Raw genomic sequence first — 53,396 nt, 5'->3', positions numbered from 1 at the left:
CCCCCGCGGCGGCCCGCCGGCTGTCGCTCCTGCTGGCCGACCGGCCCGGCACCCCCGGCGGCGGTCGCCGGGGCACCGCGCCGGATCTGATGGAGCTGCTGCCCCAGTGGCTCACGGCGGCGAACACGCACGGTTTCGCGGCCCCTTCACAGGCCCTGCCCGCGCTGCTCGACGCTGCCAGGGGGCGTACGGATCTGCGTCCGGCGGCGCTGGCGTTCGCAGGCCCGCGCGCGCTGTGGCTCGCCCGGCTGAACCCGGACTGGCGGTTCGCCCTGCGCTCGACCCCGGGCGGAGGCACGGCCCTGCCCGGGGCAGAGGAGACGGAACGGATCCAACTGCTTTGGCAAGAGGGCCTGTTCGCCGAGCGCGTCTCCCTCCTCGCGGCGATACGCGCGCGGGAGCCCGCAGCCGCCCGGGAGTTGCTGGAGACGACCTGGCCGACGGAGCGTGCCGAGGACCGGCTGATGTTCCTCGACTCGCTCCGCGCGGGACTGCACGCCGAGGACGAGCCGTTCCTGGAGCGGGCGTTGGCAGACCGCAGTCGCAACGTCCGTGCGACAGCGGCGGAGTTGCTGTCCGCGCTGCCGGATTCGGCACTCGCCGCACGGATGGCGGTCCGCGCGGGAGCATGTGTGGCGCTCGACCACATGAACACCGCCGACGGCGACGGCGGCGCTACGAGGGGCGAGCCCTCGCTCATCGTCGAGGCGCCGCACGAATGCGACGCGGGCATGGAGCGCGACGGCGTCGTGGCCAAGGCCCCGGCGGGGCGCGGTGAACGGTCCTGGTGGCTCGGCCAGTTGGTGGAGGCGGCCCCCCTCGGCTCGTGGTCCGGGCGGCTCGGCGGCCGTACGCCGGAGGAGATCGTGGCGCTGTCGGTGGCCGACGACTGGCAGGGCGAGCTGCGCGCCGCATGGTGCCGGGCGGCGGTGCGGCAGCGGAACGCCGACTGGTCCCGGGCGCTCCTCGGCACGCCCTCTACACCCGAGGCCGGCGGGCCCGGGGCGGTGTCCCTGGCGGAGCGGGCGAAGCTGCTCGCCACGCTGGACTCCGCCGAACGGGCCGAGTGGGTGGCGGGGTTCATCGCGACACACGGGCTGTCCGAGGCCTTCCAGCTGCTCGGGGTGTGCGCGGTGCCGTGGGCTCCGCCGCTCGGGCGGGCGGTGGTCGACGCGCTCAATATCGCGCGGGACGCCGGGAGTTACCCATGGAGCTTCAGCGGAGTGATGGGGCTCGCGGAACGCTGCCTTGACCCCTCCGAGGCCGGCCGTCTCGACGGCCTGCTGGCGGTACCCGACGAAGGGGAGGACGCGTCACCGGGCGCCGGAAGCTACTGGGCGGAGGCCTTCCAACGCCTCGTGGGCACGTTGCGCCTGCGCGCGGCGATGGCGGACGAACTGGGGAGCGGAAGAACTGGGGAGCTGAAGGACTGAGGGACTACTCGAACACCCCCTCACCCCCGCACAGTCCCCCGCGCCCACTCCACAACCGAAGCCGTGATCGCCTCGGGCGCACCGCCGAACACCTTGATGTCCGCCGCGTCGTGCTCCCGAAGGAGGTCGATCACGGCCGCGAAGAGCGTGTTGCGGGCGCCGGAAAGGACGGAGAGTCCGATCGCGTCGGCGTCCTCCTGGATCGCGGTGCCGACGATCTGCTCGGGGGTCTGGTGGAGGCCGGTGTAAATGACCTCCATACCGGCATCCCGCAGCGCCCGCGCGATCACCTCGGCTTCGCGGTCGTGACCGTCGACCCCAGGCTTCGCCACCACCACGCGGATCGGACCGGCTGCCACACCCATCGCTGCCTCCATGAAGTGAACGAACGTTATGTCAAGCATCCCGCAACCGGCAGTTTCGCGACGGATTCCGAGGGGGAAATCACATGACGGGACACGTTCACCGCGCACCGGTGGGACCGGCGCGAGGGGAGTCGCATCGAGGTCGTCGCACCACCGCGCCGCGAGCCGCGCGCCGTGGGGGTGCGGTGCGTCGGAGATGGCACGAAGGGCAGTAAGGGCACGACAGCGGGGAGCTTCGTCGCCGTCCGGCAAGGAGCTTCGCCACCCCTTGGCGTCACACACGCCGCACGCCCCACTCGTGCACCACCGCCGACGCCACCACCGACCGCCCTCGTCGCGACCCCCCACGAGGGCACATGGAGGACAGAGAAGTCCTCCCGTGTGCCGACAGGAGGTCGGCCATGAAGGTCATCCGGGCAGCACTGCCCCTGCTTCCGCTCTGCCGGCGCGTCCTGCCGAGCAGCCTGACGGGGCTCTCCGTCGCGCTGCTCAAGGCGACCGCCCTGGAGATCGCGATCCTGGCGGGACATCTGCTCCTCTATCCGTCGGGCATCGTCCAGGAACGCCGGCCCACGGCCACCGACCCCTCCGCACCCCCCGGAGCCCGTACCGCCGCCGCCTCCCCCACCCGCCTGCCGACGGAACCGAAGCCCCCGGTCGTCCTCCTCCACGGCTTCATCGACAACCGCTCCGTCTTCGTCCTGCTGCGCCGGTCCCTCGCCCAGCACGGCCGACAGCAGATCGAGTCGCTCAACTACTCCCCGCTGACCTGCGACATCCGCACCGCGGCCGAGCTGCTCGGCCGGCACATAGAGGAGATATGCAGGCGCACGGGCCAGCCGCGGGTGGACATCGTCGGGCACAGCCTGGGCGGCCTGATCGCGCGCTACTACGTGCAGCGCCTCGGCGGTGACCTCCGCGTCCGGACGCTCGTCACCCTCGGCACCCCGCACTCCGGCACCCGGGTCGTCCCGCTGGCCGACGCGCACCCGATCGTCCGCCAGATGCGCCCCGGCTCGGAGGTCATCGAGGAACTGCGCCTGCCCGCGCCGGACTGCCGTACCCGCTTCGTCAGCTTCTGGAGCGATCTGGACCACGTGATGGACCCGCCGGAGACGGCCTGCGTCGACCACCCGGACCTGTTGGCGCAGAACGTGCAGGTCACCGGCATCGGCCACCTCGCCCTGCCCGTGCACCCCGCCGTCGCGACCGGGATACGACAGGCCCTGGACGAGAGCGACCACTCCCTCACCGCCGTGGCGCAGACCGACCAGGTCCGAGCCGGCGGACTGACCGTGGCGTGAACCCTGTCCCGAAGGCCACCCACAGGCAGCTCAGGACCGCCGAACAGCCATCAAGATTCGAACAATCCTCGAACGCCAGGCCAAACCCGTGCCCGCAGTCCCCCGAAACACGGCCGATTGCCCGTTTCCCGCAGGCACGAAACCTGCGGAAGATTGTCGCGCCCGCGTACCGCCGGGTACAGTCGCCGCACTGCTCTGCCAGCCCCTGCTGTCGAGGCGAAAGAGAAGTTGGTGAACGAACGTCACCCGTCGGGGACCATGACCACCCCGGCTCCGGCTTCCGATGCCGCGACGGCCCATTACGCGTCGTACGGCACACAGGAAGTCCCTTTCGGTGGCTTCACCACGCACGACCCCACCTTCGCCAACGGTTTCGACGCGCGGATGGGCACGGGTACCGGTACCGGTAATTTCGAAACCGACCCGCTCTTCGGCAACATGCCGGGCGAGGACACCACCGGTTCGTACGACAACTCCCAGTGGTCCACGGGTAGTCACCAGACCCTGAACTACGATCCGTACGCGGCCCAGCACCACGCCGCCTACGACACCGGGGTTTACGACACCACCACTTGGGCGCCCGGCTACGAGCAGCTCGCCGGGATCCCCGCGCAGACGCCGCCTCCGGGCGGCGACACCAGCGGCCAGTGGGATGCGAACGCCTGGCTCCAGCCGGAGCAGGCCGGCCCGGCCGACCAGACCCAGCACTGGGAATGGGGCACGCAGGCCTTCGACTCCGGTGTGTACGACGCCACCCAGTGGAACTCGGACAGCGGCCCGGACAGCACGTCCGCCCCGTCCACCGAGTACGACCAGGCGCATGAGCAGGAGTACGACCAGCAGGCCACCGCGATGTTCGAGCAGATCACGGACTTGGCGGACGCACCGGACTACGACCGGCACGCCCTGGCCCACGACGAGTCGGACCCCTTCACCGACGGCGGTCTGCCCGCCGAGGCCCCGTTGCTCGACGGCCAGGAAGAGCTCGCCCCGGGCTCGGTGCCCGGAGCCGGGCGCGCGGCGTCCCGCACGGCGGCGCGCAACGCGGGCCGGTCCCGGCGTCGTACCCCGGCCAAACGTTCCGCCCTGCTGACCATCGCCGTTCCGTCCGCCTGCGTGATGGGGGTCGCGGGTATCGCCGCCGCCTCCGTGGGCGGGATGAACGGTGACAGCGAGCAGAACACGACGACGTCGGCGGCGGACGGTGTCGCCGTGAAGCCGTCCACCGCGAACAACAAGCTGGACTCCCAGCTGGAGAGTCTCTCCGCGGGCGCCGACGACTTCGCCGACCGGGCCAGCCGGACGCAGGAACGTATCGACCTCAAGGCCCAGCAGCTCGCCGACAAGAAGGCAGCGGCGGCGGAAGCCGCCCGCAAGGAGCGGCTGCGCCCGAAGTACGCCCTCCCGGTCGAACAGCGAGGACTCAGCGCCTACTTCGGCCAGGCCGGCATCAACTGGATGTCCGTACACACCGGGATCGACTTCCCCGTCTCGTACGGCACGACGGTGATGGCCGCGACCGACGGCACCGTACGGACGCAGTGGAACAGCGCCTACGGCAACATGATGATCCTGACCGACAAGGACGGAACGGAGACGTGGTACTGCCACCTCTCCACCTACCAGGTCCCGTCCGGTACGACGGTCAAGGCCGGCGATCCCATCGCTTACTCCGGGAACTCCGGCAACTCGACCGGCCCGCACCTGCACTTCGAGGTACGGCCCGCCGGTGGCTCGGCGATCGACCCGCTCCCGTGGCTGCGCAGCCACGGCCTCGACCCGACGTAACCGGCCGCCGCGCCCCTGATGCCCCGATAGGGGCACTCAGGGGCGCGGGGAACTGCGCGACAAGCCCCCACCGGCCCGCAGGCGAATAACCCGCGCCCGAGCGGAGCGCCTAAAGCTTCTCCACCGGCGCGTACCGCAGCAGCAGCCGCTTGGGCTTGTCCTCGCCGAAGTCGACCGTCGCCTCGGCGTTCGAGCCCGTGCCGTTGACACCCACCACGGTGCCCAGCCCGAACTGGTCGTGCGTGACCCTGTCCCCCACCGCCAGCGCGACGACCGGCTTCTCGACACCGCCCCGACGTGTGGCGAAACCGGACGCGCCCGAGGCCGCGGAGCGCGAGCGAGAGGACGCCAACGACGAAAACGACGACGACACCCCGGAGGCCGGGCCCGAGGACGTCGCCGGAGCCATCGCGCCCGTGCGCTTCCACTCCAGATGGGCCGCCGGGATCTCCTCCAGGAAACGCGAGGGCGGGTTGTACGACGGCTGCCCCCACGCACTGCGCAGCGATGACCGCGTCAGGTACAGCCGTTCACGCGCGCGTGTGATGCCGACGTACGCGAGCCGCCGCTCCTCCTCCAGTTCCTTGGCCTGGCCGAGGGCACGCATGTGCGGGAAGACGCCGTCCTCCATGCCGGTCAGGAACACCACGGGAAACTCAAGGCCCTTGGCAGTGTGCAGGGTCATCAGGGTGATGACGCCGGAGCCGTCGTCGTCCTCGTCGGGGATCTGGTCCGAGTCGGCGACCAGGGCGACCCGCTCCAGGAACGCGGCGAGCCCGGCGGGGGCCGGCGGCTCACCGTCCGCGGGCTGGTCGGCCTCGCCCGCTTCCGCTGCCACCACTGATTCCTGCTCGAACTCCAGGGCGACCGCGGCGAGTTCCTGGAGGTTCTCGATCCGGGTCTCGTCCTGCGGGTCGGTCGACGCCTGCAACTCGGCGAGGTAGCCCGTGCGTTCGAGGACCGCTTCCAGGACGGTGGCCGGGCCCGCGCCCGACTCCACGATCGTCCGCAGGTCCTCCATCAGCGTGTTGAACCGCTTGACGGCGTTGGTCGACCGCGAGGCCATTCCGTACGCCTCGTCCACGCGCTTCAGCGCCTGCGCGAAGCTGATCTTCTCGCGCTGGGACAGCGCGTCGATCATCGCCTCCGCGCGGTCGCCGATGCCGCGCTTGGGGACGTTGAGGATGCGGCGCAGCGGCACCGAGTCCTCCGGGTTGGCGAGAACACGCAGGTAGGCCAGGACGTCCCGGACCTCCTTACGCTCGTAGAAGCGGACGCCGCCGACGACCTTGTAGGGCAGGCCTACGCGGATGAAGATCTCCTCGAAGACACGCGACTGGGCGTTCGTCCGGTAGAAGACGGCGACGTCACCCGCCTTCGCGTCGCCCGCGTCCGTCAGCCGGTCTATCTCCTCGGCGACGAACTGCGCCTCGTCGTGCTCCGTGTCCGCGACATAGCCGGTGATGCGGGCACCCGCGCCCGCGTTGGTCCACAGGTTCTTGGGGCGGCGGGACTCGTTGCGCTCGATGACCGCGTTGGCGGCGCTCAGGATCGTCTGCGTGGAGCGGTAGTTCTGTTCGAGCATGATCGTCGTCGCGTCCGCGTAGTCCTCCTCGAACTGGAGGATGTTGCGGATCGTCGCGCCCCGGAAGGCGTAGATCGACTGGTCGGCGTCACCCACCACGCACAGCTCGGCGGGCGGCAGGTCATGCTCGCCCGGCGGTACGTCGGCGTCGTCGCCGGTGTGCTCGGCGGTGCCGACGAGTTCCCGTACGAGCGCGTACTGGGCGTGGTTGGTGTCCTGGTACTCGTCGACGAGGACGTGCCGGAAGCGGCGGCGGTAGTGCTCGGCGACGTCCGGGAAGGCGCGCAACAGGTTGACCGTCGTCATGATCAGGTCGTCGAAGTCGAGCGCGTTGGCCTCACGCAGCCGCGACTGGTACATCGCGTACGCCTGGGCGAGGGTCTTCTCGAAACCGTCGCTCGCCTGGGCGGCGAAGTCCTCCTCGTCGATCAGCTCGTTCTTCAGGTTGGAGATCTTCGCGGTGAAGGACTTGGGCGGGAAACGTTTGGGGTCCAGATCCAGATCGCGGCAGACGAGCGCCATCAGCCGCTTGCTGTCGGCGGCGTCGTAGATGGAGAAGGAGGAGGTGAAGCCGAGTCTCTTGCTCTCCCGCCGGAGAATCCGCACGCACGCGCTGTGGAACGTCATCACCCACATCGCGTTCGCGCGCGGGCCGACGAGGTTCTCGACGCGCTCCTTCATCTCGCCGGCGGCCTTGTTGGTGAAGGTGATCGCGAGGATCTGGCCGGGGTGGACGCCCCGCTCGCCGAGCAGATACGCGATGCGGTGCGTGAGCACACGCGTCTTGCCGGAGCCGGCGCCCGCCACGATGAGCAGAGGGGTGTCGGCGTGCACGACGGCCGCGCGCTGGTTCTCGTTCAGCCCGTCCAGGAGCGCGGCCGGGTCCACCACCGGGCGTGGGGCGCCGTCGCGGTAGTACGCGTCCCGGTCCGGTGGCGCGTCGAACTTCCCGCCGAACAGGTCGTCCGGAACGGGCTCCGGCACATGCTCGTCCTCGGGCGGCGGCGGGGGTTCCTCCTCGCGGGCCCGAGGGCCCTGGAGGTCCGCCAGGAAGCTGTCGTCAAAGAGGCTGCTCATCGCTCTCCGAGTCTAGGCCTCCCCACTGACAGCCCGCCCCCACCCCGAAAACATCCCCCCGGTATCCGCACCGGATGACCGGGCCTGCCAGGACAGCTGGCCCGAAACGGGTCATACGACACAACTTGCCAGCTACCGCCACAGAACATTTCCGGTCAATCGCAAAGAACCATGTTTAGGACCGAGGTCACAAATACGTATCGGGCATAGCGGTCATCAACCTTCACAGGAGCCACACCTGTTGGTTAGCGTGCCGTAAGGCCGCTCGACCCCCACCGGCGAACATCGCCGGGCCGTGCGGCCTCCGCCGAGTCCGATCGTGCCGCCCTGTGCGGCAGGAGCCGGGGACCCACCGAGAACTTGGGGTGAATCGGTCCGACTGCCGTCCAGGGCAAGGACCGTAGGGCAACCCTTCCGAATTACCCGCCCGAACCCGACAGCTAACCCGGTAGGCGGAACGTGGAAGGAGTCGCCTCCCTTGGCGTCGTCGCACCGCAAGTCGCGTCCTACGGGAACGCGCGTAGCAGGCATACGGACCCCCGCCTTCGCCACGACGGCCCTGACCTCCGTCGCCCTGCTGTCCCAGACCGCCAACGCCGCGCCCCAGGCGCCCGCAACACCCCCGGCGCCCTCCTCCGACGACGAGCCGAGCCTGGAGGAGGTCGAGGCGAAGATCGGCGACCTGTACCGCCAGGCCGAGACGGCCACCGACAAGTACAACGGTGCCAAGGAGAAGACCTCCAAGCAGCAGGGGCGCGTCGACGCCCTGACGGACGACGTGGCCCGGCGCACCCGGAGACTCAACGACGCGCGCGAGGAACTGGGTTCAATCGCCGCCGCCCAGTACCGCACCGGATCCGTCACTCCCGACACGACGACGACGTTTCTGCTCGCGGACGACCCGCAGGACTACTTCGACCAGAACCAGCTGATGGATCGCCTGACCACCCGCCAGAAGGACGCCGTCGACGACTACACCACGCAGCAGGCCGAGACGACGCGCAAGCGCCAGGAGGCCGCCGCGAGCCTCGAATCGCTCACGGAGTCCCAGGACCAGCTGCAGACGACCAAGACCGCCGTCCAGACGAAGCTCGTGCAGGCCCGCCGGCTGCTCTCCCGTCTCACCGCGGAGGAGAAGCTTCGGCTCGCGGCGATCGAACGGGAGAAGCAGGCGAAGGCCCACCGCCAGGCGCAGGAACTCGCCGAGCAGCAACAGGCGGCAGAGCAGCAACGCCAACGGGAAGCGGCGGCAGCAGCAGCGCAGCAGTCGACGGGCAGCACCGCCTCGGACACGTCGACGACGGTCCCCGACTCCTCGTACGCCACCAAGGCCGAGAAGGCTCTGACCTTCGCACGCGCACAGGTCGGCAAGCCGTACGTCTGGGGAGCAACCGGTCCGGACTCATACGACTGCTCAAGCCTGACCCAGGCCACGTGGAGGGCCGCCGGAGTCACCCTCCCGCGCACCACCTACGACCAGGTGAACGCGGGCACGACGGTCCCCCTCTCCGGCATCCAACCCGGTGACCTGGTCTTCTTCTACGAGGACGTCAGCCACGTCGGCCTGTACATCGGCAACGGCATGATGATCCACGCCCCGAAGCCGGGTGCGTACGTCCGGGAGGAATCGATCTTCTACGACGGCGAGTCGACGATCCACAGCGTGGTGCGCCCGGCCTGACGCACAGTGTAGGTTCGCATTCGGGTTGTCCCTTTCCTGTTGACGATGGCCTTTGTCCGGCCCAAGGGACAGTGCGGTGAGACGAACTCCTGTCTGATCGTTCTCTCGTCGTTGTGCTGATCCCGGTCTCGTCCTATGCAACCGGTCAGCTGCAGGCACTCGCTGCGGGCCCGGTCGACCGGCATCGCGACGAGCTGTTCGTCCGGCACGGCTGACGGCATCGCGCCACCGGCCGGCTGCTCGATGACCCCGTGCGCGATCGTCGTCCTGCCCACTTGACGTCTAACCTTGTTCAGTAGATCCGCGGGTGGTTGGACACTCCCCGGCCTTGGGGGAACTGTCCGAGGTGAACCGCGCGGTGGACGACCGTCGCCAGCCCCTGGATGTCCTCGGTGAAGGTGTCGACACGGATCCGGCGTCCGCTGCGCAGCCGGTTCTCGCACGTGGAGCCCATGCCGCGAGCGTCGGCGAGCGGCCGGTCGTCACCGCTGGTGGTGCTCACCTGCGTGACGTCCTTCCAGGGGATCACGGTGGCGGTGCCCGCCACCCGGTGGGTGAACCCCCGCTCATGGATGTCGAAGCACTGCTCCCGGGTGCGGAACGCCTGCACCAGGCGCCAGATCCCCAGCCCCCACCCCGCCAGGCCGGCCCCCGAGCAGCAGCCCCGCCGCCTGCGGGCCCCCTTGGTGGTGCCCACCGAGGCGATCGCCACCGGCACCCCGAAGGCTGTGCCCGCCGCCCCGACTCCCAGCCAACTGCCCGCCTGTCGCAGGCGTCGCGCGCCATCGGTGCGGTGCTCCCGCACGAATCCCCCAACTGCCTGGCCGCTTCCGTACGCCTCATCGGATCCCCTCCCGGTTTTGACCACCGCGAACCGTGCCCCCGCCGCCGATCGCGACGATCGTGGTGTCGCACGGCTCGGCTGCACCGTTTCCATAGGTACCCAGCTGTTCGTCCGGTCGGCGAGGGTTGCCTGGGACGCGGTAATCGGCGACCACTCGTGCTTGCCCGGCCGCAGTCTCATCTCGTGCCTGACAGCACGTCACTGCGTGCGTCGTACGAGGGGAGTTCCCATGTCGTCGTTGAAAGCGTCCTCGGTGAAAGCGTTGTCCGCGGAACTGGCCGTGCTGCGGCCCCGCATGGACGCCGTCAGCCTGTCCATCCACGCGCGTCCCGAGCTGAAGTTCGCCGAGTTCCACGCCCGGCAGGTGCTGACCCGCTGGCTCGCCGAGGCGGGCTTCACGGTGACCGCTCCCGCGGGCGGCCTCGACACCGCCTTCGTGGCCCTGCACGCGGGCAGGCGCCCGGGGCCCTGCGTCGCCGTGCTCGCGGAGTACGACGCGCTGCCCGGTGTCGGCCACGGCTGCGGTCACAACCTCATCGCGGCCGGCGGGGCGGCGGCGGCCCTGGCCGTCGTACGGGCGCTGCCCGCGCATCCGGGCACGGTCGCCGTGATCGGCACCCCGGGTGAGGAGATGGGCGGCGCGGGCAAGGTGCGGCTGGCCGATGCGGGGGTCTTCGACGGGGTGGACGCGGCGGTGATGTTCCATCCGGGGGACCGTTGGCTGACCGGCCGGCCCGGGCTCGCGGCGGCGCACCTGCGGGTCGCGTTCACCGGGGTGAGCGCGCACGCATCGGTCTCGCCGTGGCAGGGGCGCAGCGCGCTGGCCGGCGCCCATCTGTTCCTCAACGCCCTTGATGCGATGCGGCAGTTCGTGCCGCCGAGTGCCCGGCTGCACGGCATCGTCGTCGACGGCGGTCAGGCGCCCAACGTGGTCCCCGCACAGGCCGCGGTCGATCTGTACGTCCGGGACCGTACGGCCGCGTCGGCCGAGGCCCTGGTGAAACGGGTGCGGGCCGCCGCGGCGGGGGCCGCGCTCGCCACGCAGACCCAGGTAGAGGTCTCCGAGACCGGGCCCCTGTACGCGGAGCGGCGCAACAACGCCGTTCTCGCGGAGCGGTTCGCCGACGCGGTACGGACGCTCGGCGTGGACATAGGGCCCTACGACCCCGACAGCCCCGCCGGGTCCTCCGACATCGGCAACCTCTCGCAGCTGATGCCGGTCATCCACCCCTACGTCCAGATCGCCGACACCGGTACACCCGCCCACTCCGACCGGATGCGAGAGGCCGCGGCGACGCCCCTGGCCCACGACCGCACACAGGCTGCGGCGACAGGGCTCGCCGAGGTGGTCGCCGCACTGCTCACCAAGCCGGAGGTACTCGTCGCCGCGCGGGCCGAATTCGAGGGGGTGCCGGTGTGAGGAGACCGCCGTACACTCCCGCTCATGTCGGTCGTCATAGTCCTGGAAGGCGCCGCCTGCGACCGGTTCACGGTCACCGTGTCCCCACTCGCCGAGCTGGCCGCCAGCCTGCACGTGCTGACCGGACACGCCCACCACACCGAGCACGCCGACTGGGCCGAGCGGACCAGCACCGCCGCACCGGCCGCCTTCCGGACCGGCCTTGGACGGTTCGCCCCGCTGTGGACGCCGCTGCGCTGGCGCGGATTCTATCCAGGGCTTCCCACGCCGCCGGCGGAGCTCGCGGTGGACCGGTTCGCCGAGCTCATCGCGTACACCTGCGTCAGCGGCTACCGCGCCTACCGCTTCGGCAGGGTGCTCCACGACCGGACACAGGCGCGTGCGCTGCGCCAGGCCGCGTCCGCGCTGCCGGATCCGCACTCCGCCCTCGCCGCGGACCTGCTGCGCGACCCGCAGGCCCTACGCGCCGACCTCCTCGGCTTCCTCGACCTGTGCCGCCGCGTCTACTTCGACGAGCTGTGGACGCACACCGAGCCCGTCCTGTCCCGGGCCGCACACCAGATGCGCCGACGGCTCGCGGACGAGGGACCCGAGGCGGCCCTCCTCTCGCTCAGCCCGTCCAGCGCCCGCCTGGACAGCCCCGCCAGGGTCGTCCTCGACAAGGTGCACCACGCGGTGGTCAGCCCCGCCCGTACGCCGCTGCTGCTGATCCCCACCTGGTACGGCGCCCCGCACCTGCTGGTGAAGGACGAGCCCGGACTGCCCCCCGTCGTGCACTTTCCCATCGACGCCCCTCAGATCGGCGTCACCCTGGCGCGCAGCCGCATGCTGGCACTCACCGATCCGCGTCGGATACGCCTGTGCCGCCTCATCGCACGCCAGGCGATGACCACCGCCGACCTGGCGGACCGGCTGTCGATGACCCGCCCGCAGGTCGCGCGGCATCTGCGCACCCTGCGCGACCTGGGACTCGTCCAGGTGGAGCGCCACGGCCGCTATGTGCACTACGGGCTCGACCTCACCGCCGTCGAACGCATCGGACAGGACGCGGCAACGGCCCTGCAGTACTGAGCAAGGCAAGGAGGTGGTCCGCATGACAGGCCGTTACCCGATCGTCCGCCACCGCGAGCTGCGGCCCCGGTGGCGGTTGAGCGCCTGGCGCGAGCGGCGCCATCCGCTGATCGCCGGGCCCGGTCAGGTTCTCGTGCACGTCGTCGACGGGGCGTACACGACCGAGACGGCCGATCCCGCGCGGTGCACCGCCCTGACCCTGGTCGATGTCCGCCCCGACAGGCGTGTGTCCGCCCGCTGGGAGGTGACGGCGTCCGGCAGTGACTGGGACTTCCCCGTCACGGTGACCTTCCGCTGCACGGTCGTCGACCCCATCGCGATCGTCCGCAGCCGGTGGGACGTGCAGTTCGTCCTCGCCCAGGACCACAGACCATGGAGCCTGATGCGGACACACCCCGTGGGCGACGAGGACGGCCTGCGCCTGGCCCTGACCGCATTGCTCCAAGCGCGACCGGCCCACCAGGACATTGATGGGGTGCGCGTCGAGCTCGCGGAGGTGAGTGTGGGGCCGGCCCGGTTCGTGGTCGTTGACGAGGCGTAGAGCATCGAGGTGACCGCCGGACGCGTACGAACCTGCCGCCTGGCGGCACGATTCTGGGAAACGATCTCGACTTCGGCATCGCCCAGTCGCCGGGTGTCACAGCGCTGACCGAGCCCGGCGCGATCGTCTCCACGCCTGGCTACCACGCCCCCGAGCAGGCCAGAACCGGCGGCGAGGCCGTCGTCTACACGGGCACCTCGCCGACCTGGGTCGCGGCCTGTGCCCACACGCGACAACAGCGAGGAATACCCCCACAGGGCGCGGGCCAAGTGCCGCTCATCGCGCCTGTCGATCACATCGGCGGCTTCGATCACGAGTTTGTACACCGTGATCATCGTGGGCCACAGTCGACCCGCGTCCCCCGCGGTCTTGGGGTTCGCGGCAAGGTCCTTCGCCCGCTCGAAAAGTTCCTCCCGCTCTTCCGGCCCCACGGCCTCACCCTTCGCCCTACTGTCCGACGATGACTTTGTAAGAGCAGCGGCAGCCGGATCCCCAGGGGTCGGTCGGCCGAAGACGACGAGTTTCGACCGGCGCGAGGTGGTCCACAAGACGCATGGATTGGCAGCGGCCTACAAGGGACAAGATCGTGAGACAGAAGTGCCGTGTCCTCCAAACGAGACAGCGGGAAAAGCCCAGTTCGCCGCCACGGAACAGGACATTCCAATTGCGCGCCTACAGCACAGCAAGTTCCGAATAGAGGTGTCGTTGCCCAAATGCCTTGTCATCAACTTGCCGTTCGGACGATCTCCTCCAGAACGAACGACGCATCCGCCGGGAGGCCGTCGCCATCGCGAACCGCTCCGGCGCAGACGACCAGGGCTTTCCAGAGCGCCCAGCCTTGGCCACGCTCCCAGGTCGCCTCGTCTGTCCCTAGCCGATCACGGAACGCGGCCCGGCTCTTGCCGGTCAGCATCGTCCAGGCGATCGACAGATCGCAGGCCGGGTCTCCGACTCCGCAGGTGCCGAAGTCGATGACGGCTGCGAGCGCACCGTCCTTCACCAGAAGGTTCCCCGAGGCCATGTCACCGTGGAACCAGGCTGGCCTACCATCCCACGAGGCTCGCAACGCCCGTTCCCAGATCTCCTCGGCGGCCTCGGTCCGGATCAGGCCGTCCAAGGTCTCCAGGGCTGCCCGGGCCCACCCGTCGTAGGTCGTCAGTGGTCCGCCTCGGAACCAGTTGTGCAGTCCCGGGCCCGGTCCGCCTGTCGGGTCGATCCGCTGCAGAGACACGAGAAACTTCGCGAGGTGGATGGCGGACGCCGTCTCGTCCTCGATGACGGCACGGGCCGCAGGCACGCCACCGATCCACCGATAGACCGACCAGTTGTGCGGAAAACTCTCATCGGGCACGCCTCTGGCCAGCGGAACCGGGACCTCCAACGGCAACGCGGGTGCGAGCACCGGCAGCCACCGGTGCTCCTTCTCCACCGCCAGCGCGTACTCCTCGGCAGTCGGTAGCCGCACCAGCATCTCGTCACCGAGGCGAAAGGTGCAGTTGTCCCAACCCTGTGCATCGACCGGCCGAACCTCAAGGTCGGACCACTGCGGGAACTGCGCGGCGATCAACCTGCCCGCCACCGCGGCGTCGACTGGTTTCCGGTCCGGCAACGGCAAAACCTTGGGCGTCTCGTTCATCGGACGCGACCGTACGACGCCCCATCGGATCACCACAAGCGATTTCCGATCGTCCAGAACTCAGTCCGGGAACTGTCCGTCCCCTGGTCCAAGCGGCTCGAAGCAATGCACCCCAGCCGCTGCCCCGCCAAACGCCGCACCTACTGCACCTACTGCACCTTCAGGGCTACCGAGCCGCCCGGCGCGAACCCCAACACCGCACCACGGCCTGAGGAAACCGACAGATCTGTCGGACGAATCCTCGACAAGATGCCTGGACAGCACGCCAAAACACCAGGTCACGTTCCCGCCGACCGACAAATTGAGCCGCAACCTACACCACAGCGGACGCAAGATCCGGTCCGGTCGGGTCAGGTCCAGAGCACGGCGATGAAGATGTTCGCTGTGGTGAACAAGCCCATCAGGCCGAACAGCCTCTTGCCCACGGTCTCGTCGTCCCGCTTCACGTAGACGAGGCCGAGGATCACGATCGGCAGGGCCAGCTTCACGCCGATCTTGACGTTGTCGACCGGCTGGCCGTCGGCCTGGTTGAGGCCCACCAGGGCGACACCGGTGACCAGCATGGTGAACGCGCCGTGCAGCATCGCGGGCACGAAGCGGGCCGTGGCCTGCCCCATCGCCTTGAGCTGGGTGAGAAATCCGCCCAGGAGCGAGGCGATGCCGATGATGTGCAGGCCGACGAAGAGATGGATGAGTACGTCCTTGACATCCTCCCCCTCCTGAAGGAGGGGGATTCCTACGGCTCGCGCCGTGGGATTTTCTGCTTCATCGCCGACTGCCCGCCCGGAGTGCTCCGTTGAGGTCTTACACCGGCTCCACAGACAGACACCGAGAGCCCCTCGGCCAGAATGTTCTTCGCCGCGTTTACGTCCCGGTCGTGGGCCGTCCCGCAGTTGTCGCACGTCCAGGTACGGACGTTCAGCGGCATCCTGCCTCGCAAGGTGCCGCAGTGGGAACACAACTTGGACGAGGGGAACCACCGGTCCACGGCGATCACCTCACGCCCGTACCAGCCTGCCTTGTACTCCAGCATGGACCGCATCTCGGTCCAGCTCGCGTCCGAGACGGCTCGGGCGAGCGAGTGATTCCTGACCATGTTGCGTACGGTCAGGTCCTCGATCACGATCGTTTGGTTCTCACGAACGAGTCGGGTGGTCAACTTGTGCAGGAAATCCCGGCGCCGGTCGGAGATCCGGGCATGGACCCTGGCGGCCTTGCGCCGGGCCTTGGCCCGGTTGGTCCCATCCCCCTTGGCCTTACGGGCAAGGTCGCGCTGAGCCCTGGCGAGCCGGACGCGGTCCTTACGCTCGAACTTCGGGTTGGCGATCTTCTCCCCGGTGGAGAGGGTCACCAGGCTGGTGATTCCGGCGTCGATACCCACGGCCGTGTTCACCGGCGCGGACATGGTCGGCCTGTCGTCGCACAGCATCGAGACGAACCAGCGCCCTGCCGCATCCTGGGACACGGTCACGGTGGACGGTGCCGCACCCTCGGGGAGGGGACGCGACCACACGATGTCCAGCGGATCGGCCATCTTCGCGAGCGTCAGCCTGCCGTCACGGAAACGGAAGCCGCTGGTGGTGTACTCGGCGGACTTCCGCGACTTCTTCCGGCTAAGGAGATCTGATGAGCCCGGAGCCTAGTCAGCGGCGCCCGCGCCGTACGACACCGGGCCGGGTGCAAGACGTTCGCGAGGCGTACGCGCGGCGCCCTGAGACCTCACATATATGCACCCCATAGCACCGGGTCACCCCCACGTGTCCCGTGAACCTCCGCATCGGTCAGCCGTCTGCGTGAAGTCGGCGGCGCCGGAACTGGATCACGGTCGCATGCGGTCACCCGGTGATCGGCTCAGGCCAGTTCCGTACATGGCGTTACCCCCACGCCCCACTCAGGTTTAGCGTCCTCCACCAGGTGCCCGGCTCCCCACCGCCGCCCGGGCCAGGGGCGGCAGTCGGACACCACCGCCGAGAAAGTCCGGCGGCGGACCGCTCCCCCTGTGCGAGCCGTCGCCGGACGCGCAACCGCCCTCCTGGGTCCGCTTCCCAGGCAGTCCCCCGGCGGTAGTCGCAACGGCGGCCGTACGAAAGGACGTGACACCCCGGTGGCAGCGCACCGCAAGCCCCGACAGCGCTCGCTCAACGGCCATACGGCCCGCACCGCCGCGACGATCGCCCTCGCGGGCGCGGCGACGGCGACCGGCTTCGACGGCATCGGGTACGCCGAACCACAGCTGACCTCCGCGCAGGTAGAGGCCAAGGTGCACAAGCTGTACGAGGAGGCGGAGGTCGCCACCGAGAAGTACAACGGCTCGAAGGAGAAAGCCGAGCGGGCGGAGCGACGGCTGGGAACCCTGCGGGACGAGGCGGCACGCAAGGAGGAGCGGCTCAACTCGGCGCGGGAAGCGCTGGGTTCGATGGCCGCGGCACAGTACCGCTCCGGCGGGCTCGACCCCGCGCTGCAACTCGCCCTCTCCGAGGACCCGGGCGGCTATCTGGACGGCGCCGCGTTCGCCGAACGGGCGGGCAGCAGACAGGCGTCGAACGTGACCCGGGTACGCGAGCAGCTGCGGGAGATCGAGCAGCTGCGCGGGGCCGCCCATGTCGAACTGACCTCCCTCAAGGCCCGCCAGGCCGAGCTGAACCGCCACAAGAAGACCGTGACGGGAAAGCTGGGTGAGGCCCGCCGACTGCTGTCCCGCCTCACCACGGAGGAACGCGCCCGGCTCATGGCGGAGGGTGACAGTGGCAGCGGAGGCTGGGGCGCGGAGCATGCCTCACGGTCGTCGGGGGGTGCCCGGGAGGGTCTGGGGGCGCTGGGGACAACTGGAGCGGCTGGGGCGTCCGGCGCTTCCGGGGCCTCCGGGACTTCCGGAGTGGCCCAGGCGCCCAACTCTCGTGCGGCGGCGGCTGTCTCCTACGCCTACCAGAAGCTCGGCAGCCCCTACGTCTGGGGCGCCACCGGGCCGGACGCCTTCGACTGCTCGGGCCTCATCCAGGCCGCGTACCGCTCCGCGGGCCTCTCCCTGCCCCGCACCACCTACGCCCAGATCAACGCCGGCCAGCGTGTCTCACAGTCCGAACTCCTCCCCGGCGACCTGGTGTTCTTCTACTCGGGCATCAGTCATGTGGGCATCTACGTGGGCCACGGCCAGATGATCCACGCCCCGAACCCGTCGGCACCGGTACGGGTGGCGCCTCTGGGCGAGATGCCGTTCGCGGGAGCCACGAGGGTGGTGTGAGGCAGTGCCTGGCCCTGGCCTAGACGAGACGCCGTGCCGTGGCCCACCGCGTCAGCTCGTGCCGGTTCGACAACTGGAGCTTCCTGAGCACTGCCGACACATGCGACTCCACCGTCTTCACGGAGATGAAGAGCTGCTTGGCGATCTCCTTGTACGCGTAGCCCCTGGCGATCAGCCGCAGTACCTCTCGCTCGCGCTGGGTGAGGCGGTCGAGGTCCTCGTCCACCGGCGGGGCGTCCGTGGACGCGAACGCGTCAAGGACGAACCCGGCGAGGCGCGGCGAGAACACCGCGTCGCCGTCCTGGACACGGAAGATCGAGTCGACGAGGTCCGTGCCGGTGATCGTCTTGGTGACGTATCCCCGCGCGCCGCCGCGGATCACGCCGATGACGTCCTCCGCGGCATCCGAGACGGACAGCGCCAGGAAACGCACCGGCTGGGTCGCGTCGGCCATCAACGGGGCGCAGCGGCGCAGGACTTCGACACCGCCACCGCCCGGCAGATGGACGTCGAGGAGGACCACCTCGGGCCGGGTGGCGGTGATGACGGTGACCGCCTGGTCGACGTCGGCGGCCTCGCCGATCACCTCGACGCCGGTCCGCTCGGTCTCCCCGATCTCGGCCTGAACACCCGTACGGAACATACGGTGGTCGTCGACGAGCACCACGCGCACCCGCCGCCCGCCCGCGTCACCACTGCCGCCGCCGACGGCGGCGGACTCGCCGGCCTGTCCGGCCACGGCAGCCGCCGTCGGCTCGGCAGGTGCTGTCGGTTCGCCCGACTCCGCCGAACCGGCCGACCCGGTCTGCCTGTTGTCCCCGTGCGCCTCGCTCATGACGTGCTCTCCGCCCTCTCCATCTCCAGCTCGACCTCCGTGCCGCCGCTCGGTACCGCGCGCAGTCGCGCCGTACCGCCGTGGCGCTCCATGCGGCCGATGATCGATTCTCTGACGCCCATGCGGTCGGCGGGTATGGAGTCGAGGTCGAAGCCGGGTCCGCGGTCCCGGACGGACACGAAGACCGTCCTGCCCTCGACCTCGGCGTAGACCTGCACCGCGCCGCCTTCGCCACCGTACTTGGCGGCGTTCACCATCGCTTCCCTCGCGGCCTGCATCTGTGCGCCGGTTCTGTCGTCGAGCGGGCAGTCACCGACGACCACCACCTCTATGGGGACGCCGTGTTTGTCCTCGACCTCGGCAGCGCTGCGCCGCACCGCCTCGGCGAGGGTGCCGGGTTCGTCGTCCTCTTCCTTTCCGGTGCCCTCCGGTTTGTAGAGCCAGTTGCGCAGCTCGCGCTCCTGGGCGCGGGCTAGGCGGCGCACCTCGTTCGCGCTCTCCGCGTTGCGCTGGATCAGGGTCAGGGTGTGCAGCACCGAGTCGTGCACATGAGCGGCGACCTCCGCACGCTCCTGGGCGCGAATGCGCATCAGGCGCTCCTCGGAGAGGTCCTGGGTCATCCGGACGAGATACGGACCGGCGAGCAGCGCTGTCCCGACCAGCACCGCGAGCGCTGCCTGCAGGACCGAGCCGAGGTGCGCGGCGGAGCCCTGCAGGACGAAGACGCCGGACACGCCCGCCGTGACCAGCATGACGCCCGCCGCGGCCCGGACGAGGGTGAGTGTTCGCCGACGGCTGCCGACCTCCATCCAGCGGGCCCGCCGCGCGTTGTCCGCCTGGCGCCAGACCAGGGCGACGCCGGCGGCGACGAGCACGGTCGGGAACAGATAGGCCTTGGCGCCTCCGCCGAGATTCACATTGCCGACGAAGACCATGGCCACGACGACCATGAGGAGCAGGGCGACGATCTGCCCCTTGTCCGGCTTGCGGGCGACGAGTCTGCGGCGGCCGTCGGGCGAGGTCTCGGTGCTGACGAGGGACGGGGGCCGCTGGGCCTCGACGCCGCCGACACCGAGCGGGACGAAGAACCAGAAGGCCGCATAGAGCAGCGCACCGAGTCCGTCCGCCATGAACAGGCCGACGAACATGAGGCGCAGCCAGATCACGGGCAGCCCGAGGTGCCCTGCGAGCCCTCGCGCCACGCCTCCGAGCCAGCGTCCGTCGCTGCTGCGGTAGAGCTTGCGCGGGGGCCGCGGTTCGACGAGTGGCAACGCTGCGGCTTCCGGCATGCCATCGATATTCACACGCTCGGCGGACCCGGGCATCAGGGTCGGCCCCCGAGACGCCCCTGATCTTCGAGCCCGCCTGCCGTCGAACGTTTCCCCCGCCCCCTCTCAGGGCCGATATCAGGGTTCGCCCAGGGTCATTCCGGCTGCCGCCGGGCCGTCTCAAGCGCCACCATGGACGCATGACAGATCACGCACACGCCGCGACGGGTCCGGGACCCGGCTCCGGCCCGCGCCCCACCCCGGGCGCCGGGCCGCAGGATGCCGCACCCGCCGCGACGACCCCGCCCGCGGAGAAAGGGGAACCGCGCGCGCCCGAGCACGCGGACACGGACACGGACGCACTAGCGGACAGGGACTCAGGTGCGGGCGCGGGAGCGCACGCGAGTTCCCGCACGTCCGAGGCATCCGCCTCGGCTGCCACAGCCGACGAGCAGCTGCCGGCCAGGTTCCGGCGCGACCGGCGTCAGAAGATGCTGGGCGGGGTGTGCGCGGGTCTCGGGCGGACGTGCGACATGGACCCGGTGATCTTCCGGATCACGCTCGCGGTGCTCTCCGCGACCGGTGGCATCGGCCTCATCTTCTACGGCTTCGCCTGGCTGTTCGTGCCGTACGACGACGAGGAGGAGAACGAGGTCCGCAAGCTGCTCACCGGCCGCGTGGACGGCCAGGCTCTGGCGGCCGTGCTCTTCGCTCTGGTCGGCTGCGGTGTGTTCCTGACGATGCTGAAGAACGGCGGGGTGCTCTCCTTCGCCGTCATACTGTCCATCCTCCTCGCGGGCGCCGGCTACTGGTCGCGCAACCGCGGCGCCCCCGACCCCGACCCGCTGGCCGCCCAGGCCGTCGCCGACGCCCCACCGGAGGCCCAGGCACCCCCGGTCCCCTCCGCCTACTCCTCCTGGTGGCGCGACCCCATCGTCAAGGACGGCACCCACGTCGGCGGCACGGGCTATCTGTGGGGCCCCCACGACACCCGCGACCGGGACATCTCAGCGGCGGTCAACATCACCTACGGCAACTACGGCGGACTCCATCCGGGCATACGGACCTCCTGGCCCAGTCGGCCGAAGCCGCGCGGCCCTCGCTGGATAGGCGGCTGGATCCTGCTGCTCGCCCTCCTCGCCGGTTTCCTCGGCACGGCCGCGAAATGGGACGAGGAGGCACTCGCCACCAGCTTGCAGACCGGCCTGGCCTGCGCGCTCACGGTGTTCGGCGTCGGCATCGCGGTCAGCGCGTTCCTCGGCCGTACCGGAGCGGGCTCGATCTTCCTGGCGATCATCACGGCGGGGCTGCTGGCGGGCTCGGCCGCACTGCCCAAGGACGTCAGCACCCACTGGGTGCGCACGGAATGGACACCGACCGCGGTGGCAGAGGTTCTGCCGAGGTACGACCTCGGTACGGGCGTCGCCACGCTGGACCTGACCGGGCTGCACCTCACCAAGGGGCAGACGGTGACAACGGCGGTCGAGGTGGGCGTGGGCCGGATCGAGGTGATCGTGCCGAAGGGCGTGACAGTGCGGGCGGACATCGAGGTGGGCATAGGTGACATCCAGTTGCCCGGCGACGGCAGACAGGACGTGGACGTGGCACCGGGCAAGCACAAGCAGGTCACGCTGTCGCCGACGAGCGGGAGCGCCGAAGCAGGCACGGTCGACCTCGACCTCGGAGTCGGCATGGGACAGGCGGAGGTGACCCGTGCCACGTCATGAGTTCCAGCCCGGAAGGCTGATCGCCGGCCTCTTCGTCACCGTCGCCGGCATCACCTACGTGGGCGACGCGGGCGACGCCTGGGAGACGCCCTGGTTCGCGGTGATCCCGCTCCTGGTGTTCGGCCTGACCCTGGCAGCCGTGGTGGCTCTTCTGACCGGGGCGATACGCCGCCGCACAAGGGCTCGCCGCGCGGCAGCACCCACCGACAACACGACGGAGAAGGCAGGACCGTCAAGACCACCGGAGATACCCAACTGACCGGCCCGCCGCCCGCTGTCGGCACGCTCACGCGTACCGGCTCCCAGCCACCTGCTAGCGATATCCCCCGGACCGCTGCCGCCGCCGTGCCCGCAGGGCGGCGTCCACGGAGAAGACTGAAGCGCCGGCGAGGACCAGGGGGAGCCAGGCCATCAGGTAGGGGAGGTCGTTGCCGTAGTAGTACGGATCGGAGGCCCAGCTCACGGTCAGCCAGAGGCTGAGCGAGATCAGCGCGCCGCCGACCGCCGCCAGCCGGGCCAGCAGCCCCAGCAGCGTGCCGATACCGACGGCCAGCTCACCGAAGGCGATGGCGTAGCCGAAGCCGGAAGGGTTCTTGAGGGCGAGGTCCACCATGGCCGGGATCGCGGAGGAGTCGCGGACCGAGCGCATCAGGTCACCGACGGAGCCTGATCCGGAGCCGGCGAAGAAGGAGCTGTCGGTGAGTTTGTCCAGGCCGGCGTAGATGAAGGTGACGCCCAGGAAGACGCGCAGAGGCAGCAGGGCGTAACGAGTAGCGGTGTCCCGCCAGTCCCGGTCGCCGTCGAAATAAGGAGAGTGCGTGTCCGTTCGAGTGCTGTGAGCCATCGCCCTAGCCGCCTCTCGCCTGCCAACGTTGACCCCTCAACAGACCATACGCACGACAACGTGACCTCGCTCACCTCCGGCACGGCATTTTTCCGCCTTGCATGTGCGGCGAGGTACGCGGAAGGAGATACGCCCCGGAGGCCCACGCGTCGGCAGCCGCAGTACCCCGGCAGGGGACGTGTCGAGGAGTGTCCGCCCGTAGCAGCTGGCGTGGCAGCACCGGCGTGTTGGTGACCGACCGATTTCACGCCCGACCGAGGACGGACACCCGCCGGCGCGGCCCCGACCTCACGGCGGCACAGTGCGCGACGCGCACCCCCACCGCCGGAAGCCAACACACCCGAACCGACCGCTCAGTCCGTCACATCGATCACGCACCGGTTCGTCTCCACGCCCGCCGCGGTCACCACCTGCACCTCCACCCGGCCAGGCTCCACATCCGCCGGCACCGGCACTGTCAGTACCTCGTCGCGGGGGTTGCTGAAGCCGCCGGGTACCGGAACCAGGGGGACGTGGACGTGGACCGGGCCGATGCGGACGACCATGCGGGACAGCCGGTCGGCGGTGCCCGCGCCCGGGGGCACGAAGCCGGCGCCGCGGATCTCGATGTCGTCGCCGGTGCGGATCGGACCGTCCAGGTCGCCCGCCTCCCGGGACCGGACGACCGACAGGATCACCGGCCGGCCGCCCTCCGAGTACTTGCCGGCCACATAGGTCGCCGCCGACACCAGCACCACCACCGCCAGCCCCCACGGCAGGTCCGGCAACTGATCAGGGCGCCGGGCCAGCCGTACGACCGCGAACAGGAGAGCGACCGTGCCGATCATCACGTACTGGATGTCCGCGAACGTGCCGCGGCCCGCGTCGTCCGTCAGGAGGTCGGCCGCGCGGGGGCGATCAGCGCGTACCTTCTGCAGGCGCTGGCCGAGGACGCGCAGGCCGACCACCCTGCGCACGAGCACCGCGATGGCGCACACCACCGCGAGGACGGTCACGACACCCGCGCCCCGGGTGAGGTCGAGGCCGGCGATCAGCGCGTCGCGCTCCTCGTGGCCGGAGGCAGCCGCCAGTCGGCCCACCAGCACGAGAACGGCGTACGCCAGGAACAGCACCCAGCTCGCCGCCACCACACGGGAGGTCGACAGGCGGTTGTCCTCGCCGACCAGGGGCGCCAGCGCCCCGCCCCGCGCCCGGTGGAACCAGGACGCGGCGGTCAGCGCGCCGCCGACCAGTACGGCGGCCACCAGTCCGGCCGTCCGGGCGGCGGTCCAGCCCGCCCCGATCGCGGTCAGCGCCTGCACGAGCAGCAGGACGCCGATCAGCACCCACACCGTGAACGCCGTACGGCGCCACAGCCGGGCGAGCCACACCTCGCCCTCGGCCCGGCCACGATCGGCGACGACCGCCGCGGACTGGGTCAGTTCGTCCGAGACCCACTGGCGGGAGGCCGAGGCCGAGTGGGCCACCGCGGCCGGCAGCCCCTGCCCGGCCGCGAACCCGTCCCGCATGAGCAGGAACTCGGCGACCGCACGCCGGTGTCCCGTGCGCGCCCCGTGCGGGCAGTCCCCGCAGGTGCAGCCGCCCCCGTGTTCCCCGGGCAGCGCACCATGTCTCGCCTCCTGCAACGCCACGCCCGCCGCCCGCCTTCCCCACACCCGATACGACACATCACGAACCAGGACATCAACACACCGGAAAACCCACCGGGAACCACACTCGAACAAACCGGGGTACACCGGGACTTCTGGAGCCCGAAACCTGGCTCGCGCAACTCCCCCACGACGAGAGCGAATTGTGCCCTACATAACACCCGTCGTGTGCGGCAGGTCGGCTTCGGCAGCGGAAAGGGCGAGTGAAACCACGACCACCGTGTTGACCCGGCTGCGAGAATTCGCGTATGGCCGAGATCATCCAGCGCGACGGAACCTGGGTCTTCGACGGCAGCACGGTCAGGATCACGCCGGGGTTCCACCGTTCCGTGCCGCTGTTCCGGCAGACGTACGGGGAGGTCGCGGTACCCCTGGAGGCCGTCTCGGGCATCGTCTACGAACCCGAACGCAAGCGTGGGCGGCTGCGGCTCCGGCTCCGCGAGGGCGCCGACCCGCTGCTCCAGGCGACCGGCGGACGGCTGCCGGAGGCTGCCGACCCGTACCGGCTGATCGTGGACATCGACCGGTCCGGAGTCGCCGAGTACGTCGCCGAGGAGATCCGGCATGCCCTGCTCCTCGACCAGGTTCCCGGGGAACCGGCCAAGTCGTATCTGTTGCCGGGCCCGCCCGTGCCGGTGTCGGTGCGGTCCAGCGACGGCATGGTGTCGTTCGACGGTACGCAGGTCCGCATCGACTGGTCCGACACCTCCGACCGGATCAAGCGCGCCACCGGCCCCCGCATCATCTCCACGCACGATCTCGTCCAGGTCGACTGGCTGCCCAACTCCGGCTACCAGGACGGCTTCATGCGCTTCGTGACCCGCGAGACGTTGTCCTCCAAACTGCCGCCCGAGAAGGACCCGCACGCACTCGACCTCTGGGGCAGCACCCGCCGCGACCTGCTCACGGCACTCGTGGCGACCGCGGTCACCGCTCGCCTGCCGCACCCCTCCACCCGAGCGGCCGACTACGTGGAGCCGCCCCGCCTCACACCCGCGATCCCGTCCCAATCACAGTCACAGTCCGACCATCACGACGTACTCCTGCGCAGGCTCCGGGAGTTGGGCGAGCTGCATCGCGAGGGCGTGCTCACGGACGAGGAGTTCGCGACCACCAAGTCGGCCGTCCTGCGGGGCTTCTGACCCACTCGGGGTTTCCGGCCCGCTCGGGGTTTCCGGTGCCCCCAGGACCGCTAACCCAACAGGTCCGGCTCGCTCCTGCTGATGTCCCGCCACAGGGGCTGGTAGTTGATCCACGCGACCAGGTCACCGCCGAGCTGCTCCCGGGTCGAGACAGCCTGCTTGTGATCGATCAGGATGGGCCGGCCCGCCGCCCGCGCCGTCAGCTGGACCTGACTCGACCGTTCCATCGACAGGAACCACCAGGCCGCCGCGTCCACCGAGTCGCCCACCGTGAGCAGCCCGTGGTTGCGCAGCACGAGGGCCTTGCGGGAGCCCAGCGCGGACGCGATCCGCCGGCCCTCCTCGGCGTCCACGGCGACGCCCGTGTAGGCGTCGTAGAGCGCGTGGTCCTCGTAGAAGGCGCAGCTCTCCTGCGTGATCGGGTCGAGGAGGTCGCCGAGGGCGGAGAGGGCACGGCCGTGCACCGAGTGGCAGTGGGCCACGGCGACGACGTCCGGGCGGGCGGCGTGCACCTGGGCGTGCACGGTGAAGGCCGCCTGGTTGATGTGGTAGCGGCCCTCGATGACCTGACCGTCCTGGTTGGCCATGACGAGGTCGCTCACGGTGACCTGCTTGAAGGGGATCCCGAACGGGTTCACCCAGAAGCAGTTGCTGTACTCGGGGTCGCGCGCCGTGATGTGCCCCGAGACACCGTCCTCGAAGCCGAACCGTCCGAACAGCCTGATCGCTCCGGCCAGCCGTTCCTTGCGGTGCCCGCGCTCGTCGTCGAGCGACTCGTACATCGGGGGCATCGCGAACTGCAGCTGGTCGGTGGGCAACGGCAGAGGCGGAGTGGGCCCGTGCATAGGTCCTCCAGCACTGGGTTCCTTTACGGAACGGAAGTTACCGTCGGTCCGCGCAGGAGAACAGGGATGTTTGCGAAGAGATGAAACAGATACCTGGGTCAGGGACCCGAGACACCGACGAGACGCCACTGAGGGAGCAAGGGGCGGCGAATACACGTCAGAAGATGTCGGGTATCCGCGTCAGACTCGGTTCCATGAACTGGGCAGTATTCACCACCACGGAACCCGACCTGGCCACAACCGTCGAAGAGCGCTTCCGCGCCTTCACGCACCACACCCTCGCCACCCTCCGCAAGGATGGCTCCCCGCGTACCTCCGGTCTCGAAGTCCGCTTTCTGCACAGCGAGTTGTGGCTCGCCATGATGCCGGACTCGCTGAAGGCGCGGGACCTGCGCCGCGACCCCCGTTTCGCCCTCCAGGCGAATCCCGGCTCGGGGACGGACATGGGCGGCGGCGATGTCCGGATCAGCGGGCGGGCGTACGAGGTGGCGGACCCGGCCGCCAAGGCCGCGTACGTGGAAGAGGTGGAACCGCCGGAGCCGTTCCACCTCTTCCGTACCGAACTGACCGAGGTCGTACGGACGTACGTCGAGGACGAGAAGTACCTGGTCGTACAGGTCTGGCAGCCCGGCGAGCCGGTGAGGACCCGCAGGCGGACGTGACCTGCACGGCCGCCTGCGGGACTACTCCCACTCGATGGTGCCCGGCGGCTTGCTCGTCACGTCGAGGACGACGCGGTTGACGTCCGCGACCTCGTTCGTGATGCGCGTGGAGATCTTCGCCAGGACCTCGTACGGGAGGCGGGACCAGTCGGCGGTCATCGCGTCCTCGGAGGAGACCGGGCGCAGGACGATCGGGTGGCCGTACGTACGGCCGTCGCCCTGGACGCCCACGCTGCGCACGTCCGCGAGGAGGACCACCGGGCACTGCCAGATGTCACGGTCGAGGCCGGCGGCCGTCAGCTCCTCGCGGGCGATCGCGTCGGCCTCGCGGAGGAGGTCGAGGCGGTCCTTGGTGACCTCGCCGACGATCCGGATGCCGAGGCCGGGGCCGGGGAACGGCTGGCGCTGGACGATCTCCTCCGGCAGGCCCAGCTCCTGGCCGACCATCCGGACCTCGTCCTTGAAGAGCTGGCGCAGCGGCTCGATCAGCTCGAACTCGAGGTCGTCCGGCAGCCCGCCCACGTTGTGGTGGGACTTGATGTTGGCGGTGCCGGTACCGCCACCGGACTCGACCACATCGGGGTAGAGGGTGCCCTGCACCAGGAAGGCGACCTCGGGACCCTCGTCCGCGATGATCTCGGCCTGTGCCTGTTCGAAGACGCGGATGAACTCGCGCCCGATGATCTTCCGCTTCTCCTCGGGGTCGGAGACCCCGGCGAGCGCGTCGAGGAAGCGCTCTTCGGCGTCGACGACCTTCAGTGTGACGCCGGTCGAGGCGACGAAGTCCTTCTCGACCTGCTCGGTCTCGCCCTTGCGCATCAGCCCGTGGTCGACGTACACGCAGGTCAGCTGGGAGCCGATGGCCTTCTGTACGAGGGCTGCGGCGACCGCCGAGTCCACGCCGCCGGAGAGGCCGCAGACGGCGCGCTTGTCGCCGACCTGCTCGCGGATCAGCGCCACCTGCTCGTCGATGACGTTGCCGGTGGTCCAGGAGGGGGCCAGGCCCGCGCCCCGGTAGAGGAAGTGTTCGAGGACCTGCTGGCCGTGCGTGGAGTGCATGACCTCGGGGTGGTACTGGACCCCGTACAGCTTCTTCTCGTCGTTCTCGAAGGCGGCGACCGGGACGACGTCCGTGGACGCCGTGACCGAGAAACCCTCGGGGGCGGCGGAGCAGGCGTCGCCGTGGGACATCCACACCGACTGGTCCGCCGGGGTGCCCTCGAAGAGGGTGGAGGACGGCTTGGTGACGGCCAGCTGCGTACGGCCGTACTCGCGGGCTCCGGTGTTGTCGACCGTGCCGCCGAGGGTGGTCGCCATCAGCTGGAAGCCGTAGCACATGCCGAAGACGGGGACGCCGGCCTCGAAGAGGGCGCGGTCGACGGTGGGGGCACCCTCCGCGTACACGGAGGAGGGGCCGCCGGAGAGGATGATCGCCGCCGGGTTCCTGGCGAGCATCTCCTCGACCGGCATGGTGCTCGGCACGATCTCGCTGTAGACCCGGGCCTCGCGGACTCGGCGGGCGATGAGCTGGGCGTACTGCGCACCGAAGTCGACGACCAGGACGGTGTCGGGGGCGGGGGTCGCTGCTGACACGGGGGCCTTCCGGCGGTTGGGCGGGGGGTCTGTGCGGGCGATTCTACCGGGGCGGAGGTTGGACACCCTCCCGTCGCTGGGGGCCGCCGCCCCCAGAACCCGACCTGTGCCCGCACACCACCCGACTCGGTCGGACACAGACGCACCGTGGCATACTGCCCCCATGCTCACGCACCCGACCTTCCTCTTTACCTATGGCAACCGGCCCACCGGCTGCCATGGTCGTGCTGCTTGAGCAACTGACAAGCGACTTCCCAGGCGCCCCGGGCCGACAAGGCCCGGGGCGCCTGCCGTTTTCCGGGTCCTGCCGGTCCGGGGCGCACCGCCCCGTCCGACAAGGAGCCCCGTATGACCACCACCGACGCCGCCGTCGATGCCACCCAGGTGATCGCCGGCGCACGTGAACGCATCGACGCCCTCGACGACCGGATCATCGGTCTCGTCCAGGAGCGGATGGCCGTGTCCGCCGTGATCCAGGAGGCCCGGATCACCTCCGGCGGGCGGCGTGTGAACCTCTCCCGTGAGCTGGAGGTCCTCAGCCACTACCGGGAGGCGCTGGGCAGGCCCGGAACCTCCCTCGCGATGACGTTGCTGGAGCTGTGCCGGGGTCGTATCTGAGTTCGGGCACCGTCTCACGAGTCCGGCGCGTGACCGCCGTACGCCCCCATCGTTGGTACCGGTGTCCGCGCCGGCCAGGGGCGGGCCCGCACCAACCACGCGTGGCTCCAGGGTTGTGACCGGACTGCAGGGGACAGCAGCCCGGTCACCCCCGAGAACGGTCTGCTCCGGGGACGCCCGGGGCCGGTCGGCGAAGCACGGTCGAGACAGCACAGCCAGCACAGCCAGGACAGCCAGGTCGACACAGCACAAGGGCCAAAAAGTACGAGCCCGGGTCAAAAGGTTGCGTACTCGACGACCTTCCAGCACGATGCAAGAACCACCCCAAGTCCCTTGTCAGGCAAGCGTATTGACCTGCGCCCCCTGACTTCCATTGGTCCAGACCGGGCGGGCGTCCCCCGTACGCCGGGACGCCGACCGTGGGTACAGACCAACAACGCGGCGCAACCCCCCGGCGCCGCTTCCCCCCAGGCACCGGCGCTGCCCTGACGCCGGTGCTGACGGAGAAGGGCCCCGCGGCTCCGCCCCGCGGGGCCCTTCGCTCCGCCCGGGACTCAGGAACGCGTGACGGTCCCGCAGCCCCCGCCGTCCCGCACGTCGCCGCTGCGGTCGTAGGGATCGGTCGTGGGACCGGTGGGGTCGGCACCCGGCGCGTCGGTGTCCGAGGCGAAGTGCGGGTGGAGATAGCCGTCGACCACGTCGCAGTCCGAGTTGCCGAGCGCACTGTCGTAGCGCACGACGCTGATCTTCCCCGGAGTGACCTGGTACTTGGCCGGGTCGTAGAGCTCGACGTCGAGAACCCGGCGCACGATGGTGCGGGCCACCTCGGTCGCGCCCGAGTGGGCCTGCACCAGCGGGTAGACGAAGGTGTAGTCGGCGTGCACGACGACGGTGCCGCGTTTGCCCGCCTCGAACGTCATCCGCCCGCGGGTCTTGATCACCCGACCGGTCAGGCGCACCTCGGCGGGGTCGAACCGGCTGAACATCCACAGCGGATCATGCTTCTCGTCCGGTCGGCTCAGGGCGGTGTTCAGCTCGCCGAGGAAGTCCTTCTGGAGGGGATCGATCACCTTGAGCACGGCTTCGGGGCGTTCGCCGCGCAGGGTGGCCGGGTCGAGGTTCGCATCGATCAGGAGCTGCCTGGTCTGTCGCAGCGCCCGTTGCACCTGGGCCTTCGGCAACGAGCCCACCGCCTTGGCCGGCGGCAGGACGATGCCGGCCGCGCCGTCCGAGTACTGCTCTGCCGGTGATCCGGCGAACGGCCTGGCGAGGGTCGGGACATCTGGGTCCACCGCCGACGGCGCTGCGGACGGCGCGGCCGTCTCCTCGGCCAGCGGCGAGGCATCGGAGGTTCCGCCCGAGAGGGCGGAGCCGAAGGGGTCGCCGGGGAGCAGCGACGGCTTCATGGCCACCACGGCCACCGCGATCGCCAGCGGTACGCCGACCAACGCCCACCGGCGCCGTCGCCTCGCCGCCCGGCCGTCCATCTCCTGCCACGCAGGGCCGGTGCGCCAGCCCGCGGGCTGTTCGCCGCGCGCTTCCTGCCGGCGCAGCCGCTCGGTGACCATCCGCGCCCGCGCGGACGGCTCCTTCTGTGCGGAGGCGCGGATGTCCCGCTCGGTGTCGCGGGTGAACTTCTCCCATATGTCGTCGGGAACCGACGGCTCGGGCTCTTCGGACGGCTTGCCGCCGGACTGATTATCAGACACAGGGGATAGTTCTAGGCGATCCGAAAGCAGATCCACAACAAGCCCACACCCAAAACCTGGCGAGCAATCCGCATGTGACCCAGCACACATAAATTTCGTGTGAGCGAAGAGCAACCATTCACAGCCATCGCATGTCACATGTTCAGAACCAGGGGTTACGCCCGTGCCCCGCACCTGGATGTTCCTGAGGTCTTGAGGTCTTCATGAAGCTTCGCCGTGTCATGGCCGCCGCAGCGGCGACAGCTGTCATAGCCCCGCTGGCTTTGCTGTCCGCGCCCGCCGCGTTCGCCGACGAGTCGCCCTCGGCCGCCCCGGCCGAGACGGCCGTCACCGAGACACCCGCCCAGAGCCCGAGCGACACCGCGTCGGCGACGCCCTCCGACACCGGCCTGCCGTCCGACGCGCCGTCGAACAGCGTCTCGCCGAGCGCGAGCACGAGCGACTCCGCCTCGCCCTCCGCGTCCGACTCCCCGTCGGCCTCCACCTCCCCCTCGGTCTCCGCCGAGCCGAGCGAGACGCCGACGGACCCGGACGTCCCGTTCTGCGAGGACCTCGACGAGGACTACAGCGACGCCCAGGTGTCCGCCGACATCAAGGGCCTGCCGGGCAAGATCGTCGCGGGCGACGGCTTCCACGGCTTCGAGCTGGTCGTCACCAACGACTCGAAGGCCGACATCAAGGGTGTCGCCTTCTACGCCGAGATCGAGAACTACGAGTTCGACGAGGCGAAGTTCCTGAGCCCGTACGTCGACCTGGAGTTCAAGAACCCGGAGACCGGCAGCTGGGACCGGATCGGCAACGACGACTGGGCCGGCGACTACTTCTTCTACGTCGACAAGCTGAAGGCCGGGGCCAGTAAGTCCGTCGACCTGCGCGTCAGCATCGACAAGCAGGCACCCGCGGGCGACGCCTACTCCTTCGGCTCCGGCGCCTACATCGACAACGTCGACGGCCAGGACTGCATCGCCGAGGGCTGGGCCCAGTACGACTTCGAGGTCCTGAAGGCCGGCTCCTCGAACCCCGACCCGGGTACGGCCACGCCGGGCGACAGCGGCTCCAAGGACCCGGTCCACAAGCCCCAGGGAAGCGTCTCCGATCTGCCGAGCGGCAACCTCGCCGAGACCGGCTCCAGCTCCGCCCTGCCGACGATCGGCCTGGTCGGCGGTGTCGCCGTCGTCGCCGGTGCGGGTGCGGTGTTCGCGATGCGCCGCCGGAAGGCGGGCACGGAGGCGTAAGCCTCCGGCAAGGACAAGAGAAGGACCTGCGCTCGGAGGGGGGCGCGGGTCCTTCTCTTTTGCTTCTTTCGGACTCTTTGTTTTCGAGCTCTCTGTTTTCGAGCTCTTCGCTTTCTGGGCTCTTCGGCCGGTCCGGTGTCCGTCCGCTACTTCTTCTTCGGCACCGTCGGCATCCCCAGGAACGGCAGCCTCAGCGCGCCGAACGCCTCCGCCGGGACCGCCGGTGCCTTCGGTTCGACCGGCTGCAGACGCTCGTACGCGGTGCCCTGGGCCGGACGCGGGTCCGTCTCGCCGTTGTTCGGCCAGTACGACATCGCGCGTTCGGCCTGGGCGGTGATCGTGAGGGACGGGTTGACGCCCAGGTTCGCGGAGACCGCGGCGCCGTCGACCACCGAGATGCCCGGGTGGCCGTACAGGCGGTGGTACGGGTCGATCACGCCCGTCTCCCGTGAGTCGCCGATCGGACAGCCGCCGAGGAAGTGGGCGGTCAGCGGCATGCCCATCAGTTCGCCCACGTTGCTGCCGGCGAAGCCGTTGATCTCCGCGGCGATCGCCGACGCGCTCTCCGTCGCCGCCCTGATCTGCTTGGGGTTGGGCGAGCCGTGACCCTGACGGGCCGTCAACAGCCCTTTGCCCGCGCCCTTCGGCTTCAGATAAGTGGTCAGGGAGTTGTCCAGGGACTGCATCACCAGGCCGATGATGGTCCGTTCCGACCAGTGGCGGTTGGAGATCGAGCGGAGGACCAGGAGGGGGTGGCGGGCGGCGTTCGCCAGCCAGCCCAGGGCCCTCGACGACCCTTCCGCGTACGGGACTTGGAGGATCGACAGGCCACCCATCGAGTTCGAGCCCTTGCCGTAGCGGACGGGTTCGACGTGGGTGTTCTCGTCGGGGTGGATGGAGGACGTGATGGCGACTCCGCGCGTGAAGTCGACCTTGGCCTCGCCGGTCGCCCTGCGATAGCGGCGGTCGTCGGTCTGGGCGCCGACCAGCGCCTCCGAGTTGGTACGGGTCAGCTCACCCAACCGATCGGAGAGGTAGGGGAGTTGGCCGCCCGCCTTCATCCGGTGCAGCAGGGTCTGGGTGCCGTACGTACCGGCAGCCAGGACCACGCGGCGGGCCGTGAGGGTGCGTCCCCCGCCCTTCTTCCGGTCGGTCCTGCTGGTCCTGTCGGTCGGAAGCGTGGCGACCGCGTAGCCGCCGCGTGAGTCGTCCGTGACCGACACGACCGTGGTCAGGGGGTGGACGACCGCGCCCGCCTTCTCGGCCAGGTAGAGGTAGTTCTCGTTGAGGGTGTTCTTCGCGCCGTGCCGGCAGCCCGTCATGCACTCCCCGCACTCGGTGCACGCCTTGCGCGTGGGCCCGGCGCCACCGAAGTAGGGGTCCGGGGCCTGCTCCCCCGGCGCCGCCTTCACCGCGCTCTCCCCGCCCTCTCCGTCCGCGCCGTCCCCGAAGAAGACGCCCACCGGCGCCAGATGGAAGGTGTCACCGACGCCCATCCGCTCGGCCGCCGCCTTCAGGTGGACGTCGGACGGGGTCATCGTCGGGTTGAGCCGTACGCCGAGCATGCGCCGGGCCTGGTCGTAATAAGGGCTCAACTCCCCTTGCCAGTCCGTGATGTCACGCCACTGGGGGTCCTCGAAGAACGGCTTCGGCGGTACGTAGAGGGTGTTGGCGTAGTTCAGCGAACCGCCGCCGACACCCGCGCCCGCCAACACCATCACGTTGCCCAGCAGATGGATGCGCTGGATGCCGTACATACCGAGCCTGGGCGCCCAGAGGTAGTTCTTCAGGTCCCAGGAGTTCCTGGGGAGCGTGTCGCGCGTGAAGCGGCGGCCCGCCTCCAGTACGCCGACCCGGTACCCCTTCTCGGTCAGGCGCAGGGCGGTGACGGAACCGCCGAAGCCGGAGCCGACGACGAGGACGTCGTAGTCATAGGCGTAACTGGAGTCGTGGTCGGAGTCGTGATCGCTTTCGTACGACACTTGCTCTCCTCGTTGAGAACAGAACTTGCCTGTGCAGCCGTCGTGTTACCGCAGCCGCAGCGCCTTCATCACCCTCAGGCTCCTGCTCATGAACTCCGCGTACTTCTCGTCGTCCATGCCCAGGGCCGGGGCCAGCGGCAGCAGGCGCTGCTGGGCGATCGTCTGGGCCTCGGTGTACTTGAGGATGCCCTCGGAGCCGTGGCGGCGACCGAGGCCGGATTCCTTCATGCCGCCCATGGGGGACTGGACGCTGCCGTACGCGGCCGCGTAGCCCTCGTTGACGTTGACCGTGCCGCAGCGCACGCGGGCCGCGACGGCGCGGCCACGGGCGGCACTCTTCGTCCAGACCGAGGCATTCAGCCCGTACGGCGTGGAGTTGGCGAGGGACACCGCCTCGTCGTCCGTCGTGAAGCGGTAGATCGAGACGACCGGGCCGAAGGTCTCCTCCGAGCAGACGGCCATCGGGGTCTCGACGCCGTCGAGGATGGTCGGCTCGTAGAAGTACGGGCCGATGTCCGGGCGGGCCGTGCCGCCCGCGAGGACCTTCGCGCCCTTCGCGACCGCCTCGTCGACGTGCTTCGTCACCGTCTCCAGCTGGCGTTCGCCGACCAGCGAGCCCATGTCGGCGCCGTACGCCAGGGACTTGCCGAGCCGCATCGCCTTCGTACGGGCCGCGAAACGCTCGACGAACGCGTCCGCGATCGACTCGTGGACGTACAACCGCTCGATGGAGATGCAGAGTTGGCCGGCCGAGGAGAAACAGGCCCGGACCGCGCCCGCTGCCGCCTTCTCGATGTCAGCGTCCTCCAGGACCAACATGGCGTTCTTGCCGCCGAGTTCGAGCGACACGCCGACCAGGCGCGCGGCGGCGCCCTGCGCGACCTCGCGGCCGGTGCGGGTGGAACCGGTGAAGGAGACGTAGTCGGCGTGCCGGACGACCTCGGGGCCGATGACCGGGCCCTCGCCGAGGACGACCTGGAAGACATCGGCGGGCAGACCGGCCTCGATGAGCAGGTCCCGGGCCCACAGGGCTGTCAGGCAGGTCTCCGTGTCCGGCTTCATCACTACGGCGTTGCCCGCGACGAAGGCCGGGATCGCGTCGCCGACCGACAGCTCCAGCGGGTAGTTCCAGGGGGCGATCTGGCCGACCACCCCGCGCGGGTGGCGCAGTTCGGTGACCTTGGTGAGGGTGGGCATCGCGCCCGCGTGCCGCTTCGGCTTCAGGTACTTGGGCGCCATGCGGCCGTAGTGGCGGGCGGCCACGGCGACGGCCTGGACCTCCTCGTGGGCGTGCAGGCGGGCCTTGCCGGTCTCCAGCTGGATGAGGTCGAGCACCTCGGCCTGGCGGGCCAGCACCAGGTCGTGGAAGCGCAGCAGCACGGCCGCGCGCTGCCGTACCGGGGTCTGCTCCCAGACGGCCTGGGCGACGCGGGCCCGCTCGTACGCCTTCTCCACGTCCTCGGGAGTGGACTCGGGCAGGTCGGCCAGCTTCTCGCCGGTGAACGGGGTGTGGTTGGCGGTGCGACCGGAGCCGACGACACCCTTGGTGAGCTGGGCGACCAGCTCGGGGGTGACCACGTCGGCGGCGGTGCGGGCGCCTGTGGGCGCGGGTGCCAGGGGGTTCGTACCGGTGGGGGCGTCGGTGCCGGGCTTTACCGGGGCCTGCGAGTCCGTCATGAGCCGCAGAGTATGACGGCGCGGAGGCTTTGGGTACCCATGGGTAACCCGGATTCACCGTCTACGCACAAGGTGTCGGCTCCCAGCGGCATGCCGCCAGTGAGCACTGGCAACGAATCCGCTGATCAGGGCGTTGGTCGTCGCGCGCTCGGCCGGAGACAGCCGAGGACAGCGGGTTGCGTCACTTTTTCTCGGCCGGTGGCCGACCGGGAGTCACTTCCTGTCGATTTCGAGCCGGTCGCGCGCCCCCTTGAAGACGTCCATCCCCCGCTTCTCGTCCGGCGTCCCCTTGGGCATGTCGACGCGCAGCTCGTACAGCCTGCCGTCGTCGGCCAGGATCTCCACCTGCATGACCCGGACGAGCCTGCCCTCGGTGTCGTACGCGGTGTCGGCCTGGACGGCCTCGTAGCCGTCGACGGTGGTGTCGGTGTACCGGGTGGTCGACTCGCCGTACCCCGACCAGATCTCGGCCGCCTTCTTCGCCTGACCCAGGGGCGAGCGGGGCGCCTTGTCCCACAGGGTGAGGCGGACCTGGATGGCCTCGTCGTTGTCGTAGATCGCCATCCGGGGCTGGTCGACGGCGTCGCCCTGCTGGTGGAAACGGACGTACTGGCGGGGCAGGGCGAGGACCGCCTTCAGGTCCTTCTCGTCGTTGGCCAACCAGTTGTCGAGGGTGGGGAGGACCTCCGAAGGTACGACGTCCGGCGTGCCGCCCGACTCCCCCACCGAGACCGACGCGTCCTCGCCGCTGGTCTCGACGACCGTCCCCGCGAACACCACACCCACGGCCAGGAGCACGACGGCACCGGCCAGGACCGCGAGGGCCACGCGCAGGGGGCGGCGGAGACGCGACGGCTTCGGGGCGGGCAGCGAGGCGGCGCGCGTCTCGGGCGAGGGCCTGGGCACGGGGACGGGGACCTCGGGTGCCGATGCGCCGGGTACGGCTGTCTCGGGCCCGGAAGCAGAGGCGGACTCGGATACGGAGGCGGGCGCGGACTTGGGTGTCCCGCCCTCGCCCTCGGCCTTCAGCCGTACCGTCCCCACGTCGTCCGTGAACTCCCTTATGCCCGAAGGTTCCTGAGCCTTCGTCAATTCGACGCGCTCCGGCGCCTTCGGCAGCGGCCAGCCCTTGGAGACCGCCTCCAGGGCCGCGGTGACCTCGTCCGCGTCGGGGCGCCCGGCGGGGTCCTTCATCAGCATCCGTACGAGCAACGGGCCGAGCGGGCCCGCCTGTTGGGGCTCGACCGGTTCGGCGGCGAGAATCGCGGCGAGCGTGGACTCCACGGTCGTACGGCGGAAGGGGGACCAGCCCTCGACGGCCGCGTACAGGAGTACGCCGAGCGACCACAGGTCGGAGGGTGGTCCGGCGCCCCGGCCGGACATGCGCTCGGGTGCGATGAACTCGAGGGAGCCGACGAACTCCCCGCTCATCGTGAGGGATTCCTCGCCCATGATGTGGGCGATGCCGAAGTCGGTGAGGACGACCCGGCCGTGCTGTCCGAGCAGCACGTTGGCGGGTTTCACGTCCCGGTGCACGATCCCTACGGAATGCGCGGCGCGCAGCGCGCCGACCACCGCGAGGCCGATGCGCGCGGACTCGGCGGGCTTGAGGGCGCCACGCTGGAGCACCTCGTGCAGCGACTCACCGCGCACCAACTCCATGACGATCCAGGGGAGTCCGTCCTCGACGACGACATCGTGGACGGAGACGGCCGAGGGATGGTCGACACGCGCGGCGGCCCGCGCCTCCCGGTGGAGACGGTGGGCGATCCGCTGATGGGCGGCGTCCTGCGGGTCCCCGGGCAGCCTCGGCTGCTTGACGGCGACCTCACGCTCGACGAGTTCGTCCTGGGCCCGCCACACGGTGCCCATGCCGCCGGAACCGATGCGCTCGGTCAGCCGGTACCGGCCACCGACCAGCCGCCCCTCGCCACCTTTGCCGCCCCCGTTCCGGTTCCCCGCACCCTGGTGCGCGCCGCCGTCCCCGCCGTTGCTCATGTCCCATCCCTACCCTGCGGGCCCGATGCTTGTCGACGCCGGTTCAGGGCGTCCGTCGTACGACGGGGCAGTGCCGTACGTCCGACCGTCGCCGCCAGTTTGCGCAGCCGCCGCCAGTCCATGGGGGGCGTCGGAGCGGGCACACCGGGCCGGTTACGGGGGACGCGGACGCGCAGGGCGCGCGGTTCGACGCGGCAGCGGACGGGGGTGGGCAGGACGAGGGCCTCGCCGTCGAGACCGACCTCGATCTCGGGCAGGTCCGCGTCGACGACGACCTCGTGGGCGGTGACGACGGTCATGCCGGTGGCGTACCGGCCGAGCAGCAGTTCGGCGGCCTGTGCCGCGTCCTCGACCTTGATGCCGAGCACGCCGAGAACACCGGCGTCCAGGCGCTCGCGGCGGCCGAGGCCGACGAGCTCGTCCATGCGGTAGCGGTTGTTGCTGACCAGCACGGCCTGCGGTGCGTGGATGACCGTCTCCCCCGGCTGTGTCCGCCCGTGCGGATACGCCCGCGCGGTCAGCGTCGGGCCGCGTTCGAACGTGAGCAGCTCGGGCAGCAGCCCCAGGGTGGTGCCGACCTTGTCGTCGCGGTAGGCGGGGCTCTGCACGATCGAGGCGTACGCGCCGAAGGAGGCGTTGTTGACGAAGGGGCGGCTGTTCGCCGTACCGCCGCCGTCCGCGCTGTCGGCGCCGCTGTCGAGGAAGCCCAGGTCCACCTTCAACTCCACTCCGCCCGCGTCCGTGAGGGCGTCGAGGCAGGCCGCCGGGTCGTCGCGGTCGAGGCCGAGGTCCATGGCGAAGTGGTTGCGCGTACCGGCGGACACGACCAGGAAGGGCAGGCCGTGTTCGACGGCGACGCCCGCGACGAGGGCCTGGGTGCCGTCGCCGCCGGCCACGCCGAGGAGATCCGCGCCCGCCGCGACCGCCTCCCGGGCCAGTGCGACGACATCCTCGGGCTCGGGTTTGTCGGGGTCGATCAGGTGGACACGGGCGCCGAGCAGCTCCGCCTTCTCACGCAGCCGGAAACGCTCGACCTTTCCGTCACCGGAGCGCGGGTTCATGAGGAGAAAGGGCCGCAGAGGCGCGGGCGACTCGTATTCGAGGACCGGCAGGACATGGGACCTGGTGCTGCTCAGCGCGAATTTTCCGGCCCACACGGCGGCGCCCCAGAGGGCGAGGGAGGCGATGGCCGGCCCCAGCAGGTTGGCGGCGGCGAAGAGGGCGACGACGGCAACGGGGGTGGCGACGGCAAGGACCGCCCCCACGCCCCGCACGAGGCCGCGCCGGGCGAGCGCCCACCACAGCCCGGAGGCGGTGAGCACGGCCCCGCCCACACCGACCACCGCGAGCAGCAGGCTGCCCATGCCCGCGTAGCCGATCGGCAGCAGCACGGCCAGCCCGGCGGCTCCGAGCGCACCGCGCGCAGCCCAGCGCTGCCGGGCATGCGCACGCCCGAACAGCTCGTTGTTCACGCCGGTACCGATGTCCATGCCGACGTTCTAGCAGAGTTCGCATTCAGCCTGCTCACAGGCGGAACAAAGCGGGATTCAAGGGTGACCCGGCTCACCTCGTCGAGCAGGATGATCACGGCGCTCTTACCTTGAAGACACGATCAGGTCACGGTATCTTCACGACCCAGTCGCCACGCACACCCGACATCGGCGCGCGCATTCGCACTTCACACTTCGCACTGTTTGGAGAACGTGACGATGACCGTGCCCGAAACGAATTCTCTGAGACAGCAGGAATCAGAGATAGGGACAGGGACAGGGATACGGCATCACGTCTCGCGGGCCGAACTGCGGGGCACCCGGGTGCGGTTGGCCGGCTACGCGTATCTCCACCAGGTCGAGATGCACGACGTCACCACCGAACTCGTCCTGCGTGAGCGGGAGTCGAGAGCCGAGTACCGGTTGCCCGTCACCCACACCGCGTCCCCGTGCATCGGCGCCGAGGAGGACGAGGGGCGGTACTCGTACGAGAAGGCCGGGTTCGAGGCCGCCTTCGACATCGACTCCGTGGCCGACGGATCACCCCTGGACGACGGGCTGTGGGACATCTCCCTGGCCGTCGGCGCCCAGGGGCTCACGCGCGAGGTGCGCATAGGCAGCAGCCGGGCCGACCGGCTGCCCGGCCGTCCCGACGTACGGATCACGGAGACCGTACGCGGTCGGCGTGCCGTCACCCTCTACACCACCGTCCCGTACGGCAACTACACGATCGACCTCGGCGAGCGGAAGCACCCGGTGCTGAAGCGGATCGCGTTCGGGGACGTCCGCTGGCACGCCGGCCGGCCCACCGAGCTGCTGATAACCGGCCGCTGCACGCTCGGCGCGTACCCGCGCGGGGCGCTGACCGTGCACCTGCGCAACGAGGAGGACCCGGACGCCACGGCGGTCTTCACCGCCGTACGGCCCCCGCACGGCGAGCAGTTCACGGTTCACATACCCGTCGCCGAGCTCGGTCCAGGCGTGTGGAGCGGTGAACTCCGGCTCGGGGAAAGGGTGTTGCCTTTGCCGCAGCTGTCGAAGGGGCTGCGGGCGGCCAAGTGGTGGCGCCGGAACGGGCTTTGGCACGCGAAGGCGGTTTCCCGTCCCGGCGGCGGGTTCGCCCTACGGGTGGGCCGGACCGGGGCAAGAGGACTTGTCAGGGCGGCTGCACGTCTCTGAAATCGCCACCCTGTCACCTTCCCTTCGCCTTCTTCTTTTTCTTCTTCTTTTTCCGGTCAGCCGCCCGCGACGAAGGTGTCCAGGGCGACATCGAAATACTCCTTCGCCTCCCGCACCTTGCCTACGGGCGCCGACACCCACACGTCGTACATCCGTCCGCCCTCCTCCCAGCACAGGTCGTAGGTGTGCCGTGGCCCCTCGGCCGCACTGAAGCCGTCCCACGTGAACTCCCATAGCGCGGCGGCCTGTTGGGCGTGCACGGTCTCGGTGACCCGCCCGTCGCGGTAACCCGGGTTCGCGGAGGCCCCGTTGGCGTCCGCCCGCTCCATCACCGCTAGCGGGCCACCCGGTTGGGGGTCGAGGATCTTGATCCCGAGGCGGAAAGTCTCTCCCGGCGAGAGATAGAAGACTCGCTCCGTCTGCTCCGAACGCGTGAAGCCGTCCGGAACCGCGAGTGAGAAACCGCGGGGGTCGTGGGCGAGGCGGTAGCCGGAGGGAGCGGTCGGGGAGGAAACCGACGGCGCGGCTGTACCCGGCGATCCCTCCGCCGTACCGGGCGACACCGTCGTCGTACCGGGCGACACCTCTGCCGTACCGGGCGACACCCCCGTCCTGCTGGGCGACACCTCCGTCGCCCCCGACACAGTGGCCGGCACCGTCGGTGCCGCTGACGCCGTGTCCTTCGGCGTGCCGCCCCCGCCGTCACCCGAGTTCATCAGCAGTGCCGCCGCGGACACCCCCGCCCCGGCCAGCGCCGCGACCAGCACCGCGGAAATGAGTACGGCCCGCCCCGAGGGTCGCGGCGGCTGGTCCGACGTACCGGAGGAGGCCGTACGGGAGGACGGCTTACGGAGAGAGACCGTCGGCGTCGACACCCTGCCGCCGGATTCCTCGCGCCGCTGAGTCTGCTGCCGGCCCGGTGTGTACGCGGCCGACAGTCTCGGCGTACGCCCGGTCGTCCGGAACGCCCGCAGCATCCGTTCCGCCTCCGCCGCGTCGAGGCGCCGCTCCGGATCGCGTTCCAGGAGGCCCCGTACGACGGGCAGGAGCGGCGCGGCCTGTGCCGGTGGCCGTACCTCGTCGATCACGACGGCGTGCAGGATGCCGCCCAACGAGTCGCGCCGGAACGGTGATTCGCCGCTCAGGGCCGTGCAGAGCAGCGCGCCGAGCGACCACAGGTCGGACTCCGGCCCGGTTCTGACCCCGGACATCCGCTCGGGCGCGGTGTACTCGGGCGAGCCGACGAACGAGCCGCTCTCGGTGAGCGTGGTCGCGCCCGCGACCTGGGCGATACCGAAGTCGGTGAGGACGATCCGGTCGGTGCCGTCCTCGAGGAGCACGTTCGCGGGCTTGACGTCCCGGTGCAGGACACCGGCGGCATGGGCCGTACCCAGGGCACCGAGCAGGGCGATACCGATCCGGGCGGCCTCGTCGGCGTCGACGGGGCCGCGCTGGGAGATCCGGTCGGCGAGCGAGCCGCCGTCGATCAACTCCATGACGATGTACGGGCGTTCGTCGTCCTCGACGACGTCGTGCACGACGATGATGTGCGGGTGCTGCAACTGGGCGACCGCGCGCGCCTCGCGCAGCGTGCGCTCGCGCCGCAGCCGGGCCTCGTCCGTCGCGAGGGAGGTGTCCGGCGTCAGTTCCTTGACCGCGACCCGCCGTTCGAGCAACTGGTCGGTCGCCCGCCACACGACGCCCATACCGCCCCGGCCGAGCCTCGCCTCCAGGCGGTACCGCCCGGCGATCAGTCGGAAGCTCTCCCCCTCTGTCCCCATGGGCCTCATCATGCCGCACCGGAGAACGGGCCTCCGGGACGGTGAGCGGCGGATGACCGACAACCGCCCTACCAGGCCTCCCGGGCAGGGGACGGTCAGCCGGACTTCGGCCGCCACCCTCGCAGTACCGTTGCGAACTGCTCCCTCGCGGTCGCCCAGTCGGCCGCCGGGGCGGACATGTAGATCACGTACTCGGCTCCGTCCAGACCGAGATACGCCTGCTCGATGGCCCGCCGCGGCCCCGGGAACTCCGAGTCCTTGGCCAGGGCCGTCCAGGTGAAGTCCCAGATCGCGCCCTTGCGGTCGCGGTAGACGTTCGGCTCCAGGCTCACCGTCCGGTACTCGCTGAGCCGCTTGAGCTGCCGTTCCAGGTCGAGCTGGTGGAGGTAGGGGTCGTCGAAGTCCGGGGACTCGTCGATGGCGATACGCAGGAAGTGCTCGCCGCCGTCGGGCGAGTAGTCGATCTGCCCATTCTCCTCCTTCCGCGTCCACCCCTCGGGCAGCGGGAGGCTGAAACCGGCCGGATCGTCGACCCGCACCCAGCCTTTCGCCACGGAGGGGGCGACGGCGGAAGGAGTGGCAGAGGCGGAGCTGGAGGCAGAGGCGCTGGCGGACGGAGTGGCCGAGGAGGCGGAACCGGCCGTCCCCAGCCCCTGGTTCCGCTGGTTCCACTGGTGCAGCGCGACCGCTCCGCCCCCGCCGACGAGCACGACCAGCGCGGCGACGAGGGCGATCGTGCGACCCCGGCGGCGCGGCCGGCCCGGGGCGGGAGGAGCGACGGCGACCCCCTGCTGCGGCGTGTCGGAGCCGACTGCCCCTGGCCCTGCCGCTCCCGCTGTCGCCCCGCCTATCCGGAAGGTCCCGACCTCTCCCTCCGCGGGTGCCCGCACCGGCCCGACGTGCTGCGTCGGCACGAACTGCTGGGCCGCGCGGGGCCGCCGCCCCTCCGCCGCCTCCGCGAGCATCTGCTCGGCCTCGGCCGCTCCGGGCCGTACGGCGGGATCCTTCAGCAGCAGGGCCGTGATGACGGGCCCGAGCGGACCGGCGTACCGCGGCTCGGTGGGCTCGTCCTCGACGACCGCCTGCATGGTGGTGAGCGGGGAGGTGCGGCGGAACGGCGACCTGCCCTCGACGGCCGTGTACAGCGTGGCGCCGAGCGCCCACAGGTCGGAGGACGGTCCGGGGTCCTCGCCTCGCAGCCGTTCCGGAGCGAGGTAGTCGACCGACCCGACGATCTCTCCCGTACGGGTGATGGTCGTGTCCCCCTCGACCTGGGCTATGCCGAAGTCGGTGAGCAGGACGCGGCCGTCCTGGGAGAGGAGGACGTTGCCGGGCTTGACGTCCCGGTGCAGTACGCCGGCGGCGTGCGCGGCGGTCAGCGCGCGCAGCACCCACAGGCCGATCCGGGCGGCCTCGCGCGGCTCGACGCGCCCGACCTCCTTGACCTCGTCGGCCAGCGAGTTGCCCTCGACGAGTTCCATCACGATCCACGGCCGGCCGTCGTGGTCGAGCACGTCGTGCAGGGTGACGACGGCGGAGTGGTTGATCCGCGCCGCCGCGCGCGCCTCGGCCCGCGTACGGGCGAGCAGGACGGCCTGCTCGCTCTCGGACACGTACAGCGCGGCCGTCAACTCCTTGATGGCGACGGCACGGTGCAGCAGCTCGTCGTGCGCACGCCACACCCGCCCCATTCCACCGCTGCCGATGACGTCGACGAGCCGGTAGCGGCCCGCGAGGAGCTGACCCTGCATCTGATTCACGTTTCCCCGCAATGGTCTTGTCAGGGGCAAGACTAAGGAGCGCCCACGCCTGAGGGAACCGCAGGGGGCCCTACGGGGACAGCACTGTGACGGTTCTGCCCGTCCGGCCGGACCTCGAGGTCAGCCGGTGGGCTGATAGGTCGCCGCAGCCTGCTCGTACAGACGGGTCACCTCGTCCCGCTCGGCCTCCGGCCCACGCACCTGAACCACGTGGTACCGGCCGTCGACGACGATCGCGAGATTGCGTACGAACACCTCGCTGCCGGAGCTGTTCTGCCAGGTGAACTGCCCCTCGGCCATGGTCCGTCCGCCCACCTCGATGGTCCGCATCCCGCTGGATGTGGCCCAGGTCGAGTCTCGGAACGGCTGCAACTCGTACTCCCGCTCCCGCTGGTACGCCATCGGGTCGGCGCCGTACGCCTTGGTGGTGTCCCGGCCCGGTACGACGATGAGCTGGAACGAGCCGTGCGAGTAGACGACTTGGCCGCGCCCGTTCTTGCCCGCCCGGTCCCAGCCGTCGGCGACGGCGACGCGGAAGCCCGCGGGGTCGGTGCGCACGGTGAAGCCGGCGGCGGCATCGGGCCCGGTGCCGGACGGCGTCTCGGACGAAGAAGAAGAAGAAGACGAATTGGCCGACGGGGAGGCGCTGTTGCCCTTCCCGCCTCCGGGCGAGGTCTGCTCGGGTCGCGGTTCGCTGCTCGCGTCCGGGGTGTCGGCCGACTGCTCCGGCGCCGTGCTCACCTCTCCGGCGGAACCGGTCCGCTCGCCGTCCTGTGCTCCGTCGTTGCCGGACTTCGGCATGAAGAACATGGCGTACGCGATCGCCGCGGCCAGCACGAGCAGTATCAGGAGGAGCAGGTTGCGGCCCAGCTTGCGCGGCGCCCGCTGCTCCTGCCTGGCCCGCTTGTGCCGACCGTGCGGACCCGTCGCGGGCAGCCCTGCCCTGCGCCTGCGCACCAGCTCGCCCCGGCGCCGCACGATCGGCAGCCGGCGCGGATCGGTGGGCGGCGCGGCGACGACGTGCGCACCGGCTTCCGGCTCGGGCGCCGACCGGACGAGTGAGCGCAGCCAGCCGTTCAGCTCCTCGAAGTCGAGCCGCTCGGTGGGGTCCTGGCGCAGCAGCGACTCCACGACGGGCCTGAGCGGCCCGCACTCCTCGGCGAAAGCGGGCGGCTCGGCGCACACCAGCTGCACCAGCTCGGCCGTCGACTCCTCGGGGTAGGGCGCATGCCCCTGTACGGCCCTGAAGAGCAGCGCGCCGAGCGCCCACAGGTCGGTCGCGGGACCGATGGGCGCGGCCAGCTGCCAGTTCTCGTGCACGGGCCCGGCCTGTTCCGGCGCCCAACGCTCGGTCACCGCCCCGACGACAGACATCCGTGCCTGCCGCGCCCGCTCGGCGGCCAGCGCGGTGGCCGGCCCCCGCCTGGGGGCATCGGCGACGGCCGTCTCGTCCCAATGGCCCGGCGGCCGGCCGGGTGCGCGGTCGGCCGGCGGGGGCTGGTCCTGGGGGTGGGCGTGGGTGTGAGTGGCCGAGCCGGGCTGCTGCTGCTGCTGCTGCGGAATGCTGTCGGCGACCCCGCTCGTCGCGGCGCCGCTTCCTCCGGAGGACAGAGCTGTACGCGCCTGTCCGGTGTGCCCGGCCTGCGGCCCGATCTGCCCGGCAACCCCGGTCACGGGGGCGGCGGCACCGCGCCAGGCGGTCGCGTTGCGCACGCCGTAGGGGTCGGCGATCTGCCCCGGAGGCGGAGTGGCCGGACCGCGCTCCGCACCGGTGCCGTACGCGCCGCCACCGGTATCACCGGCCGCCTCGATCGAGGGCCGGGCGCCGGGCAGCGCGGTGCGCCCGCTCTGCTCGGCCTCCTGGACCCTGGCCGCGGCACGCGCTCCGGCCCGATACGCGGCGATCGCCCCGGCCCGCGCCGCCCGAATGTCCCCGCCGGTCTCCAACGCCCGCTGCTCACCGCCGGCGGCGCCCGAGTCGCGCCCCTCGACGCCCGCCCCGGGCACCCCTCCACCACTCCGCGCCTCAATGGCGGCACGCCGGGCAGCCTCGGGATCCGCCCCCGAATCCCCGGCGAACGTCCCCCCGGCAACCCCGTAAGTCCCGCCGGGATGACCCGGACCGCCGACCCCACCGCCGGTCAGGCCCTGCGGCCTCGCCACGCCCGGCCCACCCGCCGACTGCCCGTACCCACCGCGACCGCCCGCCGAGCCCGGACCGGTCCGCGCTTCGACGGCGGCACGCCGGGCAGCCTCCGGGTCCACCCCGGAATCCCCGGCGAACGTCCCCCCGGCAACCCCGTAACTCCCGCCCCCGCCGGAGTGACCCGCACCGCCACCGCTACGACCGCCGACCCCCGGGGTGCCAACTGCCGTGCTCGCGCCCCTTATGGCCTTCGCGTCCTCCGGGCCACCGGCCGTCCCCGGCGTATCCCGGCCGGGTACCGGGTCGTACCCGCACAGCGCCTCTTCCGCCGCCCCGGCCGCCAGCCCGGTGAGCATCACGCGCCCGTCGTCGCAGACGAGCACCGTGCGCTCGGTGATGTTGCGGTGCACCCAGCCGTGGGCGTGCAGCACCCGCAGCGCCATGAGGACGTCGGCGGCGACCTCGGCCGCGCGGTACGGCGTCAGCGGCTTCTCGGCGAGCAGCGACTCCAGTGACCGGGCCGGCACCAGTTCACTCACTATCCACAGCGAGCCGCCCTGCGCGAACACGTCGAAGACCTGGTCGAGCCGTGGGTGATCAGGGATGGACGCGGCGGCCTGCGCGGCCTCGATGGCACGCCGTACGGTCGGATCGCTGGGGCGGCGGGTCGCCGCGGACCGATCAGCGGCGCCTCGCGCCCGACGCCCGTCCCTCGCCACGAAACCGTCCGGCAGCCCGTCCGCGTCGAGCACCTCGGCCTCGACGACCTCGGGCAACGGCACCTGCCTGACCAGGACTTCCTGCCCGCTGTACGTGTCGTAGGCCCGAGTCTCGGACTGTTCGAACTCATCGGACGACGGCAGCGGCAGGCGGTAGCGGTCGGCGAGTACCCGCCCCGCATATTCCTCCACGATGCCTCCCCCGACCGTCCGGCTGCTCCAGCTGCTCATTTCCGTTCGCCATACGTCCCGTTCTGCATGCGTACGGTCCGCAACCACTCACGATACGTGCCGGAGGCAATTCGCAAAGAGGGGATTCGAGATCTGACGGCCTCAACTCGGAAGCGCGGGCATCACGATTTCGGCTCGAACGTCTCCGTGAAGGTCCGCCATGTCTCCTTGCGCAGCTCACTGTCCCAATTCGACGCTTTCGCCGTGTACATGAGCCCATATCCGAGTTGGTCGTCGACGACGAACCCCCGGTCCACCGACCGGTACTCCGTCCCGCCCTCCGTGTAGGTGAACTCCCAGTCGGCCGTGTTCCAGCCGCGGTAGTCCACCTTCTCTATTCGGATCCGGTCGTACTGCGAACGCGTCATGTACTGCTCTTGGTTCTTCCAGTCCGCCACGGGATCGCTCTTGGGCATGGTGGTCCACCCGACGAGCAGCTTCTGCCCGTCGGGCCCCGCGAACCTGGCCCCCGCGGCCCCCGTGGACTCGTACTTCCATCCGGCGGGCAGTCCGATGGAGAACCCCTGCCCATTCGTGTGCGTGGACACACCCGCGGACTCACCGGACGCACTCGCCGACGCACTGGCCGAGTTCCCCGAGCCCGCTCCGGCGCCCGAGCCGGTCCCCGCCTCGGCGCTCTTCGTGGCATCGGCGCTCTGCCCACCGTCCGCACGGGTGCCCTCGTCCTTGTCCTCCTTGGTCTCGGCGGAGGCGGAGGAGGTTGACGTCACCTTGCCCCCACCGCTCTTCGCCCCGTCGGCGGAGCTGTCGGTGGAGTCGTCGCCCCCAAGCACGAGGGCCAGCACCACGCCGAGCGCGATGACCGCGACAACCACCGCGATGATCACCAGCGTGCGCTTGGGCACCACGTCGGTGAGCGGCGCCCTGGGCACCGACCGAGGCGGCAGATCCGGCGGCGGCACCACGGGCCACCCCGAACTCCGGCCACCGGTACCGGCGTTACCCCCCTGAGCCCCACTTTCCCGGCCCTGACCGTCCCTGGCGCCGGGAACAACGGCTCCCTGAGCAGCGCCCCCGGCCGGTTTCCCGGATTTCCCCGCACCGCCGCTCTTCTCAGCGTCGTCCTCCACACCGGCGGAAGCCACACTCCCGGAAACCGCGGTCTCGGAGACCGCAGCCCCCGCGGTCCCCCCGGACCCGGAAGCACCGGTAGCCCCGGCGGAGTCAGCGGAGTCGGCGGACTTCGTCCGAACCGCCGCCCCCGCCCCGGCACCCGCCGCGACGGCCGCCTTCTTCACGGACCGGAACGCACCCCGGAACCGCTCTCCGGCATCCTCGCCCCGCTTGCCCGCGGAGCCCGAGTCGGCCGAACTCCCGCTCTCCTCAGCCTTGTCCGCCCGCTTGTTCCGGTCGGGGACGGGCGGCAACGGCACGACCTTCGTGGCGTCCACCGGCTCCGGCTCGGCCTCCTCGCGCTGGGGCGCGTGGAACACCGCGTTGAGCATCGTGCGCGCACCGGCGTCGTCGAGCCGCTTGGCGGGATCCTTGGTGAGCAGCCCGTAGATCACGTCCTTCAGCGGACCCGCGTTCTTCGGCTCCTCCAACTGCTCCGTCATCACGGCGGTCAGCGTCGCGATCGCGGACCCCTTGTCGTACGGCGGCACACCCTCGACCGACGCGTACAGCAGGCCACCGAGAGACCAGAGGTCGGCAGCCGGGCCGGGCTTGTGGCCTCGGGCCCGCTCCGGCGAGATGTAGGAGGGAGCGCCGACGAGCATGCCGGTCGAGGTGATCGACGGGTCGCCCTCGACCTGCGCGATACCGAAGTCGGTGAGGACGACCCGGCCGTCCTCCGACATCAGAACGTTCGACGGCTTCACGTCGCGATGCAGGATGCCCTCGCGGTGCGCGGACCTGAGCACGTCGAGAATCGCGAGGCCCACCTCGGCAGCGCGCCTCGGCTCCAGCAGCCCGTCCTCACGGATGACCTCGGCGAGCGACTTGCCCTCGACGAGCTCCATCACGATCCACGGCCGGTCGTCCTCCTCGACCACGTCGAAGACGGTCACGGCGCTGTTGTTGCGGATCCGCGCGATGGCCTTGGCCTCGCGCAGCGTCCGCGTGATCAGCCGCCGCTTCTCCTCCTCGTCGATACTTCCCGGGAACCGCAGCTCCTTGACGGCGACCGTCCGGCCGAGGGTCTCGTCCTCCGCCCGCCAGACGGTGCCCATGCCGCCGCGGCCGAGGACTCCTCCCAGCCGGTACCGCCCGGCGAGGAGACGCTCACTCCTGTCCTGACGGGATGCTCCCGCCCGCTCCGCCTCCGACATGCGTCCCCTCATGCAACCCGCCCTGACAGAGCCTCCATTGTCCCTCACCCGACAACCGGCCGATGCCCCGGGTGCCCCTCGGGACGGACGGCGGCCCGTGGGAAGGGAGACCGCGTGAAGCGAGTGATCCGCCGTCCGACCTGCTGTCACTGTCTTCCCCCCCTCCCGAATGAACACGGACGCGAGCGCGGACCCCGGCCTCGGCTCGGCCCCGCCCGCCGCCGAGTTCTGTCCGCGCACCCCGTAGAACGGACGGGTGCCGAGCAAAGATCCCAGCTCACGACACTCGTTCGAGTGACGCTCGGGAGTTCGAGAGTTGCGGCCGGGAAGACGCCGCAAGTCCGAAACCAGCGGTTCGCGGCCGGGAGTTGCGGAGGCGTCAGAGCGGCACGATGTCCGGCGCACCGAGCCGCGCGGCGTCCGCCGTCAGGTCGTCGGGCTGCCGCTGCGACTCACGCTCCGCCTCCACCCGCTTGTCGTAGTGCTCGACCTCACGCTCGATCTGGTCCTTGTCCCAGCCGAGAACGGGCGCCATCAGCTCCGCCGCCTCCCGGGAACTGCGCGTCCCCCGGTCGAACGTCTCGATCGAGATCCGGGTCCGCCGCGTCAGCACGTCGTCCAGATGCCGCGCCCCCTCGTGCGAGGCCGCGTACACGACCTCCGCCCGCAGATAGTCCTCCGCCGACTGCAGGGGCTCGCCGAGCGAGGAGTCCGCGGCGATCAGATCGAGGACCTCCTGCGCCAGTGAGCCGTACCGATTCAGCAGGTGCTCCACGCGCACCACATGGAGGCCGGTGCGCGCGGCAGTCCGCGCCCGGGCGTTCCACAGCGCGCGGTAGCCCTCGGCGCCCAGCAGCGGCACATCCTCCGTCACGCACTCGGCGACCCGCTGGTCGAGGCCGTGCACCGCCGCGTCGACCGCGTCCTTCGCCATCACCCGGTACGTCGTGTACTTGCCGCCCGCCACCACCACGAGCCCCGGCACCGGGTGCGCCACGGTGTGCTCGCGCGACAGCTTGCTGGTGGCATCGGACTCACCGGCGAGCAGGGGCCGCAGGCCCGCGTACACACCCTGGACGTCGTCCCTCGTCAACGGCACCGCGAGCACCGAGTTCACGTGCTCCAGCAGATAGTCGATGTCGGCGCTGGACGCGGCCGGGTGGGCCTTGTCGAGGTCCCAGTCGGTGTCCGTCGTCCCGACGATCCAGTGCCGGCCCCATGGGATCACGAACAGCACGGACTTCTCGGTGCGCAGGATCAGCCCGGTCGTCGAGTGGATCCGGTCCTTGGGCACGACCAGATGGATGCCCTTGGACGCCCGGACGTGAAACTGGCCGCGCTCGCCGACCATCCCCTGGGTGTCGTCGGTCCACACCCCGGTGGCGTTGACGATCTGCCGGGCGCGGATCTCGTACTCCCCGCCGCCCTCGACATCCTGCACCCGGGCGCCCACGACCCGCTCCCCCTCGCGCAGGAAACCGGTCACCCGCGCGCGGTTGGCGACTTTGGCTCCGTACGCCGCCGCCGTGCGCACCAGGGTGGCCACAAAGCGGGCGTCGTCCATCTGCGCGTCGTAATACTGCAACGCTCCGACCAGCGCGTCCTTCTTCAGGGCGGGCGCGACACGCAGGGCGTGACGGCGGCTCAGGTGACGGTGCCGCGGCAGGCCCCGCCCGTGCCCGCGGGCCATCGACATGGCGTCGTAGAGCGCGACGCCCGCCCCGGCGTACAGCCGCTCCCAGCCCTGGTGCTGAAGCGGATACAGGAACGCCACCGGCTTCACCAGGTGCGGAGCGAGCCGCTCCAGCAACAGCCCGCGTTCCTTCAACGCCTCCCGTACGAGGGCGAAGTCGAGCATCTCCAGATAGCGCAGTCCGCCATGGATGAGCTTGCTTGACCTGCTCGACGTGCCCGACGCCCAGTCACGGGCCTCCACCAGGCCCGTGGACAGGCCGCGGGTCACGGAGTCGAGGGCGGTACCCGCGCCGACCACGCCCGCGCCCACCACCAGCACGTCCAGCTCACGCTCGGCCATTGCTGCCAGTGACTCGGCGCGCTGCGCCGGTCCCAGTGCCGCTGTCCTCATCGCTGCCTCCTGCTGTCGGTCGCACCGGCCGCTTCCGTACGGCCGGCTGACTGTGTCCCGCCGTACGGCTACGCCTGCCCGAATCCCCTGCCCGAATTCTGACCGGGTTGCCCGACTTCGGCCACCACCCGCCCCCAGCCTGTGGACAACCCACACAGAAACACCTGTGGAAACTCGCGCACCCAATCACACATATCGGTCATATTTACTCCTAGTCTGACATTGCGCTCGCTCGTTCTGTCCACACGGCTTGCGCACCTGTCCCGCTTCGGCTACTGGGAAGGACGGCCCACGCATGCCCGCAGATCTCGCCGTCATCGGACTCGGACATCTCGGCCTGCCGCTGGCCCAGGCCGCCGTCGCCGCCGGCATCCCCACCCTCGGGTACAAGACCGGCCCGGAAGCCGGTTCCCTGACCGCCGCCGAGCTGCGCCGGATGCTCTCCGGAGGCTTCCGGACGGCCGTCGGCCCCGCCGAACTCGGCCGCGTACGCACCGCCGTCATCTGCGCCCCCACCCCGCGCGGCGCCGACGGCACGCTCGACCTCAGCCAGGTGGAGGCCGCCGCCCGCACCCTCGCGGCCCGCCTGCGCCCGCACACCACGGTGATCCTTGAGTCGCCCGTGCAGCCGGGCACGACGGAGGAGTTCCTGCGCCCTCTCCTCGAAGAGGGCTCCGGACTACAGGCGGGCCGCGACTTCCACCTCGCCTACTCCCCCAGCCGTGTCGACCCCGGCAACCGCGACTTCACCCCCGCCAACACCCCGAAGGTCATCGGCGGCCTCACCCCGGCCTGCACCGAATCGGCCGCCGCCTTCTACGCCCGGCTCACCGACAAGGTGGTACGCGCGCGTGGACCCCGGGAAGCGGAAACCGTGCAGCTCCTGGAGACCAACTTCCGGCACGTCAACATCGCCCTCGTCAACGAGATGGCCGTCCTCTGCCACGACCTGGGCGTCGACCTCTGGGACGTCATCCGCTGCGCCGAGACCAAGCCGTTCGGCTTCCAGGCCTTCCGCCCGGGCCCCGGCGTCGGCGGCCACGCCACCCCCCAGGACCTGCGCGGCCACACCGGCCGCACCCTCCGCATGGTGGAACTCGCCCAGCAGGTCAACAACCACATGCCCCAGTACGTCATCCAGCGCGCGGCCACCCTCCTGAACGAACACGGCAAGTCGGCCCGGGGCGCCCGCGTACTGCTCCTGGGCGTCACCTACAAGCCCGACCTCGCCGACCAACAGGGCTCCCCCGCCCAGGAGATCGCGATCCGTCTGATGGAACTGGGCGCCTCCGTCAGCTACCACGACCCCCACGTCCCGTCGTGGAGCGTCCTGGACCGCCCCCTCCCGCGCGCGGACTCCCTCTACGAGGCGGCGGCCGACGCCGACCTGACGATCCTGCTCCAGCAACACCGCACGTACGACCTCCAGGGCCTGTCGGTGAAGGCGCAGCTGCTGCTGGACACGCGGGGGGCCACACCTACGGGGGCGGCGCATCGGTTGTGAGGGGGCGCCCGGAACCGACCCGAGCCCCTGGAGCCGGTGGCACACAGCACTCCGCACCGGTACCGTACAAAAAGGTGGAGCCCACCACAGCGGGAACTGCGGCAGGCTCCTGAAAAGTGAACGGAGTGTCCACCCCTAGCTCTCGTGGGGGTGGCCGCTCACTTTCCGTATGTCCACAAGAGGCACCTCCTCCTGAGCTTGTTCCGCTTTGACGGACACCATTGGTGTGGTGGTCAGGCTGCGGGTGCGGTCTCGTATTCGGCGGGACTGCGGTAGCCGAGGCTGCTGTGCAGTCGGTGCAAGTTGTACCAGCCCTCGACAAAGTCGAAGATCGCGGTGCGGGCCGCGGCCCGGTTGAGCCAGGTTCTCGTGTCGAGCAACTCCCGTTTGATGGTGGCGAAGAACGACTCGGCGAGGGCGTTGTCCCAGCACTGTCCGG

The 53,396-nt window shown here is 70.5% G+C and carries 38 protein-coding genes, 1 pseudogene and 1 riboswitch; of the genes and pseudogenes, 16 read left to right on the top strand and 23 right to left on the bottom strand.

Annotated features, from left to right (window positions below):
* A partial coding sequence (locus G3I71_RS40160) for a DUF5691 domain-containing protein (protein ID WP_164322992.1) occupies positions 1–1,433 on the top strand: 1,433 nt, incomplete at its 5' end.
* A 20-nt stretch (positions 1,434–1,453) separates the two neighbouring features.
* Here G3I71_RS40160 and G3I71_RS40155 read toward each other — a convergent pair.
* On the bottom strand, positions 1,454–1,798 hold the full coding sequence (locus tag G3I71_RS40155) for a cobalamin-dependent protein (RefSeq protein WP_164322990.1): 345 nt from the start codon (positions 1,796–1,798) through the stop codon (positions 1,454–1,456).
* 401 nt (positions 1,799–2,199) lie between these two features.
* On the opposite strand from G3I71_RS40155, the gene G3I71_RS40150 reads away from it, so the two are divergent.
* Together G3I71_RS40150 and G3I71_RS40145 are read left to right on the top strand one after the other, a co-directional pair.
* A complete protein-coding gene (locus G3I71_RS40150) occupies positions 2,200–3,102 on the top strand; it encodes a triacylglycerol lipase (RefSeq protein WP_164322988.1) in 903 nt (300 codons plus the stop codon).
* A 231-nt stretch (positions 3,103–3,333) separates the two neighbouring features.
* Positions 3,334–4,890, top strand: a complete 1,557-nt coding sequence (locus G3I71_RS40145) for a M23 family metallopeptidase (protein ID WP_343243219.1) — start codon at positions 3,334–3,336, stop codon at positions 4,888–4,890.
* A 109-nt stretch (positions 4,891–4,999) separates the two neighbouring features.
* On the opposite strand, the gene pcrA is transcribed toward G3I71_RS40145, so the two are convergent.
* Positions 5,000–7,552: a DNA helicase PcrA gene (gene pcrA / locus G3I71_RS40140; protein ID WP_164322986.1), complete on the bottom strand. Its 2,553-nt coding sequence runs from the start codon at positions 7,550–7,552 to the stop codon at positions 5,000–5,002.
* Positions 7,553–7,847: 295 nt separating this feature from the next.
* Positions 7,848–8,023: riboswitch (cyclic di-AMP (ydaO/yuaA leader) on the top strand.
* 7 nt (positions 8,024–8,030) lie between these two features.
* On the opposite strand from pcrA, the gene G3I71_RS40135 reads away from it, so the two are divergent.
* Positions 8,031–9,233: a C40 family peptidase gene (locus G3I71_RS40135; protein WP_164322984.1), complete on the top strand. Its 1,203-nt coding sequence runs from the start codon at positions 8,031–8,033 to the stop codon at positions 9,231–9,233.
* A 292-nt stretch (positions 9,234–9,525) separates the two neighbouring features.
* Here the strand turns inward: G3I71_RS40135 and G3I71_RS40130 are convergent, their stop codons facing one another.
* A complete protein-coding gene (locus tag G3I71_RS40130) occupies positions 9,526–10,038 on the bottom strand; it encodes a hypothetical protein (protein WP_239149635.1) in 513 nt (170 codons plus the stop codon).
* A gap of 268 nt (positions 10,039–10,306) precedes the next feature.
* On the opposite strand from G3I71_RS40130, the gene G3I71_RS40125 reads away from it, so the two are divergent.
* Genes G3I71_RS40125 through G3I71_RS40115 form a run of 3 tightly spaced genes read left to right on the top strand, consistent with a single transcriptional unit; the run spans position 10,307 to position 13,109 of the window.
* On the top strand, positions 10,307–11,497 hold the full coding sequence (locus G3I71_RS40125; protein ID WP_164322982.1) for an amidohydrolase: 1,191 nt from the start codon (positions 10,307–10,309) through the stop codon (positions 11,495–11,497).
* A 24-nt stretch (positions 11,498–11,521) separates the two neighbouring features.
* Positions 11,522–12,568 carry a DUF5937 family protein gene (locus tag G3I71_RS40120; protein ID WP_164322980.1) on the top strand — a complete coding sequence of 349 codons (1,047 nt, stop codon included), beginning with the start codon at positions 11,522–11,524 and terminating at the stop codon, positions 12,566–12,568.
* Positions 12,569–12,590: 22 nt separating this feature from the next.
* Positions 12,591–13,109, top strand: coding sequence for a hypothetical protein (locus tag G3I71_RS40115; protein ID WP_164322978.1), 519 nt, complete (start codon positions 12,591–12,593; stop codon positions 13,107–13,109).
* Positions 13,110–13,833: 724 nt separating this feature from the next.
* Here the strand turns inward: G3I71_RS40115 and G3I71_RS40110 are convergent.
* The 3 genes and pseudogenes from G3I71_RS40110 to G3I71_RS40100 form a co-directional block, all read right to left on the bottom strand.
* Positions 13,834–14,745 carry an aminoglycoside phosphotransferase family protein gene (locus tag G3I71_RS40110; protein ID WP_164322976.1) on the bottom strand — a complete coding sequence of 304 codons (912 nt, stop codon included), beginning with the start codon at positions 14,743–14,745 and terminating at the stop codon, positions 13,834–13,836.
* Positions 14,746–15,095: 350 nt separating this feature from the next.
* A complete protein-coding gene (locus G3I71_RS40105) occupies positions 15,096–15,479 on the bottom strand; it encodes a hypothetical protein (RefSeq protein ID WP_164323002.1) in 384 nt (127 codons plus the stop codon).
* Positions 15,480–15,481: 2 nt separating this feature from the next.
* Positions 15,482–16,360 (bottom strand): annotated as a pseudogene (locus tag G3I71_RS40100) (RNA-guided endonuclease InsQ/TnpB family protein); the annotation flags it as partial.
* 489 nt (positions 16,361–16,849) lie between these two features.
* On the opposite strand from G3I71_RS40100, the gene G3I71_RS40095 reads away from it, so the two are divergent.
* Positions 16,850–17,986 carry a C40 family peptidase gene (locus tag G3I71_RS40095; protein ID WP_164322974.1) on the top strand — a complete coding sequence of 379 codons (1,137 nt, stop codon included), beginning with the start codon at positions 16,850–16,852 and terminating at the stop codon, positions 17,984–17,986.
* Between the two features lie 19 nt (positions 17,987–18,005).
* Here G3I71_RS40095 and G3I71_RS40090 read toward each other — a convergent pair whose 3' ends face one another.
* Together G3I71_RS40090 and G3I71_RS40085 are read right to left on the bottom strand one after the other, a co-directional pair.
* The gene (locus tag G3I71_RS40090) at positions 18,006–18,821 is read right to left on the bottom strand and encodes a response regulator transcription factor (protein ID WP_203732600.1); all 816 of its coding nucleotides are present in this window, start codon (positions 18,819–18,821) and stop codon (positions 18,006–18,008) included.
* Entirely contained in the window at positions 18,818–20,110 is a 1,293-nt protein-coding gene (locus tag G3I71_RS40085; protein ID WP_239149634.1) for an ATP-binding protein, read from the bottom strand. Before G3I71_RS40085 ends, G3I71_RS40090 begins: the two co-directional genes overlap by 4 nt.
* A gap of 179 nt (positions 20,111–20,289) precedes the next feature.
* Here G3I71_RS40085 and G3I71_RS40080 point away from each other — a divergent pair, with 179 nt between their 5' ends.
* Entirely contained in the window at positions 20,290–21,816 is a 1,527-nt protein-coding gene (locus G3I71_RS40080; RefSeq protein ID WP_164322970.1) for a PspC domain-containing protein, read from the top strand.
* A complete protein-coding gene (locus G3I71_RS40075) occupies positions 21,803–22,075 on the top strand; it encodes a hypothetical protein (RefSeq protein ID WP_164322968.1) in 273 nt (90 codons plus the stop codon). Before G3I71_RS40080 ends, G3I71_RS40075 begins: the two co-directional genes overlap by 14 nt.
* Positions 22,076–22,129: 54 nt before the next feature.
* On the opposite strand, the gene G3I71_RS40070 is transcribed toward G3I71_RS40075, so the two are convergent.
* Both G3I71_RS40070 and G3I71_RS40065 read right to left on the bottom strand, forming a co-directional pair.
* On the bottom strand, positions 22,130–22,660 hold the full coding sequence (locus G3I71_RS40070) for a DoxX family protein (RefSeq protein WP_164322966.1): 531 nt from the start codon (positions 22,658–22,660) through the stop codon (positions 22,130–22,132).
* A gap of 353 nt (positions 22,661–23,013) precedes the next feature.
* Complete coding sequence (locus G3I71_RS40065) at positions 23,014–24,291, bottom strand: hypothetical protein (RefSeq protein ID WP_164322964.1); 1,278 nt, start codon at positions 24,289–24,291, stop codon at positions 23,014–23,016.
* Between the two features lie 266 nt (positions 24,292–24,557).
* Here G3I71_RS40065 and G3I71_RS40060 point away from each other — a divergent pair, with 266 nt between their 5' ends.
* Positions 24,558–25,451, top strand: coding sequence for a DUF4429 domain-containing protein (locus G3I71_RS40060; RefSeq protein WP_164322962.1), 894 nt, complete (start codon positions 24,558–24,560; stop codon positions 25,449–25,451).
* Between the two features lie 50 nt (positions 25,452–25,501).
* Here the strand turns inward: G3I71_RS40060 and G3I71_RS40055 are convergent, their stop codons facing one another.
* Positions 25,502–26,296 (bottom strand): class II aldolase/adducin family protein, encoded by a 795-nt coding sequence (locus G3I71_RS40055; protein ID WP_164322960.1) that lies wholly within the window; start codon positions 26,294–26,296, stop codon positions 25,502–25,504.
* Positions 26,297–26,490: 194 nt separating this feature from the next.
* Between G3I71_RS40055 and G3I71_RS40050 the strand changes: the two genes are divergently transcribed.
* Positions 26,491–26,958, top strand: a complete 468-nt coding sequence (locus tag G3I71_RS40050) for a pyridoxamine 5'-phosphate oxidase family protein (RefSeq protein ID WP_164322958.1) — start codon at positions 26,491–26,493, stop codon at positions 26,956–26,958.
* Positions 26,959–26,979: 21 nt separating this feature from the next.
* Here G3I71_RS40050 and guaA read toward each other — a convergent pair whose 3' ends face one another.
* The gene (guaA, locus tag G3I71_RS40045) at positions 26,980–28,551 is read right to left on the bottom strand and encodes a glutamine-hydrolyzing GMP synthase (RefSeq protein WP_164322956.1); all 1,572 of its coding nucleotides are present in this window, start codon (positions 28,549–28,551) and stop codon (positions 26,980–26,982) included.
* A gap of 348 nt (positions 28,552–28,899) precedes the next feature.
* Here guaA and G3I71_RS40040 point away from each other — a divergent pair, with 348 nt between their 5' ends.
* Positions 28,900–29,169 carry a chorismate mutase gene (locus G3I71_RS40040; RefSeq protein ID WP_164322953.1) on the top strand — a complete coding sequence of 90 codons (270 nt, stop codon included), beginning with the start codon at positions 28,900–28,902 and terminating at the stop codon, positions 29,167–29,169.
* 554 nt (positions 29,170–29,723) lie between these two features.
* Here G3I71_RS40040 and G3I71_RS40035 read toward each other — a convergent pair.
* Entirely contained in the window at positions 29,724–30,914 is a 1,191-nt protein-coding gene (locus G3I71_RS40035; protein ID WP_164322951.1) for a hypothetical protein, read from the bottom strand.
* Positions 30,915–31,081: 167 nt separating this feature from the next.
* On the opposite strand from G3I71_RS40035, the gene G3I71_RS40030 reads away from it, so the two are divergent.
* On the top strand, positions 31,082–32,113 hold the full coding sequence (locus G3I71_RS40030) for an LAETG motif-containing sortase-dependent surface protein (RefSeq protein WP_164322949.1): 1,032 nt from the start codon (positions 31,082–31,084) through the stop codon (positions 32,111–32,113).
* A 146-nt stretch (positions 32,114–32,259) separates the two neighbouring features.
* On the opposite strand, the gene G3I71_RS40025 is transcribed toward G3I71_RS40030, so the two are convergent.
* The 4 genes from G3I71_RS40025 to G3I71_RS40010 form a co-directional block, all read right to left on the bottom strand.
* Positions 32,260–34,095, bottom strand: coding sequence for a GMC family oxidoreductase (locus G3I71_RS40025; protein ID WP_164322947.1), 1,836 nt, complete (start codon positions 34,093–34,095; stop codon positions 32,260–32,262).
* A 45-nt stretch (positions 34,096–34,140) separates the two neighbouring features.
* The gene (locus tag G3I71_RS40020) at positions 34,141–35,772 is read right to left on the bottom strand and encodes a succinic semialdehyde dehydrogenase (protein WP_164322945.1); all 1,632 of its coding nucleotides are present in this window, start codon (positions 35,770–35,772) and stop codon (positions 34,141–34,143) included.
* A gap of 213 nt (positions 35,773–35,985) precedes the next feature.
* A complete protein-coding gene (locus G3I71_RS40015) occupies positions 35,986–37,770 on the bottom strand; it encodes a serine/threonine-protein kinase (RefSeq protein ID WP_164322943.1) in 1,785 nt (594 codons plus the stop codon).
* Entirely contained in the window at positions 37,767–39,260 is a 1,494-nt protein-coding gene (locus tag G3I71_RS40010) for a diacylglycerol kinase family protein (protein ID WP_164322941.1), read from the bottom strand. The genes G3I71_RS40015 and G3I71_RS40010 overlap by 4 nt, the downstream gene beginning before the upstream one ends.
* A 219-nt stretch (positions 39,261–39,479) precedes the next feature.
* Here G3I71_RS40010 and G3I71_RS40005 point away from each other — a divergent pair, with 219 nt between their 5' ends.
* The gene (locus G3I71_RS40005; RefSeq protein ID WP_164322939.1) at positions 39,480–40,439 is read left to right on the top strand and encodes a hypothetical protein; all 960 of its coding nucleotides are present in this window, start codon (positions 39,480–39,482) and stop codon (positions 40,437–40,439) included.
* A gap of 56 nt (positions 40,440–40,495) precedes the next feature.
* Here the strand turns inward: G3I71_RS40005 and G3I71_RS40000 are convergent, their stop codons facing one another.
* The 5 genes from G3I71_RS40000 to G3I71_RS39980 all read right to left on the bottom strand — a co-directional run bounded on the left by G3I71_RS40000 (position 40,496) and on the right by G3I71_RS39980 (position 51,453).
* Entirely contained in the window at positions 40,496–42,220 is a 1,725-nt protein-coding gene (locus G3I71_RS40000; protein ID WP_164322937.1) for a serine/threonine-protein kinase, read from the bottom strand.
* Positions 42,221–42,315: 95 nt separating this feature from the next.
* On the bottom strand, positions 42,316–43,971 hold the full coding sequence (locus G3I71_RS39995; RefSeq protein ID WP_164322998.1) for a serine/threonine-protein kinase: 1,656 nt from the start codon (positions 43,969–43,971) through the stop codon (positions 42,316–42,318).
* A 129-nt stretch (positions 43,972–44,100) separates the two neighbouring features.
* Entirely contained in the window at positions 44,101–47,076 is a 2,976-nt protein-coding gene (locus G3I71_RS39990) for a protein kinase (protein WP_203732598.1), read from the bottom strand.
* 122 nt (positions 47,077–47,198) lie between these two features.
* Positions 47,199–49,367 (bottom strand): serine/threonine-protein kinase, encoded by a 2,169-nt coding sequence (locus G3I71_RS39985; RefSeq protein ID WP_164322994.1) that lies wholly within the window; start codon positions 49,365–49,367, stop codon positions 47,199–47,201.
* A 379-nt stretch (positions 49,368–49,746) separates the two neighbouring features.
* On the bottom strand, positions 49,747–51,453 hold the full coding sequence (locus tag G3I71_RS39980) for a glycerol-3-phosphate dehydrogenase/oxidase (protein WP_164322935.1): 1,707 nt from the start codon (positions 51,451–51,453) through the stop codon (positions 49,747–49,749).
* 295 nt (positions 51,454–51,748) lie between these two features.
* Here G3I71_RS39980 and G3I71_RS39975 point away from each other — a divergent pair, with 295 nt between their 5' ends.
* Positions 51,749–52,957, top strand: a complete 1,209-nt coding sequence (locus G3I71_RS39975) for a nucleotide sugar dehydrogenase (protein WP_164322933.1) — start codon at positions 51,749–51,751, stop codon at positions 52,955–52,957.
* A 233-nt stretch (positions 52,958–53,190) separates the two neighbouring features.
* On the opposite strand, the gene G3I71_RS51770 is transcribed toward G3I71_RS39975, so the two are convergent.
* A partial coding sequence (locus G3I71_RS51770; protein ID WP_164322794.1) for an integrase core domain-containing protein occupies positions 53,191–53,396 on the bottom strand: 206 nt, incomplete at its 5' end.

It is taken from the genome of Streptomyces sp. SID12501 (assembly GCF_010550245.1).
Taxonomy (GTDB): Bacteria; Actinomycetota; Actinomycetes; order Streptomycetales; family Streptomycetaceae; genus Streptomyces.
This window is presented reverse-complemented; position numbering and strand designations above follow the sequence as displayed.

What these genes read in the sequence shown, in the direction of transcription:
- G3I71_RS40155 (WP_164322990.1), bottom strand. Translation starts at nt 1,798, where the DNA reads ATGGGTGTGGCAGCCGGTCCGATCCGCGTGGTGGTGGCGAAGCCTGGG.
- G3I71_RS40150 (WP_164322988.1), top strand. Translation starts at nt 2,200, where the DNA reads ATGAAGGTCATCCGGGCAGCACTGCCCCTGCTTCCGCTCTGCCGGCGC.
- pcrA (WP_164322986.1), bottom strand. Translation starts at nt 7,552, where the DNA reads ATGAGCAGCCTCTTTGACGACAGCTTCCTGGCGGACCTCCAGGGCCCT.
- G3I71_RS40125 (WP_164322982.1), top strand. Translation starts at nt 10,307, where the DNA reads ATGTCGTCGTTGAAAGCGTCCTCGGTGAAAGCGTTGTCCGCGGAACTG.
- G3I71_RS40120 (WP_164322980.1), top strand. Translation starts at nt 11,522, where the DNA reads ATGTCGGTCGTCATAGTCCTGGAAGGCGCCGCCTGCGACCGGTTCACG.
- G3I71_RS40115 (WP_164322978.1), top strand. Translation starts at nt 12,591, where the DNA reads ATGACAGGCCGTTACCCGATCGTCCGCCACCGCGAGCTGCGGCCCCGG.
- G3I71_RS40110 (WP_164322976.1), bottom strand. Translation starts at nt 14,745, where the DNA reads ATGAACGAGACGCCCAAGGTTTTGCCGTTGCCGGACCGGAAACCAGTC.
- G3I71_RS40090 (WP_203732600.1), bottom strand. Translation starts at nt 18,821, where the DNA reads ATGAGCGAGGCGCACGGGGACAACAGGCAGACCGGGTCGGCCGGTTCG.
- G3I71_RS40085 (WP_239149634.1), bottom strand. Translation starts at nt 20,110, where the DNA reads ATGCCGGAAGCCGCAGCGTTGCCACTCGTCGAACCGCGGCCCCCGCGC.
- G3I71_RS40080 (WP_164322970.1), top strand. Translation starts at nt 20,290, where the DNA reads ATGACAGATCACGCACACGCCGCGACGGGTCCGGGACCCGGCTCCGGC.
- G3I71_RS40070 (WP_164322966.1), bottom strand. Translation starts at nt 22,660, where the DNA reads ATGGCTCACAGCACTCGAACGGACACGCACTCTCCTTATTTCGACGGC.
- G3I71_RS40060 (WP_164322962.1), top strand. Translation starts at nt 24,558, where the DNA reads ATGGCCGAGATCATCCAGCGCGACGGAACCTGGGTCTTCGACGGCAGC.
- G3I71_RS40055 (WP_164322960.1), bottom strand. Translation starts at nt 26,296, where the DNA reads ATGCACGGGCCCACTCCGCCTCTGCCGTTGCCCACCGACCAGCTGCAG.
- G3I71_RS40050 (WP_164322958.1), top strand. Translation starts at nt 26,491, where the DNA reads ATGAACTGGGCAGTATTCACCACCACGGAACCCGACCTGGCCACAACC.
- G3I71_RS40040 (WP_164322953.1), top strand. Translation starts at nt 28,900, where the DNA reads ATGACCACCACCGACGCCGCCGTCGATGCCACCCAGGTGATCGCCGGC.
- G3I71_RS40030 (WP_164322949.1), top strand. Translation starts at nt 31,082, where the DNA reads ATGAAGCTTCGCCGTGTCATGGCCGCCGCAGCGGCGACAGCTGTCATA.
- G3I71_RS40020 (WP_164322945.1), bottom strand. Translation starts at nt 35,772, where the DNA reads ATGACGGACTCGCAGGCCCCGGTAAAGCCCGGCACCGACGCCCCCACC.
- G3I71_RS40015 (WP_164322943.1), bottom strand. Translation starts at nt 37,770, where the DNA reads ATGAGCAACGGCGGGGACGGCGGCGCGCACCAGGGTGCGGGGAACCGG.
- G3I71_RS40010 (WP_164322941.1), bottom strand. Translation starts at nt 39,260, where the DNA reads ATGGACATCGGTACCGGCGTGAACAACGAGCTGTTCGGGCGTGCGCAT.
- G3I71_RS40005 (WP_164322939.1), top strand. Translation starts at nt 39,480, where the DNA reads ATGACCGTGCCCGAAACGAATTCTCTGAGACAGCAGGAATCAGAGATA.
- G3I71_RS40000 (WP_164322937.1), bottom strand. Translation starts at nt 42,220, where the DNA reads ATGGGGACAGAGGGGGAGAGCTTCCGACTGATCGCCGGGCGGTACCGC.
- G3I71_RS39995 (WP_164322998.1), bottom strand. Translation starts at nt 43,971, where the DNA reads ATGCAGGGTCAGCTCCTCGCGGGCCGCTACCGGCTCGTCGACGTCATC.
- G3I71_RS39990 (WP_203732598.1), bottom strand. Translation starts at nt 47,076, where the DNA reads ATGAGCAGCTGGAGCAGCCGGACGGTCGGGGGAGGCATCGTGGAGGAA.
- G3I71_RS39985 (WP_164322994.1), bottom strand. Translation starts at nt 49,367, where the DNA reads ATGTCGGAGGCGGAGCGGGCGGGAGCATCCCGTCAGGACAGGAGTGAG.
- G3I71_RS39980 (WP_164322935.1), bottom strand. Translation starts at nt 51,453, where the DNA reads ATGAGGACAGCGGCACTGGGACCGGCGCAGCGCGCCGAGTCACTGGCA.
- G3I71_RS39975 (WP_164322933.1), top strand. Translation starts at nt 51,749, where the DNA reads ATGCCCGCAGATCTCGCCGTCATCGGACTCGGACATCTCGGCCTGCCG.